55 protein-coding genes and 1 pseudogene (1 of these 56 cut by a window edge) are annotated in these 56,416 nt (G+C 72.2%); 41 read left to right on the top strand and 15 right to left on the bottom strand.

All coding sequences use genetic code 11. The features are described from left to right. Positions 1-911: the 3' portion of a thiamine-phosphate kinase gene (gene thiL / locus K313_RS0112885; RefSeq protein ID WP_029211946.1), read on the top strand. It extends 163 nt beyond the left edge of the window; 911 of the gene's 1,074 nt are visible here — the last part of the coding sequence; the start codon falls outside the window, past its left edge; the stop codon is at positions 909-911. Here thiL and K313_RS0112880 read toward each other — a convergent pair. Continuing rightward, on the bottom strand, positions 856-2,004 hold the full coding sequence (locus K313_RS0112880) for a DUF418 domain-containing protein (protein WP_029211945.1): 1,149 nt from the start codon (positions 2,002-2,004) through the stop codon (positions 856-858). The genes thiL and K313_RS0112880 overlap by 56 nt on opposite strands. An 86-nt stretch (positions 2,005-2,090) precedes the next feature. After that, positions 2,091-2,285, bottom strand: coding sequence for a 50S ribosomal protein L28 (gene rpmB, locus K313_RS0112875; RefSeq protein ID WP_019287942.1), 195 nt, complete (start codon positions 2,283-2,285; stop codon positions 2,091-2,093). Between the two features lie 284 nt (positions 2,286-2,569). Between rpmB and K313_RS0112870 the strand changes: the two genes are divergently transcribed. The 10 genes from K313_RS0112870 to K313_RS0112825 all read left to right on the top strand — a co-directional run bounded on the left by K313_RS0112870 (position 2,570) and on the right by K313_RS0112825 (position 13,021). Then, a complete protein-coding gene (locus tag K313_RS0112870) occupies positions 2,570-4,261 on the top strand; it encodes a DAK2 domain-containing protein (RefSeq protein ID WP_169516843.1) in 1,692 nt (563 codons plus the stop codon). Beyond that, positions 4,262-6,583: an ATP-dependent DNA helicase RecG gene (locus K313_RS0112865; protein ID WP_029211943.1), complete on the top strand. Its 2,322-nt coding sequence runs from the start codon at positions 4,262-4,264 to the stop codon at positions 6,581-6,583. Between the two features lie 15 nt (positions 6,584-6,598). Next, positions 6,599-7,159: a 16S rRNA (guanine(966)-N(2))-methyltransferase RsmD gene (rsmD, locus tag K313_RS0112860; RefSeq protein ID WP_029211942.1), complete on the top strand. Its 561-nt coding sequence runs from the start codon at positions 6,599-6,601 to the stop codon at positions 7,157-7,159. Positions 7,160-7,246: 87 nt separating this feature from the next. Beyond that, complete coding sequence (coaD, locus tag K313_RS0112855; protein ID WP_029211941.1) at positions 7,247-7,738, top strand: pantetheine-phosphate adenylyltransferase; 492 nt, start codon at positions 7,247-7,249, stop codon at positions 7,736-7,738. Between the two features lie 202 nt (positions 7,739-7,940). Continuing rightward, the gene (locus K313_RS0112850) at positions 7,941-8,510 is read left to right on the top strand and encodes a YceD family protein (RefSeq protein WP_029211940.1); all 570 of its coding nucleotides are present in this window, start codon (positions 7,941-7,943) and stop codon (positions 8,508-8,510) included. A 1-nt stretch (position 8,511) separates the two neighbouring features. Next, on the top strand, positions 8,512-8,706 hold the full coding sequence (gene rpmF, locus K313_RS0112845) for a 50S ribosomal protein L32 (RefSeq protein WP_019287936.1): 195 nt from the start codon (positions 8,512-8,514) through the stop codon (positions 8,704-8,706). 17 nt (positions 8,707-8,723) lie between these two features. Beyond that, positions 8,724-9,539, top strand: a complete 816-nt coding sequence (gene rnc, locus K313_RS0112840) for a ribonuclease III (protein ID WP_029211939.1) — start codon at positions 8,724-8,726, stop codon at positions 9,537-9,539. Between the two features lie 9 nt (positions 9,540-9,548). Next, entirely contained in the window at positions 9,549-10,466 is a 918-nt protein-coding gene (gene mutM, locus K313_RS0112835; protein ID WP_029211938.1) for a bifunctional DNA-formamidopyrimidine glycosylase/DNA-(apurinic or apyrimidinic site) lyase, read from the top strand. Between the two features lie 162 nt (positions 10,467-10,628). After that, positions 10,629-12,359 (top strand): PHP domain-containing protein, encoded by a 1,731-nt coding sequence (locus K313_RS0112830; RefSeq protein ID WP_029211937.1) that lies wholly within the window; start codon positions 10,629-10,631, stop codon positions 12,357-12,359. Beyond that, complete coding sequence (locus K313_RS0112825) at positions 12,356-13,021, top strand: hypothetical protein (RefSeq protein WP_029211936.1); 666 nt, start codon at positions 12,356-12,358, stop codon at positions 13,019-13,021. Before K313_RS0112830 ends, K313_RS0112825 begins: the two co-directional genes overlap by 4 nt. A gap of 118 nt (positions 13,022-13,139) precedes the next feature. On the opposite strand, the gene K313_RS0112820 is transcribed toward K313_RS0112825, so the two are convergent. Further along, entirely contained in the window at positions 13,140-14,474 is a 1,335-nt protein-coding gene (locus tag K313_RS0112820) for a polysaccharide deacetylase family protein (protein ID WP_029211935.1), read from the bottom strand. A gap of 122 nt (positions 14,475-14,596) precedes the next feature. Here K313_RS0112820 and K313_RS0112815 point away from each other — a divergent pair, with 122 nt between their 5' ends. From K313_RS0112815 to ffh, 9 genes are all read left to right on the top strand, one after another. Then, the gene (locus tag K313_RS0112815) at positions 14,597-14,899 is read left to right on the top strand and encodes an acylphosphatase (RefSeq protein ID WP_029211934.1); all 303 of its coding nucleotides are present in this window, start codon (positions 14,597-14,599) and stop codon (positions 14,897-14,899) included. A gap of 137 nt (positions 14,900-15,036) precedes the next feature. Further along, positions 15,037-18,840 (top strand): chromosome segregation protein SMC, encoded by a 3,804-nt coding sequence (gene smc, locus K313_RS0112810; RefSeq protein ID WP_029211933.1) that lies wholly within the window; start codon positions 15,037-15,039, stop codon positions 18,838-18,840. 67 nt (positions 18,841-18,907) lie between these two features. Beyond that, positions 18,908-19,081 carry a hypothetical protein gene (locus tag K313_RS23590; RefSeq protein WP_019287928.1) on the top strand — a complete coding sequence of 58 codons (174 nt, stop codon included), beginning with the start codon at positions 18,908-18,910 and terminating at the stop codon, positions 19,079-19,081. A gap of 121 nt (positions 19,082-19,202) precedes the next feature. Then, a complete protein-coding gene (gene ftsY, locus K313_RS0112800; RefSeq protein WP_019287927.1) occupies positions 19,203-20,573 on the top strand; it encodes a signal recognition particle-docking protein FtsY in 1,371 nt (456 codons plus the stop codon). Continuing rightward, a complete protein-coding gene (locus K313_RS0112795) occupies positions 20,573-21,235 on the top strand; it encodes a mismatch-specific DNA-glycosylase (protein WP_029211932.1) in 663 nt (220 codons plus the stop codon). The genes ftsY and K313_RS0112795 overlap by 1 nt, the downstream gene beginning before the upstream one ends. Positions 21,236-21,334: 99 nt before the next feature. After that, a complete protein-coding gene (locus K313_RS0112790; RefSeq protein WP_205621865.1) occupies positions 21,335-22,699 on the top strand; it encodes an ammonium transporter in 1,365 nt (454 codons plus the stop codon). Beyond that, positions 22,696-23,034: a P-II family nitrogen regulator gene (locus K313_RS0112785; protein ID WP_019287923.1), complete on the top strand. Its 339-nt coding sequence runs from the start codon at positions 22,696-22,698 to the stop codon at positions 23,032-23,034. Before K313_RS0112790 ends, K313_RS0112785 begins: the two co-directional genes overlap by 4 nt. Positions 23,035-23,150: 116 nt before the next feature. Beyond that, a complete protein-coding gene (locus K313_RS0112775; RefSeq protein WP_029211930.1) occupies positions 23,151-25,571 on the top strand; it encodes a [protein-PII] uridylyltransferase in 2,421 nt (806 codons plus the stop codon). Positions 25,572-25,663: 92 nt separating this feature from the next. Beyond that, a complete protein-coding gene (gene ffh, locus K313_RS0112770) occupies positions 25,664-27,259 on the top strand; it encodes a signal recognition particle protein (RefSeq protein WP_019287920.1) in 1,596 nt (531 codons plus the stop codon). 9 nt (positions 27,260-27,268) lie between these two features. Here ffh and K313_RS0112765 read toward each other — a convergent pair whose 3' ends face one another. The 4 genes and pseudogenes from K313_RS0112765 to K313_RS24715 all read right to left on the bottom strand — a co-directional run. Further along, positions 27,269-28,339: a glycoside hydrolase family 26 protein gene (locus tag K313_RS0112765; protein WP_019287919.1), complete on the bottom strand. Its 1,071-nt coding sequence runs from the start codon at positions 28,337-28,339 to the stop codon at positions 27,269-27,271. A gap of 66 nt (positions 28,340-28,405) precedes the next feature. Next, on the bottom strand, positions 28,406-28,603 hold the full coding sequence (locus tag K313_RS0112760; RefSeq protein ID WP_019287918.1) for a hypothetical protein: 198 nt from the start codon (positions 28,601-28,603) through the stop codon (positions 28,406-28,408). A 3-nt stretch (positions 28,604-28,606) separates the two neighbouring features. Next, positions 28,607-29,467, bottom strand: coding sequence for a glycosyltransferase family 2 protein (locus tag K313_RS21065; RefSeq protein WP_276203036.1), 861 nt, complete (start codon positions 29,465-29,467; stop codon positions 28,607-28,609). A 128-nt stretch (positions 29,468-29,595) separates the two neighbouring features. After that, a pseudogene (locus K313_RS24715) lies at positions 29,596-29,817 on the bottom strand (hypothetical protein); the annotation flags it as partial. A gap of 270 nt (positions 29,818-30,087) precedes the next feature. Here K313_RS24715 and K313_RS0112750 point away from each other — a divergent pair. The 18 genes from K313_RS0112750 to K313_RS23585 all read left to right on the top strand — a co-directional run bounded on the left by K313_RS0112750 (position 30,088) and on the right by K313_RS23585 (position 46,556). Beyond that, positions 30,088-31,170, top strand: a complete 1,083-nt coding sequence (locus tag K313_RS0112750) for an amidohydrolase family protein (protein WP_029211929.1) — start codon at positions 30,088-30,090, stop codon at positions 31,168-31,170. A 69-nt stretch (positions 31,171-31,239) separates the two neighbouring features. Then, the gene (locus K313_RS0112745; protein ID WP_029211928.1) at positions 31,240-32,427 is read left to right on the top strand and encodes an ROK family transcriptional regulator; all 1,188 of its coding nucleotides are present in this window, start codon (positions 31,240-31,242) and stop codon (positions 32,425-32,427) included. 126 nt (positions 32,428-32,553) lie between these two features. Further along, a complete protein-coding gene (gene mmsA, locus K313_RS0112740) occupies positions 32,554-34,113 on the top strand; it encodes a multiple monosaccharide ABC transporter ATP-binding protein (RefSeq protein WP_029211927.1) in 1,560 nt (519 codons plus the stop codon). 14 nt (positions 34,114-34,127) lie between these two features. Beyond that, complete coding sequence (gene mmsB / locus K313_RS0112735; RefSeq protein WP_029211926.1) at positions 34,128-35,387, top strand: multiple monosaccharide ABC transporter permease; 1,260 nt, start codon at positions 34,128-34,130, stop codon at positions 35,385-35,387. A gap of 42 nt (positions 35,388-35,429) precedes the next feature. Continuing rightward, positions 35,430-36,533 carry a substrate-binding domain-containing protein gene (locus K313_RS0112730; protein WP_029211925.1) on the top strand — a complete coding sequence of 368 codons (1,104 nt, stop codon included), beginning with the start codon at positions 35,430-35,432 and terminating at the stop codon, positions 36,531-36,533. A 198-nt stretch (positions 36,534-36,731) separates the two neighbouring features. After that, on the top strand, positions 36,732-39,296 hold the full coding sequence (locus K313_RS22485; protein ID WP_029211924.1) for a putative bifunctional diguanylate cyclase/phosphodiesterase: 2,565 nt from the start codon (positions 36,732-36,734) through the stop codon (positions 39,294-39,296). A gap of 201 nt (positions 39,297-39,497) precedes the next feature. Beyond that, a complete protein-coding gene (gene rpsP / locus K313_RS0112720; RefSeq protein ID WP_029211923.1) occupies positions 39,498-40,037 on the top strand; it encodes a 30S ribosomal protein S16 in 540 nt (179 codons plus the stop codon). Between the two features lie 2 nt (positions 40,038-40,039). Further along, positions 40,040-40,282 carry an RNA-binding protein gene (locus K313_RS0112715; protein ID WP_019287908.1) on the top strand — a complete coding sequence of 81 codons (243 nt, stop codon included), beginning with the start codon at positions 40,040-40,042 and terminating at the stop codon, positions 40,280-40,282. A gap of 112 nt (positions 40,283-40,394) precedes the next feature. Beyond that, the gene (gene rimM / locus K313_RS0112710; protein WP_029211922.1) at positions 40,395-40,952 is read left to right on the top strand and encodes a ribosome maturation factor RimM; all 558 of its coding nucleotides are present in this window, start codon (positions 40,395-40,397) and stop codon (positions 40,950-40,952) included. A 2-nt stretch (positions 40,953-40,954) separates the two neighbouring features. Continuing rightward, the gene (gene trmD / locus K313_RS0112705) at positions 40,955-42,178 is read left to right on the top strand and encodes a tRNA (guanosine(37)-N1)-methyltransferase TrmD (protein ID WP_029211921.1); all 1,224 of its coding nucleotides are present in this window, start codon (positions 40,955-40,957) and stop codon (positions 42,176-42,178) included. Between the two features lie 299 nt (positions 42,179-42,477). Beyond that, entirely contained in the window at positions 42,478-42,837 is a 360-nt protein-coding gene (rplS, locus tag K313_RS0112700) for a 50S ribosomal protein L19 (RefSeq protein WP_019287905.1), read from the top strand. Positions 42,838-42,921: 84 nt separating this feature from the next. Further along, positions 42,922-43,587 (top strand): signal peptidase I, encoded by a 666-nt coding sequence (lepB, locus tag K313_RS0112695; protein ID WP_084412820.1) that lies wholly within the window; start codon positions 42,922-42,924, stop codon positions 43,585-43,587. After that, the gene (gene lepB, locus K313_RS0112690) at positions 43,571-44,389 is read left to right on the top strand and encodes a signal peptidase I (protein ID WP_029211919.1); all 819 of its coding nucleotides are present in this window, start codon (positions 43,571-43,573) and stop codon (positions 44,387-44,389) included. Before lepB (K313_RS0112695) ends, lepB (K313_RS0112690) begins: the two co-directional genes overlap by 17 nt. Then, positions 44,386-45,162 (top strand): ribonuclease HII, encoded by a 777-nt coding sequence (locus K313_RS0112685; protein ID WP_029211918.1) that lies wholly within the window; start codon positions 44,386-44,388, stop codon positions 45,160-45,162. The genes lepB (K313_RS0112690) and K313_RS0112685 overlap by 4 nt, the downstream gene beginning before the upstream one ends. Continuing rightward, positions 45,159-45,482 carry a DUF2469 domain-containing protein gene (locus K313_RS0112680; RefSeq protein ID WP_019287901.1) on the top strand — a complete coding sequence of 108 codons (324 nt, stop codon included), beginning with the start codon at positions 45,159-45,161 and terminating at the stop codon, positions 45,480-45,482. The genes K313_RS0112685 and K313_RS0112680 overlap by 4 nt, the downstream gene beginning before the upstream one ends. Positions 45,483-45,642: 160 nt before the next feature. Then, positions 45,643-46,026: a YraN family protein gene (locus K313_RS0112675; RefSeq protein WP_019287900.1), complete on the top strand. Its 384-nt coding sequence runs from the start codon at positions 45,643-45,645 to the stop codon at positions 46,024-46,026. Next, positions 46,023-46,289, top strand: coding sequence for a magnesium chelatase domain-containing protein (locus K313_RS0112670; RefSeq protein ID WP_019287899.1), 267 nt, complete (start codon positions 46,023-46,025; stop codon positions 46,287-46,289). Before K313_RS0112675 ends, K313_RS0112670 begins: the two co-directional genes overlap by 4 nt. A 45-nt stretch (positions 46,290-46,334) precedes the next feature. Continuing rightward, on the top strand, positions 46,335-46,556 hold the full coding sequence (locus tag K313_RS23585; RefSeq protein ID WP_156911386.1) for a hypothetical protein: 222 nt from the start codon (positions 46,335-46,337) through the stop codon (positions 46,554-46,556). Between the two features lie 586 nt (positions 46,557-47,142). On the opposite strand, the gene K313_RS0112655 is transcribed toward K313_RS23585, so the two are convergent. Continuing rightward, positions 47,143-47,472 carry a hypothetical protein gene (locus K313_RS0112655; RefSeq protein ID WP_029211917.1) on the bottom strand — a complete coding sequence of 110 codons (330 nt, stop codon included), beginning with the start codon at positions 47,470-47,472 and terminating at the stop codon, positions 47,143-47,145. A gap of 92 nt (positions 47,473-47,564) precedes the next feature. Between K313_RS0112655 and K313_RS0112650 the strand changes: the two genes are divergently transcribed. Further along, positions 47,565-48,062, top strand: a complete 498-nt coding sequence (locus K313_RS0112650; protein ID WP_019287896.1) for a hypothetical protein — start codon at positions 47,565-47,567, stop codon at positions 48,060-48,062. A gap of 283 nt (positions 48,063-48,345) precedes the next feature. Here the strand turns inward: K313_RS0112650 and K313_RS23580 are convergent, their stop codons facing one another. From K313_RS23580 to K313_RS23575, 3 genes are all read right to left on the bottom strand, one after another. Continuing rightward, positions 48,346-49,116, bottom strand: a complete 771-nt coding sequence (locus K313_RS23580; protein ID WP_029211916.1) for a hypothetical protein — start codon at positions 49,114-49,116, stop codon at positions 48,346-48,348. Between the two features lie 100 nt (positions 49,117-49,216). Beyond that, positions 49,217-49,702 carry a hypothetical protein gene (locus K313_RS22480; RefSeq protein WP_019287894.1) on the bottom strand — a complete coding sequence of 162 codons (486 nt, stop codon included), beginning with the start codon at positions 49,700-49,702 and terminating at the stop codon, positions 49,217-49,219. 30 nt (positions 49,703-49,732) lie between these two features. After that, entirely contained in the window at positions 49,733-49,909 is a 177-nt protein-coding gene (locus K313_RS23575) for a hypothetical protein (RefSeq protein WP_019287893.1), read from the bottom strand. Here K313_RS23575 and K313_RS23960 point away from each other — a divergent pair. Then, the gene (locus K313_RS23960; protein WP_019287892.1) at positions 49,908-50,363 is read left to right on the top strand and encodes an LbetaH domain-containing protein; all 456 of its coding nucleotides are present in this window, start codon (positions 49,908-49,910) and stop codon (positions 50,361-50,363) included. The two genes, K313_RS23575 and K313_RS23960, sit on opposite strands and share 2 nt — an antisense overlap. On the opposite strand, the gene K313_RS0112630 is transcribed toward K313_RS23960, so the two are convergent. The 3 genes from K313_RS0112630 to K313_RS23095 all read right to left on the bottom strand — a co-directional run bounded on the left by K313_RS0112630 (position 50,335) and on the right by K313_RS23095 (position 52,159). Next, positions 50,335-50,535, bottom strand: a complete 201-nt coding sequence (locus tag K313_RS0112630) for an antitoxin VbhA family protein (protein WP_156911384.1) — start codon at positions 50,533-50,535, stop codon at positions 50,335-50,337. The two genes, K313_RS23960 and K313_RS0112630, sit on opposite strands and share 29 nt — an antisense overlap. 218 nt (positions 50,536-50,753) lie before the next feature. After that, a complete protein-coding gene (locus K313_RS0112625; protein ID WP_034253121.1) occupies positions 50,754-51,338 on the bottom strand; it encodes a hypothetical protein in 585 nt (194 codons plus the stop codon). After that, positions 51,335-52,159: a hypothetical protein gene (locus K313_RS23095; protein ID WP_019287889.1), complete on the bottom strand. Its 825-nt coding sequence runs from the start codon at positions 52,157-52,159 to the stop codon at positions 51,335-51,337. Before K313_RS23095 ends, K313_RS0112625 begins: the two co-directional genes overlap by 4 nt. A 525-nt stretch (positions 52,160-52,684) precedes the next feature. Here K313_RS23095 and K313_RS24710 point away from each other — a divergent pair. After that, complete coding sequence (locus tag K313_RS24710; RefSeq protein ID WP_169516842.1) at positions 52,685-56,209, top strand: DNRLRE domain-containing protein; 3,525 nt, start codon at positions 52,685-52,687, stop codon at positions 56,207-56,209. Here K313_RS24710 and K313_RS0112610 read toward each other — a convergent pair. Next, a partial coding sequence (locus tag K313_RS0112610) for an integrase core domain-containing protein (protein WP_029211911.1) occupies positions 56,197-56,416 on the bottom strand: 220 nt, incomplete at its 5' end. The genes K313_RS24710 and K313_RS0112610 overlap by 13 nt on opposite strands.

The following is a 56,416-nucleotide window of genomic DNA, read 5'->3' as shown; positions in this document are numbered from 1 at the left end:
CCACCGACACGATGGTGCTGGGGCACGACTGGCGCGACGAGTGGTCGACGCCGGCGGAGGTCGGGTCCAAGCTCGTCACGCAGAACGTCGCCGACATCGCCGCGATGGGCGCCCGCCCGACCGGGCTCCTGGTGACCCTGGCCGCGCACGGTGACCTGCCGGCCCGGTGGGCCGAGGAGTTCTCGCAGGGGGTGGCGTCCCAGGCCGAGCGGTATGACGTGAGCGTCGTGGGCGGGGACCTCTCGGGGGCACCGGACGGCGTGGTGATGGTCTCGATCACGGCGCTCGGCGACCTGGAGGGCCGCGATCCGGTGCTGCGGTCAGGGGCGCGGGTCGGCGACGTCCTGGCCGTCCACGGGTCCCTCGGCTGGTCGGGGGCCGGCTGGTGGCTCTACGCGCAGGGGGAGACGGATCCCGGCAGCCCCCGGCCATACCCCACGGGCGCGGAGCCCCCTCCGGGATGGCACGAGCAGAGCGCTCGGAGCGTCCTCATGTGGTTCCACCGCACGCCGGTGACCGCGGTCTCCTCGGGGGTCGTCGCCTCGCTCGCGGGCGCCACCGCGATGATGGACGTGTCCGACGGCCTGGTCCGCGACGCGGGCCGGATTGCCCGGGCGTCGAGGGTCCGCATCGACCTCGACCGCACGAACCTCGAGCGGGACTTCGTGGACCCGCCGCTGACGGACGTGCTGCCGCTCGACGTGGCGTGGTCGCAGGTGCTGACCGGGGGAGAGGAGCACTCGCTCCTCGCGACCTTCCCTGCCGACAGCCCGCTGCTGCGGGACCAGAGCGACCCGGACGGGCGCTGGTGGGTCGTCGGCCGGGTCGTGGAGGCGGACGACGCGCGGCCGCGGGTCACGCTGGACGGCGAGGCGATCCAGGGGCAGGGGTGGGACCACTTCGCCGGGTGACCGCCGAGATCGCTGCTCGGGTCGGCCACTCCAGCGGGCCGACCGACGCCGGACGGCGCAGGGTGCGACGCCAGGTCAGCAGGGCGACGGCGATGACCGTGACGTGCGCGAGGTAGAGCCACCAGGGGTCCAGGCCCGGCCAGGCGTCGAGGGCGACCTCCGTGCCGGGCAGCATCAGGACGTGCAGGGCGTAGGCGGACAGGGTCATCGACCCCACGTCCGCGGCGGCCCGCACGACCAGGGATCCCCGCACCCGGTCCGAGCGGCACAGGCCTAGCACCCCGGCGAGCACCAGCAGCGCCAGGCCGCCGCTGACGAGCAGGCTGGGCGTCGAGGGCAGGTAGGCCCCCACGAGCGAGAGCCGATCGAGGTCGTCCGGCAGGGCGGACTCCTCCAGCGCCGCCTGCTGCTCCGCCTCGAGCAGGGCGGTCCGGCTGGTCAGGACGAGCGCGAGGATGCTCCCGACCCGCCCCACGAGCACCAGCCCGAGCCCGGTCAGGGCGAGGGCGGCGGGCCGGGCCGGCCGACCGTCGCCGGGCAGGTAGGCCCGCGCCGCGAGGACGCCGAGCAGCCCGAGCACCGTCCACAGCAGCGCAGGGTAGGACGTGGCGACCAGCAGGGTGGCCAGCGCGTGGGTCGGGTCCTCCAGGTCGCTCCACGCCACGTCGGGGTGCCAGGGGCCCTGCATCTCGCCCCGCGCGAGGTGGGCCAGCACGGGTGCGACGAGGGCGATGCCCACAGCCACCGCACCCACGACGACGGTGCTGCGACGGGCCGCCCAGGTGACCGCCAGGGTCACCACGGCGAGGTTCACGAGCACGATGGCGGCCCGGGTCTCGAGCTCGGCGAGGCTGAGCCCGACGACGGCGAGGGCGGTGGCCCGGACGGCGCCGGCGGCGACGGTGGACCCACGACGGTGGGCGGTCGAGCCGAGCTGCGCGCCGACGCCGACGAGCACCGCGAACAGCACCGCGTGGACGTCCCACAGGATCGCGCTCGCCAGGCCGCCGACGAGGTGGTTGACGAGGATGCCGAGCAGGGCCAGGCAGCGCGCGACGTCCACGGCGACCACGCGGGTCGTGGCGCTCGGCATACGGTCTCCTGCGGGTCGCTCAGGTATGACGCCGAGGGCGGCTCTCCCGGTGGAGAGCCGCCCTCGGCGGTCGTGCGGTGCTGGTGTCAGCGCTTGACCTTGCCCGCCTTGAGGCAGGAGGTGCAGACGTTGAGACGCTTGGGGGTCACACCCGCGTCGCCGACCAGAGCCTTGACACGCTGGATGTTGGGGGTCCAGGTGCGCTTGGTGCGACGGTGCGAGTGCGAGATGCTGTGACCGAAGGACGGTCCCTTGCCGCAGACATCGCAGTTGGCAGCCACGGTGATCTCCTACATTCGTTGACAGTCGGGGTGCGCCCCGACGAGCACGCCGACGGCGCGGAAGTGGTGGGGCAACCGCTCTAGCGTAGCCGACCCGAGGGGCAGGCACCAAACCTGGGCCTCGGGGTCCGGCAGCACGCGACGGTGAGCGGTGTTCGTCGATGGTCTGCGCTGGACGGCGAAGGTCAGCCCGGGGCGGCGAGGGCCTGTCGGTGCGCTCGCGTAGGCTCAGCGCGAGCCGAGGGCCGAGGGCCGAGTGACGACCGATACCGAGGGAGCCGCACGTGGGTGAGGAGCAGCGCCGCGAGCCTCGCGATCCACTGCGGGTGCTCGACCGCCACGCCCTGCGCCTGTGGGCGGTCCGGTCCCGGGCGGCGCTCGCGGAGCGGCGCGAGGAGATCGACGCCCTCAACGTCTTTCCCGTCCCGGACGGCGACACCGGCACCAACATGTTCCTCACGCTCGACTCCGCCGTCGAGCGCTCGGTCGCCGCGGAGCCCGAGGAGGAGCTCACCGCCTTCGCCCGTGCCGCCGTGCTCGGGGCCCGCGGCAACTCCGGGGTCATCGTCAGCCAGCTGGTGCGGGGGCTGCTCGACGTCGTCGAGCGTCCGGCGCACCACGGCGGGGCGGACGCCGGTGTGGTGGCGCAGGCCTTCCGGCGGGCCTCGGACCTGGCCTACGACTGCGTCGGTGACCCCACCGAGGGCACGATCCTCACCGTCGCCCGCAGCGCCGCCGAGGCGGCCGAGGCGCGCGCCCGGCAGGCGCAGGCGACCCTCAGCGCCGTGGTGGACGCCGCCGTCACCGCGGCCCGCGCGGCCCTGGACCGCACGCCCACCCAGCTCGCCGCGCTGCGGACGGCCGGGGTCGTCGACGCCGGAGCGTCCGGCCTCGTCACGGTCCTCGACGCGCTCAAGCGGGTGGTCGACGGCGGTGAGTCCGACCCCGGCGACCCCGACGCCGCCGCCATGGAGGCGGACCGCCTGTCGGCGCTCGCCCGCGTGGCCCACGACGAGGGGCCGGACGTGGGGGAGGACTACTCCGGTCCCCAGCACGAGGTGATGCTGGTGCTCCACCTGACGTCGCCCGACGGCGTGGACGCCCTGAGGTCCTCTCTCGCCGCCCTCGGCGACAGCGTGGTGGTGGCGGTCGACGGCGACCTGGCCCGCGTCCACGTGCACGCCGACGATCCCGACGCCGTGCTCCGCGTCGCCGACGACGCCGGTGCCGTGTCGGCCGTCACGGTCACCGACCTGCACGCCCAGGCGGCTGCGCTCCGGGAGAGCCGCGGCCCCGCCGGCACCGTCGCCGACCAGGACGGGCCCCTGGTCGTGGCGTGCACCGACGGGCGGGGGCTGCGCGAGCTCTTCGTCGCCGAGGGCGCCCTGGTGGTGCCGAGCAGCCCGGGAGCCCGAGCCAGCGTCGGCGCCATCGTCGACGAGGTCCAGGCCCACCCCGGGCGCTCCGTGGTCCTGCTCCCCAACGACCCCGACGTGCTGCTCACCGTCACGAGCGCGGCCGACGAGCTGGCCGCCGCCGGACGCGAGGTGCACGTCGTCCCGTCCCGGTCCGACGTGTCCGGGCTCGCCTGCCTGGCCGTCCTCGATCGCGGGGCCCCGACGGCCGAGGCGGCCGAGGCGATGCGGGCCGTCGTCGACGAGGTGCGCAGCGGTGCGGTCGCCCGGGCCACGCGTGACGCGGCGACGGCCGCGGGTCCCTGCCGGGCGGGTGACCTGCTCGGCATCGTCGAGGGCGACATCGTCCTGGTCGGCGACGCCATGGACCAGGTCGCCGTCGACCTCGTCGACCACCTGCTGCAGCAGGGCGGCGAGCTGGTCACCCTCGTGACGGCGGGGCTGTCCGACGCTGAGGTCGACGTCGTGCGCGAGCACCTCGCCACCCGGTGGCCCGGCGTGGAGGTGGGCGTCCACGCGGGCGGGCAGGCGGCATACCTGCTGCTGGTGGGGGTCGAGTAGGTGGCGGGGGAGACGACCTGGGTCGACCGGGAGGGCGCGGACCGGGCCGGACCGGGCAGCAGCCTGCGCTCGCTGCTCGGCAAGCGCACCGCCGACCCGCTGGACAAGGTCGGCCTGGTCACGGCGGGCGACCTGCTGGGGTGGTACCCCCGGGCCTATCTCGAGGCCAAGCTGTCCACCACCCAGCTGCGCGAGGGGGAGCACCTGGTCGTGGTCGCCGAGGTGCTCCGCGCCGCCGTCGCGCCGATCCGCTCCAACCCCCGCAAGAAGCTGCTGCGGGCCACCGTGACGGACGGCACGACCGAGATCGACCTCACCTTCTTCAGCCACTGGGGGCCGGCCAAGGACCTCACCCCCGGCACGCTGGCGGTGTTCTCGGGCAAGGCCGGCACCTTCAACGGGCGTTGGCAGCTGTCGCACCCGGACTACCAGGTCATCCAGGACTCCGTCCGGCACCAGCAGATCCTCCCGGTCTATCGAGCCGTGGACAAGCTGACCTCGTGGCAGATCGGCACGGCGATGGGCATCGTGCTCGACGCCGTCGGCGACCTGGAGGATCCCGTGCCGGACGAGCTGCTCCGCCGCCACGGGCTCTGCGACCGGACGACCGCGATCCGGCTGATCCACCAGCCGGGCGCCTGGGGCGACCTCGAGACCGCTCGCGCCAGGCTGCGCTACGACGAGGCGCTGGTGCTGCAGACCGCGCTGGTCCAGCGCCGGCTGACGGCGGCCGCGGACGAGGGCACCGCCCGGCCCGGACGGCCCGGAGGTCTGCTCGACGCGTTCGACGCGGCCCTGCCGTTCCCGCTCACCGAGGGTCAGCGGATCGTCGGCGAGGAGCTGGCCCACGACCTGGCCTCCCCGATCCCCATGCACCGGCTCCTGCAGGGCGACGTGGGCTCCGGCAAGACCGTCGTGGCGCTGCGCGCCATGCTGCAGGTCGTCGACTCCGGAGGGCAGGCCGCCCTGCTCGCCCCGACCGAGGTGCTCGCCGCCCAGCACGACCGCTCCATCCGCGCCATCATGGGCCCGCTGGCCGAGGCGGGCCTGCTGGGTGGGGCGGACGACGCCACCAGGGTGGTGCTGCTCACCGGCTCGATGAGCACCGACGCCCGGCGCCGGGCGCTGTCCGAGGCAGCCTCCGGACAGGCGGGCATCGTCATCGGCACGCACGCGCTGATCCAGGAGGCCGTGCAGCTGGCCGACCTCGGGCTCGTCGTCGTGGACGAGCAGCACCGGTTCGGCGTCGAGCAGCGAGACGCCCTGCGCGCCAAGGCGGCTCGGCCACCGCACGTGCTGGTCATGACGGCGACCCCGATCCCCCGCTCGGTGGCCATGACGGTCTTCGGCGACATGGAGACGGCGGTCCTGCGCGAGCTGCCGGCCGGACGCTCGCCCATCACCACGCACGTGGTGCGGCAGGGGGACGGCACGTGGATGGCCCGCATGTGGCAGGTCGTGGCCGACGCCGTGGCCGCAGGCCGTCAGGCCTATGTCGTGTGCGGACGGATCGGTGACAGCGACAGCCCGAGCGGCGACGAGACCGAGGACGGCTTCGTCGAGGTGGGGCCCTCGGCGGGCGCCGGGGCCGCCAGCGGTCCAGACGGCCCAGATGGTGCTGGCGGCCCGGGCGGCATCGACGATCCCGGCGGGACGGACGACGACGCCACGCCACGACCGCCCGCCGTGAGCCTCCTGCAGGCCTACGACCTGCTCCTGCACGCCACCCCGCAGCTCCAGGGCGTGCGGTTCGCGCTGCTGCACGGACGCCTCTCGGGCGAGGAGAAGGACGCCACCATGCGCCGGTTCGCCGCGGGCGAGATCGACGTGCTGGTCGCCACCACGGTCATCGAGGTGGGGGTCGACGTCCCCAACGCAACGGTGATGGTGGTGCTGGACGCCGACCGCTTCGGGATCAGCCAGCTGCACCAGCTGCGCGGCCGGGTCGGACGTGGGCAGCACGCCGGCACCTGCTTCCTCGCCACCCCGGTCGACCCGAGCGGTGAGCCCGAGGGCCAGCCCGTGGCGTGGCAGCGGCTGCAGGCCGTCGCCGGCACGACGGACGGCTTCGCCCTGGCCGAGCAGGACCTCGAGCTGCGCGGCGAGGGCGACGTGCTCGGGGCCAGCCAGAGCGGACGCCGGCGCCGCATCCGCATGCTCCGCCTCGCCAACCCCCGCGACGTCGAGCTGATCGCCGAGGCCCGCGACGACGCCCAGGCACTGCTGAGCGACGACGTCGCCCTCACGGCCCACCCCCGGCTGGCGACCTGGCTCGCCGACACGCTCGACGACGAGAGCGCGGCCTACCTCGAGCGTGGCTGACCGTAGGCTGCCCGCGTGACCAGGATCATCGCCGGCAGCGTCGGGGGTCGGCGCATCAGCACCCCCACCGGCCGCGGCACCCGCCCCACGAGCGACCGGGTGCGCGAGGCGGTGTTCTCCCGTCTCGACCACCTCGACGTCCTCACCGACGCCCACGTCGCCGACCTGTATGCCGGGTCCGGGGCGCTCGGGCTCGAGGCGGCCTCGCGCGGTGCCGCGAGCGTGCTGCTCGTCGAGCACGACCGCTCGGCGGCGCAGGTGGTGACCCGCAACGCCGCGGAGCTCGGGCTGCGCGACGTCACCGTCCGCCGGGACACCGTGGAGCGCGTCCTCGCCGGGCCGCGAGCAGGGCAGCCCCTCGACGTCACGCTGGTCGATCCGCCATACGACCTCTCCGAGGAGACCCTCGCGGCCGTCCTGGCCCGACTGGTCGAGGGCGACTGGCTCGCCGCGGACGCGATCGTGGTGGTCGAGCGGTCCTCCCGCTCGCCCGAGCCCACCTGGCCGCAGGGACTGGTCGCCCTCGACGAGAAGCGGTACGGCGAGACCGTCGTGTGGTACGCCGAGCGGGGGTAGGTTTCACGGCATGACCACCCCCCATGACCGCGGGACGACGGGACGACGCGCCGAGGACCTGGCACCTGTGCGGCCGGTGAGGACACGATGAGCGCGGTGCGCCGCTGCATCTGCCCCGGCTCCTACGACCCGGTGACCCTCGGGCACCTGGACATCGTGGAGCGGGCCACCGGCCTCTACGACGAGGTGGTGGTGGGCGTGCTCTACAACCCCGCCAAGGCCGACTCGGGGATGTTCTCGATCGACGAGCGGGTGCGCCTGGTCGAGGAGTCCGTCGCGCACCTGCCCGGTGTGACCGTCGGGGCCTACTCCGACGGGCTGCTCGTCGACCTGTGCACGAGGCTCGAGATCGGGGCCGTCGTCAAGGGCCTGCGGTCCGGCACGGACTTCGCCTACGAGCTCCCCATGGCCCTCATGAACAAGCACCTCACCGGCATCGAGACCGTATTCCTGCCCGGGAACCCCGCCTTCGAGCACGTGTCGAGCTCGCTGGTCAAGGAGGTGTGGCGCCTCGGCGGCTACGGTCTGGACCTCGTCCCGGAGCCGGTGGCGAGGGCGTTGCGGGCGCGCGGTACCTGAGCCGCCGGCGAGCTGCGGGGTGCGGTGCGGGGTGCAGTGAGGCTGGCGGGGTCGTCGCATTTGGGGCAGCCCGCCACGTCCGGTAGTCTTGTGCGTCGGTCTGTGTGCTGGTATCTCGATGCCCGCGACGGACCGGCAGCACCGATGTGCGCGGCCCGGACGGGTCGTGCCGTCACCATCCTCGACCGCTCGGACTGGAGCCATGCCCCGACTCGACCCCCGCTCGCCCCTGGTGTTCGACACCCGGGAGCTCGGTCGTCGCCCCGGGTCCATGCACCCCGAGCAGCGTGTCGTGGAGGCTCCGGAGGATCTCGGGACCGACGTCATCGCCGTCGCGCCCGGCACCCCCGTGGACCTCGACCTGCGCTACGAGTCCGTGCTCGAGGGCGTCCTCGTGACGGGCACCATCACCACCACGGCGACCGGCGCCTGCGTGCGGTGCCTGGACCCGGTGACCCTCCCCGTGGAGGCCACCTTCCAGGAGCTGTTCGCCTACGCCGAGCGTGCTGCTCGACACGAGCAGGTGGCGGCGGACGACGAGGACGACGACGTGCGTGAGCTCGAGGGCGACCTGCTCGACCTCGAGCCGGTGCTGCGGGACGCAGTGGTGCCCACCCTGCCGTTCCAGCCGGTGTGCCGGGCCGACTGCCCAGGGCTGTGCTCCGAGTGCGGAGCCCACCTGGCGGAGGACCCGGACCACCACCACGAGGTGCTCGACCCCCGGTGGTCGGCCCTGCAAGCTCTGACCAGCAACGAAGAGAAGAGGAACTGACGTGGCTGTCCCGAAGCGGAAGATGTCGCGCTCCAACACCCGTTCGCGTCGCGCGAACTGGCGCACCACGGCGACCGCCCTCACGGCGTGCCCGCAGTGCCGCTCGATGAAGCAGCCGCACATGGCCTGCCCGTCCTGCGGCTCCTACAACGGTCGTCACTACGCGGCCGCGGAGCGCACCGAGCTCCAGGGCTGATCGGGGTCGCCGAGCGCATGAGCACCACATCACGCGCCGCGACCGGTCCGGAGGGTTCGCAGCAGCGGCCCGTCGGCGCCCTCGTCGACCACCTCGCGCAGGTGGTCGGAGAGCGCGTCGACGAGTCGCTGCTGTCGCGTGCCCTGACGCACCGGTCGTACGCCTACGAGCACGGCGGCCTGCCCCACAACGAGCGCCTGGAGTTCCTGGGCGACTCGGTGCTGGGGCTCATCGTCACCGACACCCTCTATCGCACCCACCCCGACGAGGCCGAGGGCCAGCTGGCCAAGCTGCGCGCCGCCGTCGTCAACATGCGAGCCCTCGCCGACGTCGCGCGCGGGCTCGACCTCGGGGCCTACCTGCTGCTCGGACGCGGCGAGGAGAGCACCGGGGGTCGTGACAAGACCTCGATCCTCGCGGACACGACCGAGGCCGTGATCGGCGCCGTCTACCTGTCCTGCGGCTCGGACGCCGCGTCGACGCTGGTCCACCACTTGCTCGACCCGCTCATGGCGTCCTCGGCGCGGATGGGGGCGGCCCTCGACTGGAAGACCTCCCTGCAGGAGCTGACCTCGACGCTCGGAATCGGCGTCCCGGAGTACTCCCTGACCGACGAGGGCCCCGACCACCTCAAGGTGTTCACGGCCCAGGCCGTGGTGGGCACCGAGGTCCTCGGCGAGGGCGTCGGACGGTCCAAGAAGGAGGCCGAGCAGAAGGCCGCCGAGGTGGCGTGGACGGCGCTCAGCTCGCGGGCCACCTCGCCGACGGCCGACGACTCGGTCGCCACGGACGCGGACGGGACCCCCTCCGGGGAGATCCTCGAGCGCGGCTGACGAGGCCGTATGCCGGAGCTCCCCGAGGTCGAGGTGGTCCGCCGGGGCCTCGCCGAGCACGTGGTCGGGCGACGCCTCGCCGACGTCAGCCTGCGCGGCACCCGCGTCGCCCGCCGCCACACGCCGGGTCCACGCGACCTCGAGGACCGGCTGCGCGGTCGGCTGGTGCGGTCCGCCGAGCGACGCGGCAAGTACCTCTGGCTCGTCGTCGAGGACGAGGGCGGGGACGCGGACGCGCTGATCCTGCACCTCGGGATGAGCGGTCAGCTGCTCGTCGAGGAGCCCGACGCGCCGCCCGAGAAGCACCTGCACGCGACCTTCGACCTCGTCGGGCCGTCGGGTGAGCCGGCGCGCCAGCTGCGCTTCGTCGACCAGCGAACGTTCGGCGGGCTCGCCTGGTCCGAGCTCGTCGCTGGAGGGCGGGCGTCCGGCATACCGGAGTCCATCGCCCACATCGCCCCCGACCCGCTCGAGCCGGCCTATGACCAGGCTGCCGTGGTGCGCCGGGCGAAGGCGCGGCACGTGGCGGTCAAGCGGGCGCTGCTCGACCAGGGGCTGGTGAGCGGCATCGGCAACATCTATGCGGACGAGGCGCTGTGGCGTGCGCAGGTCAACGGGCTGCGGGACACGGCATCGCTCACGAAGCCGACGCTGGCTCGGGTCCTGGACCACGCGGCCGAGGTCATGCGCGAGGCCCTCGAGCAGGGCGGGACCAGCTTCGACGCGCTGTACGTCAACGTCAACGGGGCGAGCGGCTACTTCGACCGGTCGCTGAACGCCTATGGGCAGCAAGGTCGTCCGTGCGGGCGGTGCGGCACACCCATCCGTCGCGAGGCGTTCATGAACCGCTCCAGCCACTATTGCCCCCGGTGCCAGCCGAGGCCGCGGGATCGGCGCGCCGGCGGCGATCCCACCGTTCGCAGCTAGCCCCTCCGACCTCACCAGACGTTCACTGAGCGTTCAGCGATGCCGCGCCGCACCGTTGCCCGGCGGGAGCACGCTGACGGTGCCTGCCCGGGCACTCATGCCCGGACGACCCACCTCGCCGGGGCGGCGAGATGGTCCTGACGAGCACGCGAAGGACGCCCGATGGGTCACCACCACCACCCTCACGACCACTCTCACGAGCACCCGCACACCCACTCCCACGACCACGACGCGCCCGTCGGCCCGGCCGAGGACCTGCACGTCCCCGACACGGAGCTGGCCCCGAGCGACCTCGGCCGGCGCAACTTCCTGCGCGCCGCCGGCGTGCTGGGGGCTGGGGTGGCGGCCGCCGGATTCGTCACCGAGCAGGGCACCGGCACCGCCGCCGCCGCCGAGCAGGAGATGCTCCACGCGGGCAAGCGTCACGGCCGGGGCCGGCGCTGGCTCGCCGGTGACCACCACATCCACACGCAGTTCTCGTCCGACGCGATGTACCGCGTCGTCGACCACGTGCAGCACGCTAGCGCCTACGGCCTGGACTGGATGGTCATCACGGACCACGGCTCGGAGACGCACGCAAAGATCGGCGTCGACAAGGTCAACCCGCACATCCGGGCGGCTCGCGCGGAGTTCGACGACATGCTCGTCTTCCAGGGGCTGGAGTGGAACATCCCGGCCGCCGAGCACGGCACCGTCTTCGTCCACCCCGGCGCCAACGAGGTGGCCGTCCTCAAGGCCTTCGAGAACACCTACGACGGGTCGGTCAAGAAGGCCTCCGCATCCACCCCGCAGAACGAGTCGCTGGCGCTCAAGGGCCTGGCCTACCTCGCCTCGGCGGTCGGGTCGCGCGAGGTCAAGGACGCGCTGATGCTGGCCAACCACCCGGCGCGCAAGGGGATCGACTCCCCGCACGAGATCCGCGGCTGGCGCGACGTGCCAGGACGCATCGCGGTCGGCATGGAGGGCGCCCCGGGCCACCAGGCGGCGGGCCTGCCCAAGCCGCACGGCCCCGGCTCGGGCCGCGGCTACTACGACGGCTCGCCGAGCAAGGACTCGTTCGCGGGCTACCCGCTCGAGAGCTACCGGACCTTCGGCGGCTTCGACTGGATGACGGCCACCGTTGGCGGGCTGTGGGACAGCCTCCTGTCGGAGGGCAAGCCGTGGTGGATCACCGCCAACTCCGACAGCCACAGCGTCCACCTCGACACCGCCGTGCGCGGTGGCCCGGACAGCGACTTCGCCAGGCAGGGGCACTACGCCGACCCGGTCAACGGGCCGGTCCCCGACACCGGCAACGGTGACTACTGGCCCGGCTACTACAGCCGCACGCTCGTCGGCGCCGACCGCCGCGACTACGCCGCCGTCATGTCCGGCCTGCGCGACGGACGCGTCTGGGTGGACCACGGGCGCCTCGTGCAGGACCTCGACGTGCGGGTGCGCGCCGGCGGTCGTGAGGTCGGCCTCGGTGGCGTCCTCACCGTCCGCCGCGGCACCCAGGCCGAGCTGGTGGTGCGGATCCGCACGCAGTCGCTGCCCAACTGGGCGCAGTTCGTCCCCAGGCTGGCCAAGGTCGACGCCGTCGCGGGCTTCGTGACCGGTCCGGCCTCCGACCGCGACACCTTCGTGGCTCCGGAGACGCAGGTCGTCCGCAGCTGGGACGTCAGCACGGTGGGAGCGGGGCAGTGGGTCGAGCTGAGGTTCGGTCCCGTCACCATCGGTGACCGCGGCGTCTACGTCCGCCTGCGCGGCTCCGACGGCAAGCGCACCGCGGTCGGGCTGCGGGGCGCGGCCGTGGACAAGGCCGGGCCGGCCATCGACGTCGTCGGTGCGGCCAACCCCTGGGACGACCTGTGGTTCTACACCAACCCCATCTGGGTCCTTCCCCGCGCGTGAGCACCACGACGACGGTCGAGCCCGGCGACACCACGACGGTGGTCGTCGGGCTCGACCCGGTGGCCCCGACGGTGCGGGACGCCGACCACCTGGCCGAGATCCTCGGTGACGTGCTGTCCCGGCTTGGGCGCGACGACGCCGTGGTGTCCACCCACCTGGTGCCGGGGGAGGTGGGCGCCTCCTCGCACGTGGCCCTGTCGGTGCGGTGGACGGCCGCACCGCCCACGAGCGCTGACCTGGCTCGCATCCTCGCCGCCCTGCGGCCGGCCCTGGCGCCGCAGACCGGCGCGGCGAGCCCGGACGAGATCGGGCTCGCCGCCCCAGGGACGCGTGGTGGCTATCCGCGGCTCGCCGACTCGGCTGCGCGTGCCGCTGCCGACGCGGAGGCGGGTCGCGACGGTCGCGCCGTGGTCTATCCGGGCAGGCCGCGCCTGACGGGCACCGTGACGGTGGCCGACGCGCTGGCCTGGTCGGCGATCGACGAGGTGGTGGGGCTCGCCGACGTGGTGGTCGGTCCGGAGACCCTCCTGGTGACCCGGGAGCACGTGCGGCCCGTATGGCGCACCGGCCGGCTCGTGCTCGTCGTGCAGCCGGCTGCGGGGGGCACGGTCGTGCCCTACGAGACGGCGACGCCGACGCCCTGCTGCGCCGACCACGGCTGACGGCGGGCGGTCCGGCATACGGCCGAGGCCGGCCGACCCGGAGGGTCCACGGACCTACCCCCGGCGGGATCATCAGCCTGGGGAACGAAGCCCGGCTGATGCCTTCGCCGCCGGCGGGTCAGGGATTCTTCGCGGTGGAGGTGGAGGTGGAGGTGGAGGTGGGGGTGGGCGCCGCAGGGGAGGAGGTCGGGGCCGCAGGGTCGAGGTAGACCTTCCAGCCGCCCTTGGGCGCCTCGCCGACGCCGAGGGACTGCAGCTTGCGCAGCACCTGGGGGTCCTGCGCCTCCATCCAGTCACAGAGCCACCGCATGGTGACCATCTGCACCCCGGGCATGGCGGAGAAGGCGTCCATGGCCTGCTCGACGGCGTTCATGTGGATGCCGCCGTTCCACTGCTCGAAGTGGTTGCCGATGATGAACGGAGCGCGGTTGGAGCGGTGGGAGCGCTGCACGCCCTGCACGAGCGAGTCGCGGTGCTGCGCCTGGAACCGTGGGCGATCGGCGGGGTTGCCGCCTCCGGGGTTGGGACCGATCTGGTTGACCATGTAGTTGTAGTCCATCGGGATGGTCTGGAAGCTGCGGCCCGGGAAGGGCGCCATGGTCATGGACAGGTCCCACAGCCCGCCCGGCAGGCGGGTGGGCCAGACGTGCTGGCGGCTGTGGGAGGAGTCGTAGCGCCAGCCCAGCTCCGTCGCGGCCCTGCGGAGGTTCGCGTAGCCCTCGAGGCAGGGGGTCCGGCCGCCGACGAGCTCCTTGTCGTAGTCGAAGGGCAGGGGCGGCAGGTCGGCGAACCCGGTGACGGTGCGCCAGGTCTTGACGAACTTCTTGGCCTCGTCGATCTCCTGCTTCCAGTCCTGGACGGACCAGCTGGATCCTCCCTTGGGCCCGCAGAAGTGCCCGTTGAAGTGGGTGCCGATCTCGTGCCCCTCGTGCCAGGCCTCGCCGATGCCCTGGATGGTGCGGCGGCAGGACTGCTTGGTGAGCCAACCGATGTCCGAGGCTCCGGCCTTGCGCCTGGGCGGCTGGTAGAGGCCGGCCTTCTCCTCCGGGACGAAGTAGATGCCGGTGAGGAAGAGGGTCATCTGGGCGTGGTTGCGCTGGGCAGCCTTGCGGAACCGGGTGAGCTGGTCGCTCGCGAGGTTGCCGGCACCGTCCCAGGAGATGACGACGAACTGCGGTGGCGTCTCGCCGGGCTTGAGCCTCGTGATCGTCGGCAGGCCGGGCTGGGGGCGCTGCTCGGTGGTGGAACCGTCCCCGATCGGGGCGCCGAGGCCGCTCGACGGGCTGGGTGAGGCCGCTGACGTCTCGGTGCCACCGACGAGGGTGGCGGTGGGGGCGGGGCCGGTGCTCGCTCCTGAACCCGGCGAGGAGCCGGTGCGCCCCGAGCATGCGGCCAGCGTCGCCGCGCCGAGCGCGGCTGCCCCTGTCACGACGGTCCGTCGGCTGACGTTCATCCTTCTCCCAACCCTCAGTGGTCACTGATCACTCTAAGTGATGACGCATCGAGGACGCCGCAGCCTTCGCCGGGGTTGGGGGGTGCCGGGCTGATCCATCCGGGTGGCCTAGGCTGGGAGTCATGACCGAGGGCACCGCCAGGACGACCTACTTCGTGCGAGGCATGGTGCAGGGCGTGGGTTTTCGATGGTGGACCCGGGCCCAGGCGCTGGAGCTCGGCCTTGCCGGGCACGCCCGCAACATGAGCGACGGGCGGGTCGAGGTGGTGGCAGAGGGCCCGGCCGACACGGTGGAGGAGCTTGGCCGGCGGCTGTCGCCGGCCGCGCCTCCCGGGGCGGGGCGACGCCGGCCAGGGCACGTCGAGTCCTGCGTGGCCGTCCCCGGGGAGCCGCGCGGAGACGCCTCTGGGTTCGTCGAGAAATAGGTTCGTCGACAGATAGCCGCTGGTCGAGAAGTAGCGGTTCGTCATACGACATCACCGTCCGTGAACCGGCGCAGGACGGCCCGGCCGCTAGAGTGACGACCTGACCGCGTCCCCCGCCGAGGAAGTCGCCGCCGACCGTGTATGTCAAGCAGCTGAAGATGAAGGGCTTCAAGTCCTTCGCGTCCGCGACGACCTTCAAGCTCGAGCCCGGGATCACCTGCGTGGTCGGTCCGAACGGCTCGGGCAAGTCCAACGTCGTGGACGCCCTCGCCTGGGTCATGGGCGAGCAGGGGGCTAAGAGCCTGCGCGGCGGCAAGATGGAGGACGTCATCTTTGCCGGCACCGCCAGGCGACCGCCGCTGGGGCGGGCCGAGGTCGCGCTGACGATCGACAACACCGACGGCGCGCTGCCCATCGACTACACCGAGGTGACGATCCGGCGGACCATGTTCCGCAACGGCGGGTCGGACTACGCCATCAACGGCACCGCCTGCCGCCTGCTGGACATCCAGGAACTGCTGTCCGACTCCGGAATCGGGCGCGAGATGCACGTCATCGTCGGCCAGGGTCAGCTCGACACCGTGCTGCGGGCGACCCCCGAGGAGCGGCGCGGGTTCATCGAGGAGGCGGCGGGCGTCCTCAAGCACCGCAAGCGCAAGGAGCGCGCGCTGCGCAAGCTCGAGCAGATGGAGGGCAACCTCCAGCGCGTCCAGGACCTCACCGGTGAGATCCGCCGTCAGCTGGGGCCGCTCGGACGGCAGGCCGAGACGGCTCGGCGCGCCGCCACCATCCAGGCTGACGCCCGTGACGCCCGGCTGCGACTGCTGGCCGACGACCTCGTCCAGCTGACGAGCACGCTCGAGCAGGAGGTCGCCGACGAGACGGCCCTGCTCGCCCGCCGCTCCGAGGTCGAGGCCTCGCTGCGTGCCTCCCAGGACGAGCTGCAGCAGCTGGAGGCCGCCGTCACCGAGGTCGCCCCGCAGGTGGCCCGGGCCCAGGAGCAGTGGTTCGCCCTGTCGTCCCTGCGCGACCGCATCTCGGGCACCGGCAACCTGGCCGCCGAGCGCGCCCGCCTGCTCGCGGACGACGAGGCCCACCAGCCGATGCAGGCCGGTCGCGATCCCGAGGCGCTGCGGGCCGAGGCCGGGCAGGTGCGGGCCCAGGAGCAGGCGCTCGCCGGGGAGGTCGAGCAGGTCGAGGCTCAGCTCGCCGAGACCGTGACGCGGCGCGGCGAGCTGGAGCGGGCGCACCAGGACGAGGTCGAGCGGCTCGCCCGCCTCGCCCGGGCCGCGGCCGACCGCCGAGAGGGGCTGGCGCGGCTGGCCGGGCAGGTGGCGGCCCGACGCTCACGGATCGAGGCGGCCGAGGCCGAGCTCGGCCGGCTCGACGAGACCATCGCCGCCTCCCGGGAGCGAGCAGCGCTGGCGGACAGGGAGTTCCACGCACTGGAGATGTCCATCGCCGACCACGAGCAGGGCGAGGAGGATCTCGACGGGGCCTACGAGCGCGCGGAGGCCGAGCGTGAGGCCGCCCAGGCCGAGGTGACCCGGCTGCAGGACGCGGTGCGTGCCGCCGACCGCGACCGCTCCTCGTCGACGGCCCGCCTGGAGGCGCTGCAGCTCGGCCTGCGACGCAAGGACGGAGCGGCGGTGCTCCTGGAGGGTCCCGGCGGCGCGGCTGCCTCCGGGGTGCTCGGGTCCCTGGCGTCGTTGGTGCAGGTCCGCGGCGGCTACGAGGCCCGGCTGGCGGCCGCCCTCGGGTGGGCGTCGGACGCGGTGGCCGTCGCCGAGCGTGCGGACGCGATCTCGGCGCTGGCGCTGCTGCGCGAGCAGGACGCCGGACAGGTCTCGCTGGTCGTGGCGGGGGAGTCCGACCCGGACGGGCCGGCGTGGCCGGCCCTGCCGTCAGGGGCCGTGTGGGCCATCGACGCGATCGAGCAGGTGCCCGCCGACGTGCGGCCCGCCCTGGTGCGGATCCTCGAGCGGGTGGCCCTGGTCGACGACGCCGGCTCGGTGGAGTCGGTCGTCGGCCTCGGGGCGACCGCGGTCACGCCCGACGGTGACGTCCACGCGCCGGGGTTCGCCAGGGGCGGATCCGGCTCGGCGCCCAGCCTGCTCGAGGTGCAGGCTGCCGTCGACGAGGCACGGGTCGCCGTCGACGCGGCCACGGCGGCGGGGGAGCGGGCGACCTTCGAGCTGCAGGGGGCGGCGGGTCGGCTCGAGCAGGCGGGAGCCGCGCTCGACGCCGCGCTGGACCGCCTCAACGACAACGACGCCCAGCTCTCGGCCGTCGCTGAGAAGCTCGGGTCCCTGGCCGCCACCGCCCGCTCGGCCCGCGCCGAGGCCGAGCGCACCGAGCGCCGAGGCGCCGAGATCACGGCGGGTCTCGACCGCGACCGGGGCGAGCTGGCCGAGCTCGAGCAGCGGCTGGAGGACGCCCAGGCCGAGGTCGACCCGGACGAGGCGGAGCCGTCGACCGAGCACCGGGACGAGCTCGCCGGATCGGCGTCCACCGCCCGGCACCAGGAGACCGAGCTGCGCCTGACGCTGCGCACCCGCGAGGAGCGGGTGCGCGGGCTGGGCGGTCGCGCGGCGGGGCTCGAGCGCGCGGCCCAGCAGGAGGAGCTGGCCCGGCAGCAGGCCGCCCAGCGCCTGGCGCGTCGTCGCCGCGAGGCCCAGGTCGCCCGCGCGGTCCAGGCCGGCGCCGAGCGGGCCGTCACCGTGGTGGGCTCGCTTGTGGAGCAGGCCGCCGAGCGACGTGGCCGGGCCGAGGCCGAGCGGGCGACCCGCGAGGCGGGGCTGGTCGACGTACGACGCCGGGTCACTGCCCTCGCCGACGAGCTGCGCGAGCTCACCGACTCGGTGCACAAGGACGAGGTGGCCCGCGCCCAGCAGCGGCTGCGGATCGAGCAGCTGCAGACCCGCTCCATCGAGGAGCTCGGGATCGAGCCGGACGTCCTGGTCGAGGAGTACGGCCCGCACCAGCCGGTCCCGGTCATCGAGGAGCCGGCGCGGGGCGAGCGCGCGGGCTCCCAGGGGACCAAGGTCACTCAGCACTCCCAGGGCAATGAGGAGCCTCACGAGCACGAGGCCCCCGAGGGCCGGCAGGGGGCCGACGCCCAGCCCGACGCCCAGGCCCCCGAGCCCCGCACCGTCGCCTTCGTCCGGGACGAGCAGGAGAAGCGCCTCCGCAAGGCCGAGCGCGGCCTGGCCGCCCTCGGTCGCGTCAACCCCTTGGCGCTGGAGGAGTTCGCCGCGCTGGAGGAGCGCCACACCTTCCTGACCGAGCAGCTCGACGACCTCAAGCGGTCGCGGCGCGACCTGCTCGACATCGTCAAGGAGGTGGACGACCGGGTCCAGCGGGTCTTCGCCGAGGCCTTCGAGGACACGGCGCGGGAGTTCGTCGGAGTGTTCTCGCGGCTCTTTCCCGGCGGCGAGGGGCGGCTGCTGCTCACCGACCCGGACAACATGCTCACGACGGGCATCGAGGTCGAGGCTCGTCCCCCCGGCAAGAAGATCAAGCGGCTGTCGCTCCTGTCCGGCGGCGAGCGCTCGCTGGTCGCGGTGGCGCTGCTCGTCGCGATCTTCAAGGCGCGGCCGAGCCCCTTCTACATCATGGACGAGGTCGAGGCGGCGCTGGACGACGCCAACCTCGGGCGGCTCATCGGGCTCTTCGAGGAGCTGCGCGACTCCAGCCAGCTCATCGTCATCACGCACCAGAAGCGCACGATGGAGGTCGCCGACGCCCTGTATGGCGTCACCATGCGGGGCGACGGGGTCACGACCGTGGTGTCGCAGCGAATCCGCGACCTCGACGAGGCCGAGGGCGCTCGCGTCACCGAGGGCGCTGGCGTCACCGAGGGCGCTGGCGTGACCGAGGGCGCCGCCGACGGCCTCCCCGCCGGGGCCGTCGCCGCCGCTCACTCTGATGGCCCAGCCTGATCACAGTCCGGACGCGATGCGGCGATTCCTGGACGGGCACCCAGGCAGGCAGGACACACTGGGTGTCATGGTCGTCGTCATCCTTGGCATGCTGCTCGCTCTCGCTCTCGCCCTCGTCGTGGTGGCCCTCGTGGCCATCCCCGCCGCCCGTGAGGGCGACACCCTCCTGACCGTCGAAGGGCAGGAGCGGGTCGCCGACACCGTCACCGCCGCCCGGGAGAAGGTCAGCAGCAGCCGCTGACCCCGGCCGTCGCCGTGCGGGTCCTCGCGACCCCGCAGGACACCCCTCACCGCCCGTCCGGCGTCGCGCCGGCCGGGCGGCGCGTTGTGTGTCGGGCGCCGACCTTTGCGAGGATGGCGGCGTGGACACCCTCCAGGACTACCTGCTCCTCATCGTCGGCATCCTCGTCTTCGCCGTCGTCGCGCTCGTCGGCCTCGTGCGCAGCCGTGGCGGCCGGACCAAGGACGCCCCCAAGCCGCCCTCGACCCGACCCGAGCCTCGCCGTGACGCGCCTGCCCCGACCTGGGGAGACGTCCTTGAGCCCAAGGCTCCCCGTCGCGACGCCGGCACGCCCGGTGAGCCCGGACAGCCTGGCGGCGCCACCAGCACCAGCAGCGCATCTGCTGACGGCGCCGAGCTCGACGACGAGACCGCACGGTCGTCCTCGGCGGCCGGCACTCCAGCGCCCGACCAGGACCCCGAGGGACTGACCTCCCGCACCACGACCCTCGAGCCTGGCGACCGCGACGGAGCACCGTCGGGCGTGACCCCCACCGCCCCCGAGCCCGAGGTGGGCACCGAGCGGCCCGAGTCCGCCCGGGGCCGCATGCACAAGCTGCGCTCGCGCCTGGCCCGCTCCAACACGGCCTTCGGACGCGCCCTGCTCACCCTGCTGTCCAGCGGCCGGCTCGACGAGGCGGCGTGGGAGGAGGTCGAGGACACCCTGCTGGCCTCCGACCTCGGCGTCCAGGCCACCTCCGAGCTCGTCGACTCGCTGCGCACCCACGTGCGCGTCGACGGCACCACGGACGAGGCCGAGGCCCGCGAGTGGCTGCGCGAGGACCTGCTGACCCTGGTCGACCCCACCATGGACCGCCGCATCGCTTCCACCCGCCGCGGTGACCGACCAGCCGTGATCATGGTCGTCGGCGTCAACGGCACTGGCAAGACCACCACCGTCGGCAAGCTCGCGCGCGTGCTCGTCGCCGAGGACCGCGACGTGATCCTCGGCGCGGCCGACACCTTCCGCGCCGCGGCCGCCGACCAGCTCGAGACCTGGGGCGAGCGCGTGGGTGTCCCGACCGTCCGCTCCCACCGCGACGGCGCCGACCCCGCGTCCGTGGCGTTCGACGCGGTCAAGGCCGGCATCGAGCAGGAGGTCGACGTCGTCATCCTCGACACGGCCGGCCGCCTGCACAACAAGGTGGGGCTGATGGACGAGCTCGGCAAGATCAAGCGCGTCGTCGAGAAGACCTCCGAGGTCGACGAGGTCATCCTCGTGCTCGACGCCACCACCGGGCAGAACGGCCTCAAGCAGGCCGAGGCCTTCGCCAAGGAGGTCGCCATCACCGGCATCGCGCTCACCAAGCTCGACGGCACCGCCAAGGGAGGCATCGTCGTCGCCATCCAGCGCGCCCTCGGCGTCCCGGTCAAGCTCGTCGGGCTGGGCGAGGGCCCGGACGACCTCGCGCCGTTCGACGCGGTCGCGTTCGTCGACGCCATCGTCGAGTAGTGGTCTCGCAGCACCCGAGCGGGAGCCCGTCGCCTCGTGAGGCGGCGGGCTCCCCGGCATACGTGAAAGGTCGGCGGCCCACGGCCGACGAGCTCCTGCAGGCCCGGGGGAGGGTCATCGCGGACCTGCTGCCGGACCCCCTGCGCCTCCTCCTCGTCGGGATCAACCCCTCGTTGTGGTCGGGGGCGGTGGACGCGCACTACGCGCGGCCGGGCAACAGGTTCTGGCCGGCCTTGCACCGGGCCGGCCTCGTGCCCCGGGTCGTGGACCCGAGCGCCGGGCTGGCCGACAGCGATCGGGTCGCCTTGTGCGACAGGGGGATCGGTATGACGAACCTGGTCGCCCGCGCGACGGCGCGCGCCGACGAGGTGAGCCCCGAGGAGCTGCGCGAGGGCCTGGACCGGCTGGCCTCGGTGGTGCAAGACCGGCGTCCGACCGTCGTGGCGTTCGCGGGGATCACGACCTACCGGATCGCGTTCGGGGTCAAGCAGGTCGAGCGTGGTTGGCAGCCGGAGCCCTGGCACGGCGCGATCGTCCACGTCGTCCCCAACCCGAGCGGGCTCAACGCGCACGACACCGTGGACTCGATCGCCCTCGCGATGCGGGCGGCGGGGGCGGACGCGGGGCTGGTCCCGCCCATGGGCGGCCACTGGGGTCGCTAGCCGCGGGACACGCGGTGTTTACGCGGCGCGGTCGCGGTTAACGTCACGGAAACACGATCGCGTCGGGTCGTGAAACGCGGCCCCGACAGGGTTGAGCCCATGGACGCGATCAACACCGGCGACACCGCCTGGGTCCTCGTCAGTGCCGCGCTGGTGCTGCTCATGACCCCCGGTCTTGCCCTCTTCTACGGCGGAATGGTGCGCTCCAAGAGCGTGCTCAACATGATGATGATGAGCTTTGCGGCGATGGGGATCGTCGGCGTGCTCTGGGTGCTCGTCGGCTACTCGATGGCCTTCGGCGACTCCCTGGGCGGGCTGATCGGCAACCCCCTGGACTTCGCCGGGCTCAACACGATGCTCAACCCCGACTCGGTCGTCGGCACCGTGCCCTCGACCGTCTTCGCCGGCTTCCAGGCGGCGTTCGCGATCATCGCGGTCGCGCTGATCTCCGGAGCCATCGCGGACCGCGCCAAGTTCTCGGCGTGGTGCGTCTTCGCGGCGATCTGGGCGCTGCTCGTCTACTTCCCGGCCGCCCACTGGGTGTTCTCCTTCGACGGCGTCGTGTCCGACAAGGGCGGGTGGATCGCCAACACGGTCAAGGCGATCGACTTCGCCGGCGGCACGGCGATCCACATCAACGCCGGCGCGGCGGCCCTGGCCCTGGCCCTCGTGCTCGGCAAGCGGCGCGGCTTCGGCAAGGACCCGATGCGCCCGCACAACCTGACGCTGGTCATGCTCGGCGCGGGTCTGCTGTGGTTCGGCTGGTTCGGCTTCAACGCGGGCTCGGCCCTCGGCGCCGGCCCCCTCGCCGGCATCGCCTGGATCAACACCCTCGGCGCCACCGCCGCGGGCATGTGCGGCTGGCTGCTCACCGAGCGTCTGCGTGACGGTCACGCGACCTCCCTCGGTGCCGCTTCGGGCGTCGTCGCGGGCCTGGTGGCCATCACCCCGGCGTGCTCCACCGTCAGCCCGGTCGGCGGCATCATCATCGGCGTCCTCGCCGGCGTGGCCTGCGCCTTCGCGGTGGGCCTGAAGTTCCGCCTCGGCTACGACGACTCGCTCGACGTCGTCGGCGTCCACCTCGTGGGTGGCCTGGTCGGCACGCTCGCGGTCGGCTTCCTCGCCACCGACGCCGCCCCGGTCAACACCGTCAACGGCCTGTTCTACGGCGGCGGGCTCGACCAGCTGTGGCGCCAGGCGCTCGGCGCGGTCGCGGTGCTCGTCTACTCCTTCGTGGTCACCTGGGTGATCGCCAAGGCCATCGATGCCACGATGGGCTTCCGGGCCAGCGACGAGGACGAGCTGCAGGGCGTCGACCAGACGCAGCACGCCGAGACGGGCTACGACCTGACCCCCATCGCCATCGGTCGCCGCCCCGGCGCGACCGGACCCCTCGGGGACGCCATCGGCGCCACCTCGCACTGGGGCCAGGGCACCCGCACCACGGAGGACGTGAACTCATGAAGCTGATCACCGCCATCATCAAGCCCCACATGCTCGACCCGGTCAAGGAGGCCCTGGAGGCCTTCGGCCTGGCCGGCATGACGGTCAGCGAGGCCTCGGGCTACGGTCGCCAGCGCGGCCACAGCGAGGTCTACCGCGGCGCGGAGTACACCGTGGACTTCGTCCCCAAGCTCCGCCTCGAGCTGCTCGTCGACGACCGCGACGCCCGGGACGTCATGGACCTGGTCGTGCGCCAGGCCTCCACGGGACGCATCGGGGACGGCAAGGTCTGGTCCATCCCCGTCGAGGAGGTCGTGCGGGTCCGCACCGGCGAGCGCGGGGTCGACGCGCTGTGACCTCGAGCGTCGGTCCGGGACAAGGAGCTACCGGTGGGGCCGCTGCTGGCGCAGCAGGCGCAGGAGCGGGCGCTGCCGGCACGGCCGGAGGGACAGGGGTCGGAGCAGGAGCAGGTATGACGACCGCCACCGCCTCCCGCACGGCCGCCACCCCGGCCACCCCCTCCACCCTGCGCGACCGACGCCTCAGCCTGGCCGGCACCCGCGAGCACACCGCTCGCGGGGCCGGCCAGGCCCGTCGAGGGGCCGTGACGGCCCTGACCGACACGTCCCTGCGCGAGCTGTGGGCCGAGGCCACGTCCGGACGTCTCCTGCCCGGCGTCGCCCTCGCCGCCACGGGCAGCCTGGCACGTGGCGACGGCGGGCCCCTGTCGGACCTCGACCTGGTCCTCCTGCACGAGGGCCGGGTCCCCGAGGGCGAGCTCTCCGCCCTCGCCGACCGCCTCTGGTATCCCCTCTGGGACAGCGGGCTCGGCCTCGACCACTCCGTGCGGTCGCTGTCCCAGTGCCGCAAGGCCGCCACCGACGACCTCACCGCGGCGGTCGGCCTGCTCGACCTGCGCCTGCTCGCGGGTGACGAGGAGGTCGTGACCGCCGTGCGGGCGGCCCTCGCCCACGACTGGCGCGCGAACGCCCGCAAGCGCCTGCCCGAGCTGGTCGAGTCGGCGCAGGCGAGGCACGCGCGCTTCGGGGACCTGGCGCAGAGCCTCGACCCCGACCTCAAGGAGGCCCGGGGAGGGCTGCGCGACATGACGATCCTGCGCGCCCTCGCGGTGGCCTGGCTCGCGGAGCGGCCGCGCGGGGAGGTGCTCGCGGCATACGACCGGCTCCTCGACGTGCGCGACGCGCTGCACGTGGTCACCGGTCGCGGGCGGACGCGCCTCAACCTGCCCGACCAGGACGCCGTGGCCGCGCTGACCTCGGAGCCCGACAGCGACACGATGCTCGCCGGCGTGGCGACGGCCGCGCGGGCCGTCGCCCACGACCTCGACGCCGCCCTGCGCAGCGCCGGGCAGGCGCAACGCGCCCGGACCCTGCGGGTGCGCACCCGGCGCCCCGTCCTCACCCCCCTCGGCCACGGCCTGCACGCCCACGACGGCGAGGTCGTCCTCGGCCCGCGGGTGGACCCGGCCCGCGACGCCCTCCTGCCGCTGCGGGCGGCGGTCGCCTCCGCGAGAGCCGGTATGCCGCTCGCCCCCGCCACCGCGGCGAACCTCGCGAGCCGGTGCCCCGACCTGCCGGTGCCGTGGCCGCAGGACGCCCGAGACCTGCTCGGCGACCTGCTGGCGGCCGGCCCCGGGCTCGTCGACACCTGGGAGGACCTCGACCAGGCGGGCCTGGTCAGCCGCTGGCTCCCGGAGTGGGACGACGTGCGGAGCCGCCCGCAGCGCAACGGGATCCACCGCCACACCGTCGACCGGCACTGCGTCGAGACCGCCGTCGAGGCGTCCCGGCTCGCGCGCGAGGTGGCCCGCCCCGACCTGCTGGGCGTCGCCGCGCTCCTGCACGACCTCGGCAAGGTGGCCGGCGCGGGCGATCATAGCGAGGAGGGCGCGACGCGAGCGCGTCCGGTGCTCGAGCGCTGGGGCTACCCGCCCGAGGAGGTCGAGACCGTCGTGGCCCTCGTGCGTCGGCACCTCACCCTCATCGAGCTGGCGACCCGGCGCGACCCGGAGGACCCAGCCACCGTCACCGCCGCCGTCGAAGCCGTCGCCGAGGACCCCGAGCGACTAGCGCTGCTGCGGGCGCTGACCGAGGCCGACGCCCGCGCCGCGGGGGAGCAGGCCTGGTCGAGCTGGCGTGAGTCGCTGCTCGCGCGCCTCGTCGCCGGCACCCGGGCCCGCCTCGCGGACGCGCAGGGGTCCGTCCGACCGATCCCGGAGGCCGAGCCCACGCAGGTCATGATCCCTGCGGTGGCCCGGGGTGAGCTCGCCGCCGGACACCCCTGGGTGGGCGTGGAGCGCGACGGCTCGGTCGACCGGGTCAGCGTCGTCTGCCCGGACCGCCCCGGCCTGTTCGCCGACATGGCGGGCCTCATGGCCGTGCACGGGCTCGAGGTCCGCAGCGCCAGCATCCGCACCGTCGACGGGCTGGCCGTCGACGACTGGCACGTCGTGTCGCCCGCCGAGGACCCGGTCGACCTGGACGCGCTGCGGCGCGGCCTGGCCCGGCTCGGTGGCGGCGACCGGGCACCCCTCGCCGCGCTGGACCGACGCGCACCCCGACGCGCCCTCACCGCCAGCTCCCGGTCCGCCTCGGCCGCGCCGGGCCAGACGCGGGTGCTCGTCGTGCCTGCCGGTGGCACGGACGCGACGGTGCTCGAGGTCCGGGCCGGGGACGCCTTCGGACTGCTGCACGACCTGGGGCGGGCACTCACCGCGGAGGGGGTGTCGGTGCGCAGCGCCCACGTCGCGACCTACGCCGGGCAGACGCTCGACACCTTCTACCTCACCGACGCCGCCGGCGAGCCGCTGTCGCCGGGCCTCGTGGCACGTACGGTCTCCGCCCTCATCGACGCCTGCGACGGTGCCTCGTGAGAGGCGCCGGGCGGGCGGCATACGGCCCGGGGCCGAGGATCGGCCCGCAGCGCCTGGTCGGCAGCCGACCCGTCACCCGTTAGCCTTGTCTGGTGTTCACGAGCCTCTCCGACCGCCTGACAGACACCTTCCGCCACCTGCGCAGCAAGGGCCGGATCACGGAGTCCGACGTCAACTCGACGATCCGGGACATCCGCGTCGCCCTGCTCGACGCCGACGTGGCGCTGCCGGTGGTCCGGCACTTCACCGCCGCGGTCCGCGACCGGGCGCTCGGGGCCGAGGTGCACGAGGCGCTCAACCCCGCCCAGCAGGTCGTCAAGATCGTCAACGACGAGCTCGTCACGATCCTCGGTGGTGAGACGCGCCGCATCGCCTTCGCCAAGCAGCCCCCGACCGTGATCATGCTGGCCGGCCTCCAGGGGTCCGGCAAGACGACCCTCGCGGGCAAGCTGGCCTACTGGCTCAAGGACCAGGGACACACCCCCATGCTGGTCGCGGCCGACCTCCAGCGCCCCAACGCCGTGACCCAGCTGCAGGTCGTCGGCGAGCGCGCCGGGGTGCCGGTCTACGCCCCCGAGCGGGGCAACGTCTCGGGCTACGACGCCGCCATCGAGAGCCGCTCCGGCACGCAGGGCTTCGGGGACCCGATCGCCGTCGCCCGCCAGGGCGTCGAGGAGGCGCGCCGCCAGCAGCGCGACGTCGTCATCGTCGACACCGCCGGCCGCCTCGCGATCGACGAGGCCCTCATGCAGCAGGCCTCCGACATCCGCTCGGCGATCGACCCCGACGAGGTCCTCTTCGTCATCGACGCCATGATCGGCCAGGCCGCGGTGGAGACCGCCGACGCCTTCCAGCGCGGCGTGGACTTCACCGGTGTCGTGCTCACCAAGCTCGACGGCGACGCCCGCGGTGGTGCGGCCCTCTCGGTCGCCCAGACCACCGGGCGACCGATCATGTTCGCCTCGACGGGTGAGGGCGTCAAGGAGTTCGAGGTCTTCCACCCCGACCGCATGGCGAGCCGCATCCTCGACATGGGTGACGTCCTCACCCTGATCGAGCAGGCCGAGCGGGCGTTCGACCGCCGCGAGGCCGACGAGATGGCCCGCAAGTTCATGGCGGAGGAGGACTTCACCTTCGACGACTTCCTCCAGCAGATGGCCGCCATCAAGAAGATGGGCAGCCTGAAGTCGATGCTCGGCATGATGCCGGGGATGAACCAGATGCGCGACGCCATCAACGCCCTGGACGAGCGGGAGTTCGACCGGGTCGAGGCGATGGTCCGGTCGATGACGCCGTTCGAGCGCACCCACCCCAAGCAGATCAACGGGTCGCGGCGCGCCCGCATCGCCCGCGGCTCCGGCGTGCAGGTGTCCGAGGTCAACGCCCTGCTCGAGCGCTTCGGCGAGGCGCAGAAGATGATGCGGCAGATGCGTCGCGGGGGCGGCATGCCGGGCATGCCCGGTCTGCCTGGTGGCGGCAAGAAGGGCAAGCAGGCCCCCCAGCGCAAGAAGGGGAAGTCGGGCAACCCGGCCAAGCGCGCCGAGCAGGAGCGCGCCGCCGCGGACAAGGCCAAGGCCGCCAAGGTCAACTCGTTCGGGTCGGCCTTCGGGGGCGCGGACGGCGCCGACGGCGCTGGTCTGGACGCCTCCCAGCTGCCCAAGGGGTTCGACTCGTTCCTGGGTCGCTGACCCCGCGGGTCAGGGCTGACGCGGCTTGAGGATCGGCGTCGCGACGGCCGAGCGCAGGCCCGACGCGGAGCCCGACGAGCTGGCGACCCGCCAGTTGCGCTCCTTGTCCACGTCGAAGATCACGACGGCCTGGACGTTGCGGTAGCCCGTCCTCATCCGGGCGAAGGCGTCACGCCACCACGTCGCCTTGCTCCGACCGCTCGGAGCGCTGACCGGCACCCGCGACACCCCGGCCGAGGCCGGGTCGGCCGAGGAGATCTCGCAGATCCACACGGGCTTGCGCGGTGCGAGCGCGACGAGGCGCTGGTACTGCGTCGCGTAGACGTTGTCGAAGCTGCGCCAGCCCAGGTTGCGGGTCCGCGTCGTGCCCCAGTTGTAGCCGTCGAGCCCGAGGATGTCGACCACGTCGTTGCCGGGATAGATCGTGCGGACGTCGGTGGTCCCGGCATACGTGTCGGTGGTGGGGTTGAAGGCCCACCGGACGTTGGTGGCGCGCTCCTGGCGGAAGATCGTGACGGCCCGACGCCACGCGGCCTTGAACTGCGCCGGGCTGCCGCCGCGGCTCTTGACCGCGCCGGCGGTCGGCTGGTGCGCGACCCAGTCGGCGTTCATCTCGGCCCAGGGACGCAGGACCACGGGACGACCGTAGGCACGCAGCGTGCGCGCCTTGGCGCGGAGCACCGCGTCGCCGCGGCCGCTCGACCAGTAGGCGTAGTTGCCGTAGTCCTCCAGCGACCAGGCGACGAGCAGGGTGCGCGTGGCACCCATGGCCCGGTCGCTCGGGTAGGGCCAGTAGGGGTCGTCACCGCGTCCGCGGAAGACCGAGGCGATCGCCATCGGACGCCCGACGGCCGAGGCCGTGCGGTCGAGCACGCGGGGATCGCGGTCCATGCCCTGGCTGTAGGCGCCGAGGGCCAGGGGGATGGTGGAGGTGAGGGCCGTCGGCTGGGCGGCTGCGGCGGCGGTGGGGTCGCCCGCGCCAGGCAGGGCGGCGGGCGCGGTCACGAGGGACGCCGTCGCGAGGGCGGCAACGGCGAGCAGGGAGCGACGGCGAAGGGCAGGGCGACGGGCGGTGACCATGCGTCAATATTACGCACAGTCACCGCCCATTACGCACTGTATGTCGCGTGTGATCGGGTCCCCAGGTCAGGCGGACTCGTTCAGCATCGCGGCCCGGGCGCGGGCGGCCTTGCCGCGGTAGACCGGGGCCATCCGCTTCACGGCCGAGACCGCCGCCACGAGGGCGAACGTGCCCATGGCGAGGTAGAGGCTCTCGAAGCCTGCGTAGGTCAGGCCTCCGCCGACTCCGGCGGCGAAGACGGGGGTGGCTGGGTTGTTGTACATGGGTCACCATGTCCTTTCGGTTCGTGCGATGGCATCTGCATAGGCTTTGGCGTGGGTCGCCTGGAGGAAGAAGTCGAAGGGCAGCTCGTACATCGTGGCGGAGAGCAGCTGCTGGCGAATTCCCTTGTCGCGCACCGTGACGAAGCGCTCGACGCAGAAGATCGCGGTGATGCCCAGCCAGATCGGCTGGAGCATGAAGTGCCCGAGCGTGATCGTCAGGGCGACGTCCGCGAGGTACAACGCGGTGATGACGACGCCCAGCATCGTGAGCAGCTGGCGGCCCCAGTAGGGGCGGGTCACCCGGGTGATGCCGTACTGCACGCAGTTCTCGACGGCCCCGCGCTTCCACCGCAGGCGCTGCTGCCACAGCTCGCGCCAGGTCGACATCGCCTCGGTGGTGAGCGTGCAGCTGGGGGGTGCGAGCAGCTCGTACCCCAGGTGCATGATCGCGAAGGACAGCTCGTTGTCCTCCGTGAGAACGCGCGGGTCGTAGATGCCGCCGCGGCCGTCGCCCTCGGGGAGCCGCCCGTCCAGGCGGGCCCGGCTGAGGTCCTGCAGCATGGTGGCCCGGAACATCGCGGCCGTGCCCGTGACCACGAGGCACTTGCCGTCCAGACGCCGGACGTCGCGGGCGTAGCGGGCGTACTCGTTGTCCTGGAGGTGCTGGAGGAAGCGGGAGTTGGCGTTCCACGTCAGGCGGCTCCACCGCTCCGCGGGAGCCTCGGCGCGGCGGGTGCGCTCGCGCTGCACGGCCGGCTGCGCCCGGAAGGTCCCGCCGACGGCGCCGAGGTGGTCGTGCCTCGTGAGGTAGCCGGCGGCGTTCTCGAGGAAGTGGGCGTCGAGGGCAGAGTCGGCGTCCTGCACGAACACGAGGTCGTCCGCCCCCAGGTCGGCAGCAGCGTGTCGAGCACCTGGTTGAGGGCGCCGGCCTTCTTGTCCGTGTTGCCGACGGTCTCGACGACCGTGACCCCCATGCCGCGGGCGATGTCGACGGTCGCATCCGTGCAGTTGTCGGCGATGACCGTCACCGTGTGCGGCTGGTAGGTCTGGTCGCGCAGGGCCAGGAGCGTGTTGGCGATCCCGGCCTCCTCGTCGTGGGCCGGGACGAGGACGTGGACGCGACCGAGGCGGCGCTCGCCGACCGATGCCTGGGCGCGCTGCGCGCCGGCAGGGGCGGTGGCCTCGGGGCTCGTGGGGGCGAGCGTGGGGGACATGGTGACCGCTTCCTCAGGAGGGGCTGGATCCCACCTGGGTGGTGGGGCTCCACCAGGTTCCGGTCCGACCTACTGGCCGGTTGGGTCATCGCATACGGCTGTACCTTCACGGGTTGCAACTACTTCGGACGGTCATGGACCTGGTGCGGTGCGTGATCTGGCCGGCGACCGCGCGGCGACCAGCAGTAGTGGTGACTGCTGCATTCAGGCCTAGGTCGAGGTGCTTCCCTGGCGGTGCGACGACGCGTTCGCGCCGATAGGGTCACGACCATGAGCGCTGCACCGCTGCACCTCGCCGGCCCGGTCCTGGTCGGCCCCGACGACGTCCGTGACGAGCTGTGGGTGGTGGACGGCCGGGTGACCTTCACCGAGCCGTCCGGGGACTGCGAGACGATCCGCGGCTGGGTGCTCCCCGGCCTGGTCGACGCCCACTGCCACGTGGGGCTGGATGCGCACGGGCCCGTGGACGCCGAGACCGCCGAGGCCCAGATCAGGGGCGACCGCGCAGCCGGGACGTTGCTGATCCGGGACGCGGGCTCGCCGTCCGACACCCGCTGGATCGACGACCGCGAGGACCTGCCGGTCGTGATCCGCGCGGGGCGTCACATCGCCCGGACCCGGCGCTACATCCGGGACTACGCCGACGAGATCGAGCCGGACCAGCTCGTCGAGACGGTCCGTGCGCAGGCACGGCGCGGGGACGGCTGGGTCAAGCTGGTCGGCGACTGGATCGATCGCGCGACGGGCGACCTGGCGCCGTGCTGGCCGCAGGACGTGGCGCGCGAGGCGATCACCGTCGCGCACGAGGAGGGGGCCCGGGTCACCGCCCACTGCTTCGGCGAGGAGGTGCTGCCGCAGCTGGCGGCCGCCGGGATCGACTGCATCGAGCACGCGACCGGGCTGCGCGGCGAGGTGGTCGACACCTTCGCCCGGCAGGGCATCGCCATCGTCCCGACGCTGGTCAACATCGCGACCTTCCCCCAGATCGCCGAGCCGGCTCGGGCCAAGTTCCCGGACTACCACCGTCACATGCTCGACCTGCACCGCCGACGCCACGAGACCGTGCGCACGGCCTTCGAGGCCGGCGTCCCGATCTACTGTGGCACCGACGCCGGTGGGTCGCTGCCGCACGGTCTGGTGGGGTCCGAGGCCCGCGAGCTGCGGGCGGCCGGGCTGCCCGCCCCTGCGGTGCTCGACGCCGTCAGCTGGGCCGCGCGCCGCTGGCTGGGGCGGCCCGGGATCGAGGAGGGTGCCCAGGCAGACCTCTGCGTCTATGCCACCGATCCCCGCGAGGACCTCGACGTCCTGGCGTTCCCGACGGCCGTCGTCCTGCGCGGTGTCGTCCGCGGCTGAGGTCATAACCTTCGTCACAGGTTGCGTTCACTTCTTGACGGCAAAGGTCACCGGGTTCATGGTGTAGCCATGCCCCAGGACCGACGCACCCGATCCCGCACCGCCCCACGGGGATCCGGGTCGCCCAGCGCCCTGCGGCGGGCCAACACCGAGCGCGTCCTGCGGCACCTGCGCTCGAGCGGCGCGTCCACTCAGGCGGACCTGGCCCGGGCCACGGGGCTGTCCCCGGCCACGGTGTCCAACCTGGTGCGCTCCCTGGTGGACGACGGCCGGGTCGCGACGGGCACGACCACCGCGTCCGGACGCCGGGCCACCCAGGTGACGCTGGTGTCCCAGGCGGGGCGGCAGGTGGCCCTCGGCATCGACGTCGGCCGTCGCCACGTGCGCGTCGTCGTGGCGACGGAGTCCGGGGAGGTCGTCGGCGAGTCCGCGCACGAGCTCCCGGCAGGCCACCGGGCCTCCGAGTGCCTGCAGGTGGTGGCGGACCTGGTCTCCGAGGTGCGGGTGGCGGCGGATCACGCGGGGCACCGCCTCGTCGGGGCGGGCCTCGGCATACCCGGTCCGGTCGACGTCCGGACCGGCCTGGTGGGCCACGGGGCGATCCTCCCCGAGTGGGTCGGCCTGCCGGTTGCCGAGACCTTCGCCGAGCGGCTCGGCATGCCCGTCCACGTCGACAACGACGCGACGCTCGGCGCGCTCGCCGAGGCGCGCTGGGGCGCCTACAAGGGAGTGCAGGACCTCGTCTACGTCAAGGTGGCCTCGGGCGTGGGGTCGGGGCTGGTCCTCGGTGGCCGGGTGCATCGTGGCCACCTCGGCATGACCGGCGAGATCGGGCACCTGCCGGTCGCGGCGTACGGCCAGGTCTGCCGCTGCGGCAACCGCGGGTGCCTGGAGACCGTCGCGTCGGTGCCCTCGATGCTGGCGGCGCTGGGGGTGTCGGCGGGTCGTCTGCCCCGCACGTCCGAGCTCATCTCCCTCGTCCAGGCGGGGGACCCGGCCGCCTTGCGCGTCCTCGAGGACGCCGGTGCCGCCCTCGGGCAGGTGTGCGGGGGGCTGTGCAACGTGATCAACCCGGCCGTGATCGCCGTCGGGGGGCCGTTGACGGCCGTGGGGGAGGCCCTGCTCCCCTCGATCCGGCACGGGCTCTCGCGAGCCACCACCCCGGCCGTCTCCGAGGCCACGGTGCTGACCCTGACGACCCTGGGCGACCGGACCGAGGCCCTCGGCGCCGCGGCGCTCGCGCACTCGGCCGACTGAGTGAGGCCTTCGTCACGAACCCGCAACGCAGGGGCCGCTGCGGTTGACGCCGGGCACGCCAGCGAGTTCACTTTGTGAACGAGTGACGACGCGGTTGTCGTCAGGTCGCGAAGAAGGGACCCCCTGATGGCACGACCCGGTGCGCCCGTCATCCTCGAGATGGTCGACATCACCAAGGAATTCCCCGGCGTCAAGGCGCTGGACCACGTCAACCTCGCCGTCAGCACCGGCGAGGTGCACGCGATCTGCGGCGAGAACGGCGCGGGAAAGTCCACCCTGATGAAGGTGCTGTCGGGGATCTATCCCCACGGCACGTATGCCGGCCGCATCCTCTACGACGGTCGTGAGGTGGAGTTCAAGGACATCCGGGCCAGCGAGAGCGCCGGCATCGTGATCATCCACCAAGAGCTCGCCCTCATCCCCGAGCTGTCGATTGCGGAGAACATCTTCCTCGGCAACGAGGCGGCCAGGGGCGGCATCATCAGCTGGGTGGAGACCAACAGGCGGGCCCGCGAGCTGCTGTCGAGGGTGGGCCTGCGCGACGACCCGGAGACACCGGTCAAGAACATCGGTGTCGGTAAGCAGCAGCTCGTCGAGATCGCCAAGGCGCTCAACAAGAACGTCCGGCTGCTCATCCTCGACGAGCCCACCGCGGCCCTCAACGAGGAGGACTCGGCCCACCTGCTCGACCTGCTGCGCGGTCTGCGCGACCGGGGCATCACCTGCATCATGATCAGCCACAAGCTGGGCGAGATCGCCGCCATCGCGGACTCCATCACCATCATCCGTGACGGGCGGTCCATCGAGACCCTCGACGTCCACGGCGGCGGCGTGGACGAGGACCGCATCATCCGCGGCATGGTCGGTCGCCCCCTGGACTCCCGCTTCCCCGACTACACGCCGCAGATCGGCGAGACCCTGCTCGAGGTGCGCGACTGGACGGTCGAGCACCCGCAGATCCCCGGCCGGCTGGTGTGCAAGGGCTCGTCCTTCACGGTGCGGGCGGGCGAGATCGTGGGCTTCGCGGGACTGATGGGTGCCGGCCGGACCGAGCTCATGCGCTCGTTGTTCGGCCACTCCTACGGCCAGCTCCTCGGCGGCGAGGCCTTCCTGCGGGGCCGCCGGCTCAAGCTGACCAGCGTCTCCACCGCGATCAAGGAGGGCCTCGGCTACGTCACCGAGGACCGCAAGGTGCTGGGGCTGAACCTCCTGGACGACATCAAGACGACCACGGTCTCCGCCAAGCTCGGCAAGATCTCGCCGGGCGGTGTGGTCGACCGGCACAAGGAGTTCGACTTCGCCGAGCGCTACCGCACCTCGCTGCGCACCAAGGCCCCCTCCGTCAACGAGGGTGTCGGCAAGCTGTCCGGCGGCAACCAGCAGAAGGTCGTGCTGGCGAAGTGGTTGTTCACCGACCCCGAGGTCCTCATCCTGGACGAGCCCACCCGCGGCATCGACGTGGGGGCCAAGTTCGAGATCTACGGGATCATCCAGCAGCTCGCGCTGCAGGGGAAGGGCGTCATCGTCGTCTCCTCCGAGCTGCCGGAGCTCCTCGGCCTGTCCGACCGCATCTACACGATCTGCGAGGGGGCCATCACCGGCTGCCTCGACAAGTCCGAGGCCACGCAGGAGAACCTCATGCGCCTCATGACCCTCACGTCCTCCACCCACGCGCCCTCCGCCTGACCGAAAGACGCCCGATGAACAAGCTCAAGCAGGTCTTCGGCGGTGACATCCGCCAGTTCGGCATGATCATCGCCCTCGTGGCGTTGATCGCGCTCTTCCAGGTCCTGACCAACGGCCTGACCCTCGACCCCACCAATGTCATCAACATCCTCCAGGGCAACGCCTACGTCCTCGTGCTGGCCATCGGGATGGTCCTCGTCATCATCGCCGGGCACATCGACCTGTCGGTCGGGTCGGTGGCCGCGGCCGTGGGCATCATGGTCGCGATGGCGATGCGGGACTGGAACCTCGCCTGGCCCCTGGCCATCCTGCTGGGCCTCGCGCTCGGCGCGCTGATCGGGGCCTGGCAGGGATTCTGGGTCGCCTACGTCGGCATCCCGGCCTTCATCACGACGCTCGCGGGGATGCTCATCTTCCGCGGGGTCAACCAGTGGGTCGGCAAGTCGCTCACCGTGCCGGTGCCTGAGGGCTTCCAGACCATCGGGTCCGGCTACCTGCCCGAGGTCGGGCCCAACACCGGCTACAACAACCTCACCGTGCTGCTCGGCGTGCTGGCCTGCCTCGCGATCGTCGGGGGAGCGCTGCGCAACCGCGCCAACCAGCGCAAGATCGGCCTCCCGCTCGAGGACGGCGTCGCCCTCGGCATCCGCCTGCTGCTCATCTGCGGGGCGATCATCGCGGTGACCCTGCTGATGGCGTCCGGTCGCCCCGGGACCTCCTTCCCCGTCTCGGGCCTGATCCTGGCGTTCCTCGTCATGCTCTACGGCTTCATCTCCAGCCGCACCGTGGTCGGTCGCCACGTGTATGCCGTGGGTGGCAACAAGCACGCCGCCGAGCTGTCGGGCGTCAAGGCCAAGAAGGTCAACTTCCTGGTCATGATGAACATGTCCGTCCTCGCGGCCCTCGCGGGCATGATGTTCGTCGCCCGCTCCACCGCGTCCGGGCCGAGCGACGGCGTCGGCTGGGAGCTCGACGCCATCGCCGCCGTCTTCATCGGCGGGGCGGCCGTCTCCGGCGGCGTGGGCACCGTCGTCGGCTCGATCATCGGCGGCCTGGTCATGGCCGTGCTCAACAACGGGCTCTCGCTGCTCGGCGTGAGCGCCGACGTCACCCAGATCATCAAGGGCCTCGTGCTGCTCGCGGCCGTGGCCTTCGACGTCTTCAACAAGATGCAGGGGCGGCCGTCGATCATCGGCCACCTCACCAAGAACGCCGGGTCGCGCACGCCGACGAGCACCGCGCAAACCGGCGCCACGGCCCGGCCCAAGGCCTGAGCCCCACCCTCACCACACCAGTACGAACGACAAGGAAGTCACATGCGCAAGCTCACCACCACCGTCGTGGCCGTCTCCGCGGTCGCCCTCACCCTGTCCGCCTGCGGGCGCGCCGAGCAGACCTCCACCTCGACCCAGAGCAGCGGCGGGTCCGCCGCGGCCAAGGGCTTCGACCAGGGCGCCCTGATCGGGGTGGCGCTGCCCAAGAAGACCTCGGAGAACTGGGTTCTCGCGGAGAACATCTTCAAGAAGGACATGACGGACGCCGGCTTCAAGGTCGACGTGCAGTTCGCCAACAACGGCGTCGCGGAGCAGCAGAACCAGATCCAGACGATGGTCACCAAGGGTGCCAAGGTCCTGATCGTCGGTGCGCTGGACGGCTCCCAGCTCGGCACCCAGCTGCAGGCCGCCAAGCAGCAGGGCGTCACCGTCATCGCCTACGACCGCCTGCTCACCAACACCCAGGCCGTGGACTACTACGTCGCCTTCGACAACTTCAAGGTGGGTGTGCTGCAGGGCAACGCGCTTCTCGAGGGCCTCAAGGCCAAGAAGCCCAACGGCCCCTACAACGTCGAGCTCATCGCCGGCTCGCCCGACGACGCCAACTCCAAGGTGTTCTTCGACGGCGCGATGAGCGTCCTGCAGCCCAAGATCAAGGACGGGACCCTCAAGGTCGTCTCCGGGCAGACCTCCTTCCAGCAGGTCGTGACCCAGGACTGGAAGGCGGAGAACGTCCAGAAGCGCATGGACAACGTGCTCGCCGCCCACTACGCCTCCGTCCCGCTCGACGGCGTCCTGTCGCCCAACGACACCCTGGCCCGCGCCGCGATGACCTCGGTCAAGCAGGCCGGCAAGCCGACCCCGGTCGTGACCGGTCAGGACTCCGAGGTGGAGTCGGTCAAGTCGATCATGGCGGGGGAGCAGTACTCCACCATCAACAAGGACACCCGCAAGCTGGTCGCCGCGGCGATCGACATGACCAAGCAGCTCCAGAAGGGCGAGAAGGTCACGGTCAACGACGAGAAGTCCTACAACAACGGCGTCAAGGTCGTGCCGGCCAACCTGCTCGAGCCGGTCATCGTGACCAAGGCCAACGCCAAGGAGGCCTACGCCAACGACCCGACCCTGTCGGCTCTGGTCAAGTGACCCAGATCACGTGACTCAGAGCCCGTATGGCGGCGGACCGCCGTCATCCGGGCTGGGGGCTTTTGACTGGCATCAGCGGGGCGCCGCGCGACCGGACGGTCGGGCGGCGCCCCGCGCTGTCCCGCGGATCTCAACTTCCAGTAGCAATTTGTAGTGTTGTCGTGACTCTGCGTAGATGTTTTGGGCAAGATAAGGGGCGTGAGCCTTCGAGGACCCAGCGTCGGCCGTGTCCGCGACGACACGGCGCTGCTGCGCGTGGGCCTGGCCGCCAGCGAGGCCGCCCTGCGCATCAAGCGCGCCGCCCGTGCCTCCCAGCGCCTGGCGCGCCTCGCCGAGACCGACCCTGACATCACCCTCGACACCACCGTGCAGTGCGCGGCGGACCTGGCCAGCGAGCTGGGCTACCTCGGCGAGAACGACCCGGGGGCCGCGCTGCAGGTGGCCGGCGGTGCGCTGCAGGTGATCACCGACCTGCCGCCGGGCCCGTGGAGCCTCGTCGTGGAGATCCAGGGCGAGCTGACCCGCGGCGAGGCGCTACTCGCGCTCGGCGACCTCGACGGTGCGGCCGCGTGCGCTGCCTCGGCTCGACGCTCGGCGACGCTGCCGCTGCCCGAGGACGACCTCGGCCTACGCGTCCGCGCCGGGCTGCTGGCCCTCGAGGGGCAGGTGGCCGCTGCGGCCGGCGACCTCGCGCTGGCTGTCACCCACTTCCGAGCGTCGCTGGAGGCGGACGCGGATGGTGCGCTCGGGCTGCAGCCCCTCGTCCTCGCACGGCTCGCTCAGGTCATGCAGGCGCTCGGGGACACCGACCTGGGCCTCACGTATGTCGACCGGGCCCTCGCCAGCACGGCCGTCCCGCAGTCCGACGCCGCCATGGCCCGCCTGCACGGCATCCGGGCCGAGCTGCTGCTCGACGCCGGCGACCTCGACGGCGCCCTGGCTGAGAGCGAGCGGGGGGCCGAGCTCGTCGTCCATGCGGGGCTGAACCCCGCGGACCACGTCCGCCGCGTCGCCGCCGTCCGCGCCAGGCTCGGCGACCCCGACGCGCCCGACGCCCTGCGACGGCTCGCCGACGACGAGACACGGACGACCGGAGCGCCGAGCTTCGCGACGCTGCTCGCGCTCGCCACGGCCCACCTGCGCTCGGGGGACGCCGAGTCGGCGGTCCGGGCCCTCGCGCCCTACCACCACGCCAGCACCCTTCCCCGGTCGCAGCGCGACGCGGTCTATGACGTGCTGACCGAGGCCGCCGAGCGCACGGGCGACGAGGCCGGCGCCCTGGCTCTGCTGAAGGAGCAGCGCGAGGCGGCGCGTGGCGACGCGCGGGCCGGATCCTCGTCACGGGTGCGCGACCTCGCCGAGCGGCTGCGCATGGACCTCCTGCAGGCCGACCTCAAGGAGTCCCGCCGGCGCGAGCAGCAGCTCACGCTGCTCGTGCGGCAGCGCACGGCCGAGCTCACCTGGCGGGCGGCGCACGACGAGCTGACCGGGCTCTACAGCCGGGACGCGGTGCTGAGCAGGCTGCGCGAGCCGGCCGGTCCCAGGACCTGGCGGACCGTGCTCTACCTCGACCTGGACCGGTTCAAGGTGGTCAACGACGCCCACGGCCACGAGGTGGGCGACGCCCTGCTCTCGGTCGTCGGGCGCCGGCTCGAGACGGCCGTCCTCGGTCTGGCCGGACGCACGTGCGTCGCCCGTCTGGGGGCGGACGAGTTCTGCGTGCTCATCGACACGGAGGGGCCCCTCGACGGGGTCGCCACCGCCCAGCAGCTCGTCGACGAGCTCTGCACCCCCGTCGACCTGCCGAGCCTCGGCCCGGTGCGACCGCAGGTGAGCATCGGCGTGGCCCAGGCCGCCCCGGGGGTGGAGCGACCCGTCGGGGACACCGACCTCGACCTCCTCCGCGACGCGGACGTGGCCCTCAACCGCTCCAAGTCGCAGGGCGGGGGCGGCATCTACGTCTTCGGCCATGCCGACCGGGAGCAGGCGGTGCGCCGCTTCGAGGTGGAGCACCGCGTGCGCCGGGCGATCGAGGAGGGGCGCATCCTTGCGGCATACGACCCGATCGTCGACCTGCGCACCGGCGAGGTCGTCGGGGTGGAGGCGCTGTGCCGCATGGAGGAGAACGGACGACTCGTCCGCGCCGCCGAGTTCATCGAGATCGCCGAGGAGTCCGGGCTCATCGACGCGCTGGGTCGCGTCGTGCTCGCCGAGTCGATCCGTGACCTGGCCGCGTCCGGGACCCCGAGCTTCGTCGCCATCAACCTCGGGCCCCGAGAGCTGCGGCGTCCCGGGCTGCTGGAGGACCTGCGTCGACGCACGGAGGCGGCGGGCCTCGGCCTGGAGCGGCTGGTGGTCGAGGTCACCGAGCGGTCCTTCGTCGACGTCGCCTCCCAGGAGGCGCAGGTGCTGCGCGAACTGTCCGAGGCCGGGGTGCGCCTCGCCATCGACGACTTCAGCACCGGGCACAGCTCGATGGTCCACCTGTCCTGGATGCCGGTGCAGCTCCTCAAGATCGACCGTTCCTTGGTCGTGCGTGCGGCCCGCAGCGCCTCCGACCGCACGCTCGTGGACGCGGTCATCTCGATGGCCCAGACCCTCGGTCTGACGGTCCTCGCGGAGGGCATCGAGACCGCGGAGGCGGCGCGGGTGCTGCGCGACCTCGGCTGCGACCTGGCCCAGGGCCACCTGTTCGACGAGTACGCCCGCATCGACGAGATCCCGCGGACCTTCGACCTCGACCGGCTCCTCGCCGAGGACTGAGGCTGCTGGGTCCGCACCGGCACGGTCCGGACACGCCGGATGTCGTCAGCACCCCCGCCCATCTGGCATCATGGACTCTCGTATGCGCCGTGAGCGGACCCTCTCACCGGTCTCGACGCGTCCATCGAGTCCGCCCGCGCCTGTCCCCACGGTGTCGTGACGCGGGCTCACCCACACCACATCCAAGGAGACACCACACTCGTGGCCGTCAAGATTCGTCTGAAGCGCATGGGCAAGATCCGTGCACCGTACTACCGCGTCGTCGTGATGGACTCGCGCACCAAGCGCGATGGTCGTGCGATCGAGGAGATCGGCATCTACCACCCGACGGAGCAGCCGTCGCGCATCGAGATCACCTCCGAGCGCGCGCAGTACTGGCTGGGCGTCGGCGCTCAGCCGACCGAGCAGGTCATGGCTCTGCTCAAGATCACTGGTGACTGGCAGAAGCACAAGGGCCTCCCGGGCGCCGAGGGCACCCTGCAGGTCAAGGAGCCCAAGCGCTCCAAGCAGGACCTCTACAACGAGGCCCTCCAGAAGGCCGAGCTCGAGCCCAAGGAGACGCCGAAGAAGAAGTCCGCCCCCAAGGACGAGGCTCCGGCCGAGCCCGCCCCCGAGGCCCCCGCCACGACCGACCCGGCCGAGGCTGCCGAGTCCGCCGGCTCCGCCGAGGCCGAGGAGGTCCCCGCGACCGAGTCCGTCGAGGCCGCCGCTCCGGAGTCCGACGAGAAGGCCGAGGCCTGATCGTGCTCGAGGAGGCGCTCGAGCACCTCGTCAAGGGGATCGTGGACCACGACGAGGACGTGGTGGTGCGCCACAAGGAGCTCCGCCGCGGTGAGGTGCTCGAGGTCCGTGTCCACCCGGACGACCTCGGTCGCGTCATCGGCCGCTCGGGCCGCACGGCCAGCGCCCTGCGCACCGTCATGGGTGCCCTGGCCGGTGGCAAGCAGGTGCGCGTCGACATCGTCGACACGGACCGGGTGCGCTGAGCGCCCCACGGCATCACGCTCGAACCACGAGAGGCGTGCACGGGACCATCCCGTCGCACGCCTCTCGTCGTCTCTCGGGGCAGACCCGCACGACCAAACGAGGAGATTCAGCATGGACGTCGTCGTCGCCAGGATCGGCAAGGCGCACGCGCTGCGCGGTGAGGTCACGGTGGAGCTGCGCACCGACGAGCCGCAGGCGCGGCTCGCCCCTGGTACGCGTCTGACCACCGAGGCGCGCCGCGGGTCCGGCGTGCCCCGCGAGCTGACCGTGCGGACCGCACGCGTCCACAACGGGACCTGGCTGCTGGCCTTCGAGGAGATCCCGGACCGCACGGGTGCGGAGTCCCTGCGCAACACCCTCCTGACCCTCGACGTGGCCGACGGGACCGATGGCACCGGCGGGGCCGCCGGGACCTCCGAGCGCGACGACGAGGGCTGGTACGAGTCCGACCTGGTCGGGCTCCGGGCCGAGGACCCCGCCGGGGAGGTCGTCGGCGAGGTCGTGGCCCTGCACACCCGCCCTGTCCAGGACCTGCTCGAGGTGCGGCTCACGGACGGCCCGACCGGGCTCGTCCCCTTCGTCGAGGCGCTGGTGCCCACGGTGGACGTGGCGGCGGGCCGGGTCGTCGTCGACGCGCCCGACGGGCTGTTCGACCTCGACGGGGAGTGACCGTGCGCATCGACGTCGTCTCGATCTTTCCCGAGTACCTCTCGCCGCTGGACCTCTCCCTCATCGGCAAGGCCCGCCGCGAGGGGTTGCTGGACCTGCACGTCCACGACCTGCGCTCGTGGACGACCGATCGGCACCGCACCGTCGACGACACCCCCTACGGCGGGGGCGCCGGCATGGTGATGAAGCCCGAGCCGTGGGCCCAGGCGATCGACCACCTGCGCTCGGTCGGTGACGAGTCGTATGCCGGCGCCCGCCCCCTGCTCGTGGTGCCGGGTCCCGGCGGTCGGCGCTTCGACCAGGCGATGGCCCACGAGCTGGCGGGCGAGCCGTGGCTGGCCTTCGCCTGCGGACGCTACGAGGGGATCGACGAGCGCGTCTACGAGCACGCGCAGGAGGCGCTCGACGGCCGGGTCCGCGTCGTGTCCCTCGGCGACTACGTGCTCAACGGTGGCGAGGTCGCCGTCCTCACCATCACCGAGGCGGTGGCCCGGCTGCTGCCCGGGGTCGTGGGCAACGCCGCGTCGCTCGTCGAGGAGTCCCACGAGGACGGCCTGCTCGAGTACCCCGTCTACACCAAGCCGGCGTCCTGGCGCGGCCGCGAGGTGCCGCCGGTGCTCCTCTCGGGCGACCACGGCGCGATCGCGACCTGGCGGCAGCGGCAGCGCCTCGAGCGGACCGCCGCGCGGCGCCCCGACCTGCTGCCCGCGTCGGCCACCCTCGCGGGCGGCGAGGAGCTGGCGATCCGCCTGGCGACGCCCGCCGACGTCCCCGAGCTGTGGACCCTCACCCGGGCCTGCTGGGTGGACGAGGGCCGGGTCAACGAGGCGCCCGACATCCCCCCGCTCGTGGAGACGCTGGCGCAGGCCCGGAGCGGGATCGACGGGTGGCGCACCTGGGTGGTCCGCGACGGCGCTCGCGGCGCGAATCGCGGTGACGGCCGGCTGGTGGCGTCGGTGCGCGGCAGGCTCGTCGACGGCAACACCTGGGAGGTCGGTCGGCTCATGGTCGCCCCGGACCTCGTGGGGCAGGGGATGGGCCGGCAGCTGCTCGCCCACGTCGAGCGCCAGGCGCCGCCCGAGGCCACCCGGGCGTGGCTGCTCACGGGGGCGCGCAGCGAGCGCAACCAGCGCCTCTACCGCAAGGCGGGGTACCGCCCGGTGCGCGAGGCCCGGCAGGGGGTCCCAGGCACCGTGGAGCTCGAGAAGCGCCTGCGGCGCTCCTGACCGCATCGTGCTCCTGGGTCCGCCGCGCTCCACCCGCGCTCGCGCGCACCGGGCCGGCGCCGCCTCGGGGACGCCTCGGGACGCCGTCGACCGCCCGAGTTGGGGTCAGGGACCCTGGTCTGGCAGAATCGTGCCTTGCGTCTCGCGGCGATCAACCATGCCCCTGCCACAGGGGGAGGACCTGTCTGATGACAGGGACGCGGCAGCCGGGGACGTCATACGACACCTGCCTGCACCCGACCCAGGGCGCAGCCGACGGTGGGACGACCTGTGGCGGCCCCACGAGAAAGCGACATCGCATGAAGAAGCTGGCTGAGTTCGACGCCGCGAGCCTGCGCGACGACGTCCCCGCGTTCCGCGCCGGAGACACCCTCAAGGTCCACGTCAAGGTCATCGAGGGCACCCGCTCCCGTGTCCAGGTCTTCCAGGGCGTCGTGATCCGTCGCTCCGGCGGCGGCATCGGCGAGACCTTCACCGTCCGCAAGATCTCCTTCGGCGTCGGCGTGGAGCGCACCTTCCCGCTGCACACCCCGGTCATCGACCGGATCGAGGTCATGACCCGCGGCGACGTGCGTCGCGCCAAGCTGTACTACCTGCGCGACCTGCGCGGCAAGGCCGCCAAGATCAAGGAGAAGCGCGACACCACGGGCAAGCGCTGACCCTTGTCGCCGCAGGCCGGGCGAGAGCGCACAGCCGCGGCCACTAGGCTGCCGCGGGTGCACCCCCGGACGACGATGCCGACCATGACCGACACCTCGGTCGCGGTCGGCATCTCTCGTCGGGCCCGGCGCCTCCTCGTCGCCGTGCTGCTCGCCTGGGTGGCGCTCGTCGCCGCCCGGACCTGGGTCGTCGACTGGTTCGTCGTGCCGAGCGACTCGATGGAGCCGCTGCTGCGCCCCGGCGAGCGGATCCTCGTGGACAAGCGAGCAGGTGCGGTGGACCGCGGGGACGTGATCGTCTTCGACGGCACCCGCACCTTCGGCACCGTGGACGACCGACCGCTCGCGATCCAGGTGCTCGGCCGCGCGCTCGGCGCCTCGCCCGGCCACCACGTGGTCAAGCGGGTGGTGGGCGTGGGCGGCGACCACGTGCGCTGCTGCGACGACCAGGGGCGGGTCACCGTCGACGGCCGCCCCGTGGAGGAGCCCTACCTGCACCCCGGCGACACACCCAGCGAGGTGAGCTTCGACGTGGTGGTGCCGCCAGGCAGACTGTGGGTGCTGGGTGACCACCGCAGCCGTTCGGCCGACTCACGGTCGAGGCTGGGCTCACCCGGCGGCGGGCTCGTTCCCGAGCGTGACGTCACCGGTCGGGTGACCCGCGTGCTGTGGCCGCCCGGCCAGTGGCGAGCCGTGGCCGCCCGACCCGACCTGATGACCCTGGAGGAACCCGATGACCGACGCGCGTGACGTGCACGAGGACCCGACGCCGGGAGGCGACGCGGGGGAGCCACGCGACGGCGCCGAGGGGCGCGAGTCGGGCGAGCCCGGCGAGTCCCGCGGCGCAGGTGCGACGAGGAGCCCCAGCGCCGGCTCCCACCTCATGCACGCGGTGCGCGAGTTCGTGATCGTGGTCGGTCTGGCCCTCATCCTGTCCCTGGCCGTCAAGACCTGGCTGATGCAGGCGTTCTTCATCCCGTCCGGCTCGATGGAGGACACCCTGGTCGAAGGCGACCGGGTGGTCGTGTCCAAGCTGACGCCCAGGCCGTTCGAGCTGGAGCGGGGCGACATCGTCGTGTTCGAGGACACCGGCCGCTGGCTGGTGCAGGCACCGACGGCCCAGCGGTCCGGCGTCGCCAACGTGCTGCACGAGACCTTCGTCTTCGTGGGGCTGCTCCCCAACGACTCCGACAGCCACCTGATCAAGCGCGTGATCGGCCTGCCAGGGGACAAGGTGAGGTGCTGCACCGAGGACGGCAAGCTCACGGTCAACGGCGCCGCGATCTCCGAGAGCTATCTCAAGCCCGGCGACGCCCCCAGCGTCGATCCCTTCGACATCACCGTCCCGGAGGGCCGGCTCTGGGTGATGGGCGACCACCGCAGCGACTCGGGCGACTCCCGCTACCACGACCCCAGCCGGGACGGCAGCACCGGATCCGTGCCGATCGACGACGTCGTCGGGCGGGCCGTCGCCGTGGTGTGGCCGTTCTCCGAGATGACCTGGCTCGGCCAGCCGACGAGCGTGTACTCGGCCGTGCCCGACTCGCCGTGACACCCCCCGCCACGGCGACCTCGCGGCGGCCCAGCCTGCGCGTCGAGCGGGCCCTGCAGCGGGGCCTGCCCGAGGGGCGGCAGGTCATCGCGGCCATGGACGAGGTGGGCCGGGGTGCCCTGGCCGGACCCGTGTCCGTGGGGGTCGTGCTGATCGACCTGTCCGTCGGCTCGGCGCCGACGGGGGTGCGGGACTCCAAGCTGCTGACGCCCGCGGCCCGCGAGAGGCTGGTGCCCCGGCTGAGGCGGTGGGCGCCGGCATACGGCGTGGGGCACGCCACCCCGCAGGAGATCGACGAGGTCGGGATCATGGGGGCGCTGCGCCTCGCAGGACGGCGCGCGATGGAGGCGGCCTGCGCCGATGGGCTCGTGCCCTCCTTGGTGCTGCTCGACGGCAACCACGACTGGTTCACCGAGCCGGACCGCGTGGGTCTGCTCGGCGCGCTCGACGATGACCTGATCCCCGTCCACACGATGATCAAGGCCGACCTGCGCTGCTCCTCGGTGGCGGCGGCGAGCGTGCTCGCCAAGGTCGAGCGCGACGGCCTCATGGTCCGGCTGGCCGAGCAGGACGACGTCGACGACGCCTACGGCTTCGCGGTCAACAAGGGGTATGCCGCCCCGGGGCACCTCGACGCGCTGTCCCGCCTGGGGCCCTGCGTCCACCACCGCCGGTCGTGGCGGCTGCCCCTGCAGCGGGTGTTGGGTGATGATGGGACGACCGCGGACGCCGTCGGCGTCGCAGCAGCTGAGCAGGGAGTGCAGGAGCGATGAGCGCAGAGGACCTCGAGCGGTACGAGACCGAGATGGAGCTCGCGCTCTACCGGGAGTACCGCGACGTCGTGGGGCTGTTCTCCCACGTCGTGGAGACCGAGCGACGGTTCTACCTGTGCAACTCCGTCGACGTGCGGGTGCGCAGCGACGGCGGCGAGGTGTACTTCGACGTGACGATGTCCGACGCCTGGGTGTGGGACGTCTACCGGCCAGCCCGGTTCGTCAAGAACGTCCGCGTCGTGACCTTCAAGGACGTCAACGTCGAGGAGCTTGCCAAGTCCGACCTCGACCTCGCCAAGGATCCCGGCTTCCCGTCCTGACGGTCCCGGACCTCGCGTTCGTCGGGGTCTGTCCACAGGTCGCCGCGTTCCCGTCGCCCTCGTCCACAGGGCGTTCGTCGGCCAGGTCTCGGCCTGCTCGACGGGAGCAGTCTGGGTCCCGTGCGGTCACGGTGGTCGCACGGGAGCGTGAGGTGTGGCCATGGCATGTGGATCCGGCCCGGCACGGCATCGGGCCGTCGGGGACTACGGCGAGCGGGTGGCGGCGCGCCACCTCGAGGCCCTCGGGATGACGGTGGTCGACCGCAACTGGCGGTGCGACCAGGGGGAGATCGACGTCGTGGCCCCGACCTCACCCCCCACCCTCGTGGTGTGCGAGGTCAAGACCCGCACGAGCGTGTCCTACGGCAGCCCGGTCGAGCAGGTGACGCAGCGCAAGGCGATGCGGCTGCGGCGCCTCGCCGTGCGGTGGCTGCAGGAGCACCCGGAGGTCACGTCCCCGCACGTCCGCGTCGACGTCGTGGGGGTCCTCGTGCCCCGCGCCGGCGCGCCGGAGGTCGAGCACCTCGAGGGGGTGCTGTCGTGAGCACCGGGCTGACCCGCGGCGTGACCCTGTCGGGGCTCGAGGGGGCCGTCGTCGATGTCGAGGCGGATGTCAGTCTCGGGCTGCCGGCCTTCACCGTGACGGGGCTCGCGGACACGACCGTCGGCGAGGCGCGCGACCGGATCCGGGCGGCGGCGAGCAACGCGGGCGTGCCCCTGCCGTCGCGTCGTCTCACGGTGAACCTGTCGCCGGCGTGGATGCCCAAGTCCGGCAACGCCTTCGACCTGCCCATGGTCACTCAATAACGTTCTTTTCGCGGCCCATCTGGGCCTGCCTGTCATGCTTGCGGCATGAGTGAGCACAGCGGACCTTCCCGGAATCCATCCGGAGAGCCCGAGCCGTACTGGCCCGAGCCGTTCCAGGTGGGCGGCAGTCCCGAGGTTGCCCGCGCGTTCGCCCTGGCGGAGTTGATGGCGGACCTAGAACGACACAACATGCAGGCCGAGCGGGAGCAGCGCGAGGTCGACGCGGCGGAGGTGGATGCGGTCCCCCGGGTGCCCGACACGGATTAGGCGTGCTGGGTACCGGGTCCCGCGCTAAGGGCGTGGGGGACCGTGTCCAGAGGGCGCTATGGCCCTTCCTCGGCTCGGTGCTAGAGGGCGTCCGCCACGGCGTCCCGGGCCATCGCCTGCCAGTCCTCGCGCCCCAGGACAAGGGCCACGGCGTCGGCTAGCGGCATGTGTGGGGCCTGGCGCTGGGCCTTGCGGGCGCGGTCGCAGGTGAGGCATTCGCGGCGTCCACGGCGTAGGGCTGACGGGCGCAGGTTGCGGCCCCCAGGGCGTGCCCACGGGGGCAGGTGTGTCGGAGTACCTGGCGGGCGAGAAAGTCGCTGGGGGGCCGTGTCTGGGAGGCCCTATTGGGGCGCCCCAGGTGCCGCGCGATTCGTCCAGCACGAGGCCCAGCTCGCTGGGGTGCAGGTGCGCCGCGCCGGGGCCTACGCCGTCGATGTGGCGATCGAATAGGGCGACGGTGGCGAAGATATGGGAGCACTTGGCGCACTGCGCCTCGTGGGGTCCGAGGGGTTGGGCCATGGCACTGCCTTTCGTTCGGGATCGCTCGTCCGTGTGGGCCGGACGTCCCGAGCGGGAAGACGTGCGGCTAGGGCTTGCCCCAGCGCAGGCGCCCCTTGGCGTCTGGTCGGCAGAACATCGCCGTTCCGGCCTTGGTGAATTTGATTTTCTCGCCGGGCAGGACGGTGCCTTCGCCTGGTCGTTGCACCACCACGACGACTTCAAGGCCGACCAAGGCACCGACCTCACGATCGATCTTGGCCAGATCACCGCCGGTGAGGTCGGTGGGTGCGTTGATGTCGACGGCGATCTCCGCCGGACCGGGCAGGTCTTTGCCAGCGCCGGCCCATCCGATCACGCGCGCGGTGGTCATGCCGTAGCCGGCGAGGAGGTCCTTGATCTCCTCGCGGCGCAGCATGTCCAGTCCAGGGGAGTGGGGCCGTCAGTCATGGCTCCATCCTCTCGTCTTTGAGGGTTGGCACGTAGGCTCAAGAAGCAGAAGGAGGTCTCGTGACGGACGAACTCACGGCTGAGCTGCAGCAGATGAAGGCCCGCGAGTTGGCCGAGTACGGGCGGATCTTCCTGTTCGCTGGCGGGCATCCCGAGGCACTGCGGGATGTCGCGGATCCGTCGATCGCGCTAAGCACCCAGCGCAGCCCTGGCCAGGTCTGGGCGCTGCCGGCAGGATGGGTGCGGATCGTGAACGAGCTACACCATGATCTGCTCGAGCTACTGGGCGAGTACGTCGTGACGCGGGCGGATCAGAAGGCTGGCCGGCTCTGCTACGACATCGCACCCCCGTCGTTCAGCGATGCTGTCCAGCATCGCATCGCTGGAGCAGAGGACGAATCACGCCACACCTGCGAACTCTGTGGTGTGAATACCAGCAAGACGTCGATCTACGCGGCCAGGTGCACGCGCCACGCAACCGGCGCAGGGCATCGCATAATTGGTGCAATCGCACGGCCGCCGGGCGAGTCTGAGCGGCTGAAAGCTGCCGATCCATGACGAGAAGCTCGACGCTTGAATGAAGTAGGCGGACATTCAGAGCCACGCTACCGATGAAGGTCTCGTGTACTGAGAGCATGGCTAGCCATGTGAGGCAGACACCGCGGTGTCAGAATTGCAGTGCTGATCGCAGTCGGCCCCTCGGGCTCGGCTGGCAACGGAGGAGAGAGTCTTGCCCGAGAGCCGACATCGTTACCTGTACGAGCGTCTGGGCGATCACGACTTCCAGCAGCTCGTCGGCGCTCTACTCGTCAACCAGTTCTCCGACTACATCCCGATGGCACTACGCCAAGCGGACGGTGGCCGAGACGGTCTGCGCGCGGTCGATCCCTCGAAGGTGATGGTCTACCAGGTCAAGTGGTCGGTCAACGGGTGTGAGAAGAATCCGGTCAGCTGGCTGGAGCAAGTTGTCAAGAAGGAGGCTGACAATCTGCGACGGCTCGCGGAGGAGGGTGTTCGGCACTACGCGCTCGTCACGAACGTGCCGAGCACGGCCAAGGATGAGACCGGCACCTTCGACAAGCTGGATCAGAAGCTTCGCGGCTATGCGAAGGAGTTCGGGTACGAGCAGATGACCTGCTTCTGGCGCGAAGCGCTGAATCCTTGGGTCGACAACGCCCCGGCCGAGACCAGATGGGCCTATGCGGACATGCTGGCGGGGTGGGATCTGATCCGCTACATCGTCGCCGAACAGATTGGAACAAACGAGGACAAGGTGCATCGCGCTTTGATCCGCAAGGTCGTTGCCGCCCAGTGGGAAGATGATCAACGGGTCAAATTCAGCCAGTCCGAGGTGGACCGGGAGAGGGTTGTCGACCTCTTCGTCGATGTCACCGCCCAGGAGCGACACCACGCTCTCGCCCGCCAGGGCGTCGTCGTCGAGGACCTCCGGGCTGGCCGGGTCGGCGCCGGCGACCTGCAGGTCGTCCAGCACCCGCGACAACTGCAGGTTCTCGTCCAGGCCGTCCATGCCCTGCGTTCGCGCCAGGAGCACGTCGACGGCCGCGGCCACGAGCGCAAACGCCTGGTCCATCCGGGCTTGTGTGTCAGTCATGGCCCGACCTTAACCAGCCCGCACGGCCCCGTCACCGCGGCCGTCGGCGCCCTGTGGACGACGGGGGCCGCGCAGGCGGCGCGCCGGCCGTGTTGTGGGCTCACGCGCGGGGCCCGCGGTGGCGCGGGCCATCGACGCGGGGGCCGTATGCGCTGTCTTCGCCGGTCAGGTGGATGGGCCGCTGGGCGGGTCCGCGGTCGCCCGGGTTGGGGGTCGCCGCGGTGGCGCGTGGCCGGTCGGTGGGGCGGGTGATGACCTGGAACATGGCCTCGTAGCCGGCCATGCTGCCGGTGATGACGGCCTGTCGCGAGATCCGGTCGTTCATGGCGCCCTTGACCACGGTCCAGTCGACGCGAAAACCGTTGTGCGCGGCGAGCATCGACACCACCTCACGGTTAGTTCTGCCGTTCCCTTCGCGGGCGAAATGGATCTGGTTGTTGACCCCGTACACCCGGGCGAGGGCGGCGGGGAACCGGTCGGGGGCGACGGCGCGCAGGTTGTCGGTGTCGCGCAGGTGGACCGCGAGCTGCGCGGCCGCGGCGGGCAGGACGGCGTCGCCGATGAACCGCCCGCCGCCCTTCTCCATGCTGACGGTGCGCAGCTCACCGGCCCGCTCTTAGACGTCCTGGAACAGGTGCCGGTGCACCTGCCGGGCGCCGGCCAGGTCGTAGGAGTCCAGGCCCTGCTCGCGCAGGGTCAGGGCGCGGGCCTCGACGAGCTCGTCCTCGCGGGTGCGCAGCTGCTCGGGGGAGCGGGCGCCGACCAGGTTGCGCAGGGTGACCCCGTCGTCCATGACGTACGCGGCCCACCGCTGGGCCTGGTCGCCGATCGTCCACGGGGCGCGCCGGGAGGGGCCCGGTCGGGTCGTGGACCGTGAACCCGGTCAGCGGGCCGCTGCTGTAGGTGAGGCGGCCGGGCTCGTCGCCGGCCGGGGTGTAGGCGACCCCGAACACGTGGACGTCGGCGACGACCAGGCCCGCGCCGGGGACCAGGGAAGCACGGGCCTGGTCCAGGGACAAGAACGCCTCGGTGCCGGGGACCAGGGCGACGGTGCGAGTGTCGGCAGCGGCGGGGACGTACAGGCGCACGTACCGCATCGGGTCCTCGGTCAGCGGGGCGAGCTGGTCGGCGACCTCGTCGTCGACAACACCGGGCGGCAACCGACCGACCGCGTGCGCGGCCACCAGGTCGTTCAGGTCCCAGGACTCGCCCTCGCCGTCACCGGCCATCGCGGTGGCGTGCCTTGATCAGCGCGATCAGCTCGTCACCGGTGATCTCCCCACGCACGTACCGGTCCTGCTCGGCGCGCGCGACGTCGCTGGTGCGGCCGCCCTCCATCTCGGTCGAGTGCCGGATACGACGCGCGTCGGCGACCCGGGCGACGTACTCCTGCTCGGTGATCGGCTTGTCCAAGGTCATGCTCGTCATGCTGTCACCCCCTCTCGGGTGTCGTCTCCTGCTGTAGGTGGGGCTCACGGGCGTGGTTCAACTGACGGATAGGATCTTCGCTGCTGGACTTCCTGACCGGGTCGCGGCCTATAGTGGTTGTAGCGCCCCTCCCTTGCGAGGGTTTGGGGAAGTGAGCCTCGGGATTTCCTGCCGGACGACAGGGCCCGGGGCTCGCGTCATGTTCGGAGTTAGATGGTGATGAGGCGGATGCGCTCGTGGAGGGCGTCGAGGTACTCACCGGTGGTGGTGCGGGCGTTGGTGACGGCTCCACAGACCGCGTCGGGGATCCACAGCAGGGGTTCGTCGCGTCCGCGCACATGGTGGATCCGGACGGCCGGGCCAAGGCGACCGCGACCGCGCAACGCCTGGACGAGGTCAAGGTCGCGCTTGTCGTCAGCGGAGCCGCGAGACTCGAAGGTCACCTGGGTGACGCCGAGCAGTTCCAGCTCGGGCAGGAGTCGTTCGATCGTCTTGTTGCGTCGTCGTTTGAGGTTGTCACTGGCGCAGCCTTCGCGGACGACGACGAGGTAGGTGTGCTCGAGAGCAGCGATGGTGGTGGCGATGACGCCCCGACGTCGCTCGTCCTCGTCGCGCCAGTGGAGCTTGTTCTGGCCGGGCAGCCTCAGGGAGCGCATGCTGTGGCGGGTGTCGTCCTCGAGGTGGGCGGGGCCGATCGCGGCGGCGAGGATGTAGGCGCCGGGGTCGAGGTCGTGGACCGAGGCGGACTCGTCTACCCAGGCGCGCAGGGCTATCGGCGTCGTCGCTGGGCTCATGGGCGGGTCCTGGTGCGGGCGGCGATATCGCGGGTGAGGGTGTCGGGGTCGAACGGGGCTTGGAGGGTGTAGAGGTTCTGGGTGCTCAGGCCGGTGGGGGACAGGGGCGAGGTCCGGGTGCGTCGCTCGACGTGCAGGAGACCGTTGTCGCGCAGCTCGCGTAAACCTCGTTCGGCAGTGTCGGCGGACCAGCCGTACCAGGCGGGCATGCGCTCGGTGGGCAGGGGGAAGCCGGGTTTCTCGTGCAGGGCGACCAGGAGCATGGCTACTGCCGGCAAGGACAGGTGGGTGTCCCATTCTTCGGTCCAGAAGCGGTGGTTGAGGCGGATGAACCGACTGGTGGCCGCGGCGCCGATGGGGCGGGTGTAGGGCTCCGCGCTGCCGTCTGGGGACAGCAGGGTGATCACGACGGCGCGGGGGCCGCCGTGGCGGCGTTCGATGAGGTGCCGGGCCTGCAGGCGGGTCAGGATCTTGGTGGCGGCAGACTTCGCCGAGGCGTCGGTCGCGGTCGCGGTGGTGGCGAACGCCCGTGCCCACACCGGCAGAGGCAGGCTGGCGCTCCAGCCGTCCTCGTGGTCGCCGCTGCTGATGATGGTGTGCAGCATCAGCAGCGCGAGGAGCCCGCGATGGTCGCGGTGGGTAACAAACTGCGCCAGGGGGGCCCGTCGGCTACTGGCCGTACGGTCGGGGTTCTGGATGAATGTCTTGCCCAGCGGGGTGAACGTCCGGCCAGACCGTTCGATGAGGAAGTTACGGGTGTCGGCAACGGTCGCCGGGGCGACCGGGCTGCTGTCGCTCGAGGCGGTTCGCTGCTTGTCCATGTGGTGAAGGTATGACGCCCTGACACTACGATCCAAACTACCCAGCCTCCTTGGGAGGCTGCCTCAGCGGGTGTATGAAATAACCTTTAATCACGTTGCTAAGGCGGTGTGAGATCTTCTGCGATGCCTTAGGGGCTGCCGGCGGTGTGGCTGGCTACTCGGTCCGGTCGGTGGGGTAGTGGCGTGCGGCCCGGAGTGTTCTCCACAGCGATTGACCCGTGCTCAGGGACAGGGGATCTGGGGTGGCGCGGACTCCATGGTTCTCGAGACGAGCCCGCCGCGCCCCGGAGCCTGCAGTGACACCGTCACACGCACGAATATGCGTACCCCGCTGTGGCGTGTCAGGGTGCGGTCAGGTTTACTTGTCCTGGGTCACTGTGTGGTGGTTCCCCGTTGCTCTGGGTGAAGGGCTTCGCCTCGTGGAGGGTTCCCATGTCGTTGTGGGGTCTGGCTTCTCGTCGGGTGTTCGTGGCGGCCGTGGTTGCGGTGGGCGCGTTGGTCGCAGCGGATGGGACTGCGGCTGCGGTGCCTGAGGCTCCACCAGCACGTGTCCCGCAGGCCAAGCCGGCGGCGCCGCGGGTGGACTCGGCGCGGGACGTGGTGTCGGCGCGGGTGGCTGCGCGGGCGCAGGGCGCCCCGGTGGAGGCTCTCTCGGAGCGGTCCGAGTTCGCGCGGACGTGGGTGAACCCGGATGGGACGTTCACCACGCGCGCGTCGGTGGGGCAGACCAGCGTGAAGGACGCCACGGGCGCGTGGGCGGACGTGGACCTGACGATGGCGGCGGCGCTGGACGGTTCTGTGGCTCCGAAGCGCCCGGTGGTGGGGGTGCGGGTTGGCGCGGCGGGCACGAGTGTGGACCACGGCGCGGGACGCCAGGTGACGCTGGGGTGGACGGGACGGATGGGCAAGCCGGTCCTGTCGGGGGCGTCGGCGACGTGGCCGGACGTGGCGACCGGGGTGGACTACCGCGTGGACGCGCTGCGGAGCGGGTTCGAGTCGTTCTACGTGGTCAAGGACAAGTCCGCGGTGAACCCGGCTACGGGGTTGTCGTGGACGGTGCCGTTGAAGACCAGGGGCTTGATCGCGAAGCCGACCCCGGTTGGGGGAGTGGACTTCGTCGACGCGCACGGCAAGACGGTCTCGCGGCTGGCTCCGGCGTCTGCGTGGGACGCGAAGGTCGATCCCCGCTCGGGCGACCCCGCGAACCGGGTGCCGGTGAAGATGACTGTCGCCCAGGCCAACCCGGGCCAGGCGACGTTGACGGTGAGCGTGGACAAGGCGTGGGCGTCCGACCCGGCGCGGGTGTTCCCGATCGTGGTGGACCCGACGTACGCGTCGTTGACGGTCAAGCCGAGCTTCGACACGTTCGTGCAGTCGAACTTCACCACCGACGAGTCCGGGTCGACCGAGCTGAAGGCCGGCACCTATGACGGGTCGACGGTGGCGCGGTCCTTCCTGAACGTCCCGCTGGGCAGCTTCCACGGTCTGCAGGTGAAGTCCGCGTCGCTGCGGCTGCGGGAGGCGTGGTCGAGCTCGTGCACCGCGACCGGGATGAACATGTTCGCCGCGAACCCGGCGTCGACGGCGACCCGATGGACCGCGCAGCCGTACATCAACCCGACCGTGTACGGGTCGGTGTCGGCGGCGAAGGGGTACTCGAGCGCGTGCCCGGCCGGTGACGTGAGTGTCCCGTTGACGAGCCTGTTCCAGGCGTGGTCGACCGCGTCGTCCTCGACGGGCGCGGCGGCGTTGAAGGCCGCGAGCGAGACGGACATCCGGTCGTGGAAGAAGTTCGCGTCCTCAGAGACGGCGACGCCGCCGGTGTTCACGATCACCTACAACCGCAAGCCGAACGCTGCCGCGGCCCCAGCGATGACGTTCCCCGCGGTGACGTACAAGGCCCCGACCTGGACGTCGTCGTTGATCTACACCCCGGACCTGACGCCGGAGTTCCAGATGGCGGCGACCGACCCTGACGGCAACGACGTCACCCTCAAGGTCGAGATCCACACCACGAACACCGCCGCCACCAACGCGACCCCGCTGACGTCGTGCCAGGTCAAGGCCGCCTCAGGGCAGGCCGGCAAGTGCTCGGTGCCCGGCACCCTGTCCGACAACGCGGTCTACTACGCCCGCGTCGCGGTGCAGGACGACCAGGGCCTGTGGAACGGGACCTGGTCGCCGTGGACGACGTTCCGCACCGCCGCCGGCATCCCCGCCAAGCCGGTCGTGTCCTGTCCGGCCCCGTACCAGACCAGCGGGTCGTGGACCGACACCGCGCCCACCGCGCCGGTGACGTGCACGATCACCGCGGCCGGTGCCACGACCAGCACCCCGGCGTACATCCACTACCGGCTCGACGGCGCCGCGGAGAAGACCGTCGCGATCACCCCCTCCAGCGACCCGAGAACCGCCAAGACCACCGTCACCATCCCCACCACCACGGGCGGGCACTCGATCGAGGCGTGGAACGCCTCGATCACCGGGAAGCTGTCCGCCCACGTCACCCACACCCTCGGGTGGGGCAACGCGGCCATGACCACCCCCACCCCGGCCCCCGCCGCCACCGTGGACGGTCAGCAGGTCGCCGCCGGCGTGCGGGTCGCGGCCACCACCACCGGCGCGATCCGGGTCGCCGCAGCCGGGCCCCCGAAGGGCTCCGCGACGACCGTCACCGGCAAGGTCCAGTGGCGCGTGTCCGGGTACGGCACCACCGAGACCGGCAAGTGGAACGACGCGACCGGCCTGACCGGCGTGTCCCTGACCGGGACCGGGTCCTCGACGACGTCGCTGGTGTATTCGGCGGCGTGGGACTCCATGACCGCTGACGTCGACAACGCCCAGACCCCCGCGGTCACCCTCAACGACCGCGTCCCGGTCCTGATCGACGTGCAGGTCTGCTTCACCTACTCCACCGGCACCCAGTGCACCTGGTCGGCGTCCCCGGTCACCATCTCCCGGGTCCCGCACGCCTTCGGCAACGGCTTCCCCACGTCCGACGCCGGCCCCGGGCAGGTCGCCCTGTTCACCGGCGAGTACAACCAGTCGGCCACTGACGTGTCCGTGCCCGGGTACACCGGTGACCTGACCCTGTCCCGGTCCCACTCCACGTACGGCAACAACACCACCGCCCAGGCCACCCCCGCCGCCAGCGTGTTCGGGCCGGGCTGGACCGCGAACCTGGACGGCTCGGACGCCGGCCTGGCCGGGCTGACCCCGATCGACGCCACCCACATCGACGGGTCCATGGTGTTCGCCGCCGAGGACGGCACCACCCTCATCTACCGCCCGGTCGACGGGCTGCGCCGCACCGGCGCGACCATGAACCCCAAGGCGTGGGTGCCCGCGGACGACGACACAGCCCTGGACGGCACCACCCTGGCCTGGAACGAGCAGACCAAGACGTTCACCCTCACCGAGGCCGACGGCACCACCACCACGTTCACCGCCACCAAGGCCCCCACCACCGGCGCCGCCGGCCAGTTCGCACCCGCCACCGTCACCGAGCCCGGGTCCGGCACCACCACCTACACCCGCAACACGACCGGACTCGTGACCCGGATCCTGGCGCCCGTCCCCGCCGGGATGACCGCCGCGGACTGCCCCGACAACGGCAGCACCACCGGCCTCAAGCCCGGCTGCCGCGCCCTGCGCGTCGCCTACGGCACCAACGGGGCACCGGCCGGGCAGGTCGGGTCCGTCGCGATGGAGATCTACACCCCCGACGCGCTGACCGTGAAGGCCTGCGACGGCACCAGCAGCACCGCCGCGGCCGGGTCGATGGCCACCGTCCCGGTCGCCTGCTACAGCTACGACGCCAGCAAGCGCCTCACCAAGGTCACCGACCCCCGCTCCGGGCTCGGGACCAGCTACACGTACGGCGCCCAGAACGAGATCACCACCATCACCCCCGCCGGGCAGGCCCCCTACCAGCTCGCGTACGCCACCAGCGACTCCCGGTTGAAGCTCGCCAGCGTGTCCCGCCCCAACCCGGGCGGTCAGGGCGCCACTGAATCGGCCCCGGTTCTCCGCCGCTCCTATAGTGGCTGAGCCTGGAGGGCCAGGTCAGCGTAGTGGGCGTGTTCGGCCTGCACGGGTGTGATGTTACCGATGGCTGAGTGCAGGCGGCGGTTGTTGTACCACTCGACCCAGGCTGCGGTGGCGAACTCCACATCGGCGATGGTCCTGTAGGGGCCATTTTGAAAGATGTTCGTGCGGATGCACTCGGTCTTGTACAGTCCGTTTCCGCTCTCCATG

The organism is Arsenicicoccus bolidensis DSM 15745 (assembly GCF_000426385.1).
Classification (GTDB): domain Bacteria; phylum Actinomycetota; class Actinomycetes; order Actinomycetales; family Dermatophilaceae; genus Arsenicicoccus; species Arsenicicoccus bolidensis.
The sequence above is the reverse complement of the archived record's forward strand: the minus strand, read 5'-3'. Positions and strand labels throughout refer to the sequence as shown.

What these genes read in the sequence shown, in the direction of transcription:
- lepB (WP_084412820.1), top strand. Translation starts at nt 42,922, where the DNA reads ATGACCGACACCTCGGTCGCGGTCGGCATCTCTCGTCGGGCCCGGCGC.
- K313_RS0112820 (WP_029211935.1), bottom strand. Translation starts at nt 14,474, where the DNA reads ATGAACGTCAGCCGACGGACCGTCGTGACAGGGGCAGCCGCGCTCGGC.
- K313_RS0112630 (WP_156911384.1), bottom strand. Translation starts at nt 50,535, where the DNA reads ATGACCTTGGACAAGCCGATCACCGAGCAGGAGTACGTCGCCCGGGTC.
- K313_RS23575 (WP_019287893.1), bottom strand. Translation starts at nt 49,909, where the DNA reads ATGGACGACGGGGTCACCCTGCGCAACCTGGTCGGCGCCCGCTCCCCC.
- K313_RS22480 (WP_019287894.1), bottom strand. Translation starts at nt 49,702, where the DNA reads ATGGAGAAGGGCGGCGGGCGGTTCATCGGCGACGCCGTCCTGCCCGCC.
- K313_RS23580 (WP_029211916.1), bottom strand. Translation starts at nt 49,116, where the DNA reads ATGACTGACACACAAGCCCGGATGGACCAGGCGTTTGCGCTCGTGGCC.
- K313_RS0112760 (WP_019287918.1), bottom strand. Translation starts at nt 28,603, where the DNA reads ATGTACAACAACCCAGCCACCCCCGTCTTCGCCGCCGGAGTCGGCGGA.
- coaD (WP_029211941.1), top strand. Translation starts at nt 7,247, where the DNA reads ATGAGCGCGGTGCGCCGCTGCATCTGCCCCGGCTCCTACGACCCGGTG.
- rplS (WP_019287905.1), top strand. Translation starts at nt 42,478, where the DNA reads ATGAAGAAGCTGGCTGAGTTCGACGCCGCGAGCCTGCGCGACGACGTC.
- mutM (WP_029211938.1), top strand. Translation starts at nt 9,549, where the DNA reads ATGCCGGAGCTCCCCGAGGTCGAGGTGGTCCGCCGGGGCCTCGCCGAG.
- K313_RS0112775 (WP_029211930.1), top strand. Translation starts at nt 23,151, where the DNA reads ATGACGACCGCCACCGCCTCCCGCACGGCCGCCACCCCGGCCACCCCC.
- K313_RS0112675 (WP_019287900.1), top strand. Translation starts at nt 45,643, where the DNA reads ATGGCATGTGGATCCGGCCCGGCACGGCATCGGGCCGTCGGGGACTAC.
- K313_RS0112815 (WP_029211934.1), top strand. Translation starts at nt 14,597, where the DNA reads ATGACCGAGGGCACCGCCAGGACGACCTACTTCGTGCGAGGCATGGTG.
- K313_RS0112655 (WP_029211917.1), bottom strand. Translation starts at nt 47,472, where the DNA reads ATGCTGCGCCGCGAGGAGATCAAGGACCTCCTCGCCGGCTACGGCATG.
- K313_RS0112625 (WP_034253121.1), bottom strand. Translation starts at nt 51,338, where the DNA reads ATGAGCCCAGCGACGACGCCGATAGCCCTGCGCGCCTGGGTAGACGAG.
- K313_RS0112850 (WP_029211940.1), top strand. Translation starts at nt 7,941, where the DNA reads ATGCCCCGACTCGACCCCCGCTCGCCCCTGGTGTTCGACACCCGGGAG.
- rnc (WP_029211939.1), top strand. Translation starts at nt 8,724, where the DNA reads ATGAGCACCACATCACGCGCCGCGACCGGTCCGGAGGGTTCGCAGCAG.
- mmsB (WP_029211926.1), top strand. Translation starts at nt 34,128, where the DNA reads ATGAACAAGCTCAAGCAGGTCTTCGGCGGTGACATCCGCCAGTTCGGC.
- K313_RS0112680 (WP_019287901.1), top strand. Translation starts at nt 45,159, where the DNA reads ATGAGCGCAGAGGACCTCGAGCGGTACGAGACCGAGATGGAGCTCGCG.
- K313_RS23585 (WP_156911386.1), top strand. Translation starts at nt 46,335, where the DNA reads ATGAGTGAGCACAGCGGACCTTCCCGGAATCCATCCGGAGAGCCCGAG.
- K313_RS23960 (WP_019287892.1), top strand. Translation starts at nt 49,908, where the DNA reads ATGACGTACGCGGCCCACCGCTGGGCCTGGTCGCCGATCGTCCACGGG.
- K313_RS23590 (WP_019287928.1), top strand. Translation starts at nt 18,908, where the DNA reads ATGGTCGTCGTCATCCTTGGCATGCTGCTCGCTCTCGCTCTCGCCCTC.
- K313_RS0112830 (WP_029211937.1), top strand. Translation starts at nt 10,629, where the DNA reads ATGGGTCACCACCACCACCCTCACGACCACTCTCACGAGCACCCGCAC.
- rimM (WP_029211922.1), top strand. Translation starts at nt 40,395, where the DNA reads ATGGACGTCGTCGTCGCCAGGATCGGCAAGGCGCACGCGCTGCGCGGT.
- K313_RS0112790 (WP_205621865.1), top strand. Translation starts at nt 21,335, where the DNA reads ATGGACGCGATCAACACCGGCGACACCGCCTGGGTCCTCGTCAGTGCC.
- K313_RS0112750 (WP_029211929.1), top strand. Translation starts at nt 30,088, where the DNA reads ATGAGCGCTGCACCGCTGCACCTCGCCGGCCCGGTCCTGGTCGGCCCC.
- K313_RS0112785 (WP_019287923.1), top strand. Translation starts at nt 22,696, where the DNA reads ATGAAGCTGATCACCGCCATCATCAAGCCCCACATGCTCGACCCGGTC.
- K313_RS23095 (WP_019287889.1), bottom strand. Translation starts at nt 52,159, where the DNA reads ATGGACAAGCAGCGAACCGCCTCGAGCGACAGCAGCCCGGTCGCCCCG.
- lepB (WP_029211919.1), top strand. Translation starts at nt 43,571, where the DNA reads ATGACCGACGCGCGTGACGTGCACGAGGACCCGACGCCGGGAGGCGAC.
- K313_RS0112880 (WP_029211945.1), bottom strand. Translation starts at nt 2,004, where the DNA reads ATGCCGAGCGCCACGACCCGCGTGGTCGCCGTGGACGTCGCGCGCTGC.
- K313_RS0112730 (WP_029211925.1), top strand. Translation starts at nt 35,430, where the DNA reads ATGCGCAAGCTCACCACCACCGTCGTGGCCGTCTCCGCGGTCGCCCTC.
- K313_RS0112745 (WP_029211928.1), top strand. Translation starts at nt 31,240, where the DNA reads ATGCCCCAGGACCGACGCACCCGATCCCGCACCGCCCCACGGGGATCC.
- K313_RS0112765 (WP_019287919.1), bottom strand. Translation starts at nt 28,339, where the DNA reads ATGGTCACCGCCCGTCGCCCTGCCCTTCGCCGTCGCTCCCTGCTCGCC.
- mmsA (WP_029211927.1), top strand. Translation starts at nt 32,554, where the DNA reads ATGGCACGACCCGGTGCGCCCGTCATCCTCGAGATGGTCGACATCACC.